Origin of the sequence: Bradyrhizobium huanghuaihaiense (assembly GCF_007830635.1) — a bacterium.
Classification (GTDB): Bacteria; Pseudomonadota; Alphaproteobacteria; order Rhizobiales; family Xanthobacteraceae; genus Bradyrhizobium; species Bradyrhizobium huanghuaihaiense.
Genome location: NZ_VLLA01000008.1, coordinates 220785 through 276706 on the forward strand (window position 1 = coordinate 220785; position 55922 = coordinate 276706).

Annotated in this window: 54 protein-coding genes (2 of these 54 cut by a window edge); 27 read left to right on the top strand and 27 right to left on the bottom strand. The window is 65.3% G+C overall.

Features of this window, described 5'->3' with window-relative positions:
• Positions 1–223 carry the 5' end (the start) of a sensor domain-containing diguanylate cyclase gene (locus tag IQ16_RS18805; RefSeq protein ID WP_026312076.1) on the bottom strand. It extends 1358 nt beyond the left edge of the window, so 223 of the gene's 1581 nt are visible here — the first part of the coding sequence; the start codon lies at positions 221–223; its stop codon lies off the left edge, out of view.
• A 184-nt stretch (positions 224–407) separates the two neighbouring features.
• Entirely contained in the window at positions 408–1280 is an 873-nt protein-coding gene (locus IQ16_RS18810) for a hypothetical protein (protein ID WP_018643541.1), read from the bottom strand.
• Positions 1281–1494: 214 nt separating this feature from the next.
• On the opposite strand from IQ16_RS18810, the gene IQ16_RS18815 reads away from it, so the two are divergent.
• Positions 1495–1743 (top strand): hypothetical protein, encoded by a 249-nt coding sequence (locus IQ16_RS18815; RefSeq protein ID WP_018643540.1) that lies wholly within the window; start codon positions 1495–1497, stop codon positions 1741–1743.
• Positions 1744–1752: 9 nt separating this feature from the next.
• On the opposite strand, the gene IQ16_RS18820 is transcribed toward IQ16_RS18815, so the two are convergent.
• Positions 1753–2688 (bottom strand): alpha/beta hydrolase, encoded by a 936-nt coding sequence (locus IQ16_RS18820; protein ID WP_018643539.1) that lies wholly within the window; start codon positions 2686–2688, stop codon positions 1753–1755.
• Between the two features lie 138 nt (positions 2689–2826).
• Between IQ16_RS18820 and IQ16_RS18825 the strand changes: the two genes are divergently transcribed.
• Complete coding sequence (locus IQ16_RS18825) at positions 2827–3714, top strand: branched-chain amino acid aminotransferase (protein ID WP_145831660.1); 888 nt, start codon at positions 2827–2829, stop codon at positions 3712–3714.
• Positions 3715–3864: 150 nt separating this feature from the next.
• Here IQ16_RS18825 and IQ16_RS18830 read toward each other — a convergent pair whose 3' ends face one another.
• Together IQ16_RS18830 and phaR are read right to left on the bottom strand one after the other, a co-directional pair.
• Positions 3865–4485, bottom strand: a complete 621-nt coding sequence (locus IQ16_RS18830; RefSeq protein WP_018643537.1) for a class I SAM-dependent methyltransferase — start codon at positions 4483–4485, stop codon at positions 3865–3867.
• Positions 4486–4595: 110 nt separating this feature from the next.
• A complete protein-coding gene (gene phaR, locus IQ16_RS18835) occupies positions 4596–5186 on the bottom strand; it encodes a polyhydroxyalkanoate synthesis repressor PhaR (RefSeq protein WP_018643536.1) in 591 nt (196 codons plus the stop codon).
• Between the two features lie 315 nt (positions 5187–5501).
• Here phaR and IQ16_RS18840 point away from each other — a divergent pair, with 315 nt between their 5' ends.
• From IQ16_RS18840 to yddG, 3 genes are all read left to right on the top strand, one after another.
• A complete protein-coding gene (locus IQ16_RS18840; RefSeq protein WP_018643534.1) occupies positions 5502–6680 on the top strand; it encodes an acetyl-CoA C-acetyltransferase in 1179 nt (392 codons plus the stop codon).
• 250 nt (positions 6681–6930) lie between these two features.
• Positions 6931–7656 (top strand): acetoacetyl-CoA reductase, encoded by a 726-nt coding sequence (phbB, locus tag IQ16_RS18845; protein WP_018643533.1) that lies wholly within the window; start codon positions 6931–6933, stop codon positions 7654–7656.
• Positions 7657–7823: 167 nt separating this feature from the next.
• Entirely contained in the window at positions 7824–8693 is an 870-nt protein-coding gene (gene yddG, locus IQ16_RS18850; protein WP_018643532.1) for an aromatic amino acid exporter YddG, read from the top strand.
• 50 nt (positions 8694–8743) lie between these two features.
• Here yddG and IQ16_RS18855 read toward each other — a convergent pair whose 3' ends face one another.
• The gene (locus IQ16_RS18855) at positions 8744–9166 is read right to left on the bottom strand and encodes a cupin domain-containing protein (protein WP_018643531.1); all 423 of its coding nucleotides are present in this window, start codon (positions 9164–9166) and stop codon (positions 8744–8746) included.
• Between the two features lie 23 nt (positions 9167–9189).
• Positions 9190–9957 (bottom strand): hydroxyacylglutathione hydrolase, encoded by a 768-nt coding sequence (gene gloB / locus IQ16_RS18860; protein WP_018643530.1) that lies wholly within the window; start codon positions 9955–9957, stop codon positions 9190–9192.
• 108 nt (positions 9958–10065) lie between these two features.
• On the opposite strand from gloB, the gene IQ16_RS18865 reads away from it, so the two are divergent.
• Positions 10066–10812 carry a methyltransferase domain-containing protein gene (locus IQ16_RS18865; protein ID WP_018643529.1) on the top strand — a complete coding sequence of 249 codons (747 nt, stop codon included), beginning with the start codon at positions 10066–10068 and terminating at the stop codon, positions 10810–10812.
• Positions 10813–11021: 209 nt separating this feature from the next.
• Here IQ16_RS18865 and IQ16_RS18870 read toward each other — a convergent pair whose 3' ends face one another.
• The 5 genes from IQ16_RS18870 to IQ16_RS18890 form a co-directional block, all read right to left on the bottom strand.
• The gene (locus tag IQ16_RS18870; RefSeq protein ID WP_145831661.1) at positions 11022–11804 is read right to left on the bottom strand and encodes a DUF4167 domain-containing protein; all 783 of its coding nucleotides are present in this window, start codon (positions 11802–11804) and stop codon (positions 11022–11024) included.
• A 457-nt stretch (positions 11805–12261) separates the two neighbouring features.
• Positions 12262–13152 carry a peptide chain release factor N(5)-glutamine methyltransferase gene (prmC, locus tag IQ16_RS18875; RefSeq protein WP_018643527.1) on the bottom strand — a complete coding sequence of 297 codons (891 nt, stop codon included), beginning with the start codon at positions 13150–13152 and terminating at the stop codon, positions 12262–12264.
• Positions 13149–14234, bottom strand: coding sequence for a peptide chain release factor 1 (gene prfA / locus IQ16_RS18880; RefSeq protein WP_018643526.1), 1086 nt, complete (start codon positions 14232–14234; stop codon positions 13149–13151). The genes prmC and prfA overlap by 4 nt, the downstream gene beginning before the upstream one ends.
• Before the next feature lie 59 nt (positions 14235–14293).
• Positions 14294–16561, bottom strand: coding sequence for a phosphoenolpyruvate--protein phosphotransferase (gene ptsP, locus IQ16_RS18885; protein WP_018643525.1), 2268 nt, complete (start codon positions 16559–16561; stop codon positions 14294–14296).
• 352 nt (positions 16562–16913) lie between these two features.
• Complete coding sequence (locus IQ16_RS18890; protein ID WP_018643524.1) at positions 16914–18170, bottom strand: aspartate kinase; 1257 nt, start codon at positions 18168–18170, stop codon at positions 16914–16916.
• A gap of 150 nt (positions 18171–18320) precedes the next feature.
• On the opposite strand from IQ16_RS18890, the gene IQ16_RS18895 reads away from it, so the two are divergent.
• The 4 genes from IQ16_RS18895 to IQ16_RS18910 all read left to right on the top strand — a co-directional run bounded on the left by IQ16_RS18895 (position 18321) and on the right by IQ16_RS18910 (position 21117).
• Positions 18321–18788: a PH domain-containing protein gene (locus IQ16_RS18895; protein ID WP_018643523.1), complete on the top strand. Its 468-nt coding sequence runs from the start codon at positions 18321–18323 to the stop codon at positions 18786–18788.
• A gap of 14 nt (positions 18789–18802) precedes the next feature.
• The gene (gene ubiG / locus IQ16_RS18900) at positions 18803–19570 is read left to right on the top strand and encodes a bifunctional 2-polyprenyl-6-hydroxyphenol methylase/3-demethylubiquinol 3-O-methyltransferase UbiG (RefSeq protein WP_018643522.1); all 768 of its coding nucleotides are present in this window, start codon (positions 18803–18805) and stop codon (positions 19568–19570) included.
• A gap of 110 nt (positions 19571–19680) precedes the next feature.
• Positions 19681–19950: a GIY-YIG nuclease family protein gene (locus IQ16_RS18905; protein ID WP_018643521.1), complete on the top strand. Its 270-nt coding sequence runs from the start codon at positions 19681–19683 to the stop codon at positions 19948–19950.
• Between the two features lie 267 nt (positions 19951–20217).
• On the top strand, positions 20218–21117 hold the full coding sequence (locus tag IQ16_RS18910; RefSeq protein ID WP_026312075.1) for an EamA family transporter: 900 nt from the start codon (positions 20218–20220) through the stop codon (positions 21115–21117).
• Here the strand turns inward: IQ16_RS18910 and IQ16_RS18915 are convergent.
• The 4 genes from IQ16_RS18915 to IQ16_RS18930 are packed head-to-tail and all read right to left on the bottom strand — an operon-like array spanning position 21114 to position 23588.
• Entirely contained in the window at positions 21114–21596 is a 483-nt protein-coding gene (locus IQ16_RS18915; protein WP_018643519.1) for a DUF1178 family protein, read from the bottom strand. The two genes, IQ16_RS18910 and IQ16_RS18915, sit on opposite strands and share 4 nt — an antisense overlap.
• Entirely contained in the window at positions 21593–22471 is an 879-nt protein-coding gene (locus tag IQ16_RS18920) for a carbon-nitrogen hydrolase family protein (protein ID WP_018643518.1), read from the bottom strand. Before IQ16_RS18920 ends, IQ16_RS18915 begins: the two co-directional genes overlap by 4 nt.
• Positions 22468–22743: a glutaredoxin 3 gene (gene grxC / locus IQ16_RS18925; protein WP_026312074.1), complete on the bottom strand. Its 276-nt coding sequence runs from the start codon at positions 22741–22743 to the stop codon at positions 22468–22470. Before grxC ends, IQ16_RS18920 begins: the two co-directional genes overlap by 4 nt.
• Positions 22744–22790: 47 nt before the next feature.
• Positions 22791–23588, bottom strand: coding sequence for a ComF family protein (locus tag IQ16_RS18930; protein WP_018643516.1), 798 nt, complete (start codon positions 23586–23588; stop codon positions 22791–22793).
• 230 nt (positions 23589–23818) lie between these two features.
• On the opposite strand from IQ16_RS18930, the gene IQ16_RS18935 reads away from it, so the two are divergent.
• The gene (locus IQ16_RS18935; RefSeq protein WP_026312073.1) at positions 23819–24688 is read left to right on the top strand and encodes a methyltransferase domain-containing protein; all 870 of its coding nucleotides are present in this window, start codon (positions 23819–23821) and stop codon (positions 24686–24688) included.
• A 130-nt stretch (positions 24689–24818) separates the two neighbouring features.
• On the opposite strand, the gene IQ16_RS18940 is transcribed toward IQ16_RS18935, so the two are convergent.
• Positions 24819–25229 carry a (deoxy)nucleoside triphosphate pyrophosphohydrolase gene (locus tag IQ16_RS18940; protein ID WP_018643514.1) on the bottom strand — a complete coding sequence of 137 codons (411 nt, stop codon included), beginning with the start codon at positions 25227–25229 and terminating at the stop codon, positions 24819–24821.
• 138 nt (positions 25230–25367) lie between these two features.
• Between IQ16_RS18940 and IQ16_RS18945 the strand changes: the two genes are divergently transcribed.
• Positions 25368–26699 carry a TadE/TadG family type IV pilus assembly protein gene (locus IQ16_RS18945; RefSeq protein WP_145831663.1) on the top strand — a complete coding sequence of 444 codons (1332 nt, stop codon included), beginning with the start codon at positions 25368–25370 and terminating at the stop codon, positions 26697–26699.
• Positions 26700–26795: 96 nt separating this feature from the next.
• Here IQ16_RS18945 and argJ read toward each other — a convergent pair whose 3' ends face one another.
• Both argJ and IQ16_RS18955 read right to left on the bottom strand, forming a co-directional pair.
• Entirely contained in the window at positions 26796–28037 is a 1242-nt protein-coding gene (gene argJ / locus IQ16_RS18950; protein WP_018643512.1) for a bifunctional glutamate N-acetyltransferase/amino-acid acetyltransferase ArgJ, read from the bottom strand.
• Between the two features lie 286 nt (positions 28038–28323).
• Positions 28324–29232: a peptidylprolyl isomerase gene (locus IQ16_RS18955; RefSeq protein ID WP_026312072.1), complete on the bottom strand. Its 909-nt coding sequence runs from the start codon at positions 29230–29232 to the stop codon at positions 28324–28326.
• 352 nt (positions 29233–29584) lie between these two features.
• Between IQ16_RS18955 and secA the strand changes: the two genes are divergently transcribed.
• Positions 29585–32425, top strand: a complete 2841-nt coding sequence (gene secA, locus IQ16_RS18960; RefSeq protein ID WP_018643509.1) for a preprotein translocase subunit SecA — start codon at positions 29585–29587, stop codon at positions 32423–32425.
• 377 nt (positions 32426–32802) lie between these two features.
• On the opposite strand, the gene IQ16_RS18965 is transcribed toward secA, so the two are convergent.
• A complete protein-coding gene (locus IQ16_RS18965; RefSeq protein ID WP_018643508.1) occupies positions 32803–33246 on the bottom strand; it encodes a MarR family winged helix-turn-helix transcriptional regulator in 444 nt (147 codons plus the stop codon).
• Positions 33247–33425: 179 nt separating this feature from the next.
• On the opposite strand from IQ16_RS18965, the gene IQ16_RS18970 reads away from it, so the two are divergent.
• The 7 genes from IQ16_RS18970 to IQ16_RS19000 all read left to right on the top strand — a co-directional run bounded on the left by IQ16_RS18970 (position 33426) and on the right by IQ16_RS19000 (position 40907).
• A complete protein-coding gene (locus tag IQ16_RS18970) occupies positions 33426–34610 on the top strand; it encodes a substrate-binding domain-containing protein (RefSeq protein WP_167526335.1) in 1185 nt (394 codons plus the stop codon).
• 165 nt (positions 34611–34775) lie between these two features.
• A complete protein-coding gene (locus tag IQ16_RS18975) occupies positions 34776–36290 on the top strand; it encodes an amidase (protein WP_018643506.1) in 1515 nt (504 codons plus the stop codon).
• 30 nt (positions 36291–36320) lie between these two features.
• Positions 36321–37178: a branched-chain amino acid ABC transporter permease gene (locus IQ16_RS18980; RefSeq protein ID WP_018643505.1), complete on the top strand. Its 858-nt coding sequence runs from the start codon at positions 36321–36323 to the stop codon at positions 37176–37178.
• Between the two features lie 4 nt (positions 37179–37182).
• The gene (locus IQ16_RS18985) at positions 37183–38400 is read left to right on the top strand and encodes a substrate-binding protein (protein ID WP_145831665.1); all 1218 of its coding nucleotides are present in this window, start codon (positions 37183–37185) and stop codon (positions 38398–38400) included.
• 6 nt (positions 38401–38406) lie between these two features.
• The gene (locus IQ16_RS18990; protein ID WP_018643503.1) at positions 38407–39498 is read left to right on the top strand and encodes a branched-chain amino acid ABC transporter permease; all 1092 of its coding nucleotides are present in this window, start codon (positions 38407–38409) and stop codon (positions 39496–39498) included.
• Positions 39488–40219 (top strand): ABC transporter ATP-binding protein, encoded by a 732-nt coding sequence (locus IQ16_RS18995; protein ID WP_026312070.1) that lies wholly within the window; start codon positions 39488–39490, stop codon positions 40217–40219. Before IQ16_RS18990 ends, IQ16_RS18995 begins: the two co-directional genes overlap by 11 nt.
• A complete protein-coding gene (locus tag IQ16_RS19000; RefSeq protein ID WP_018643501.1) occupies positions 40212–40907 on the top strand; it encodes a branched-chain amino acid ABC transporter ATP-binding protein in 696 nt (231 codons plus the stop codon). The genes IQ16_RS18995 and IQ16_RS19000 overlap by 8 nt, the downstream gene beginning before the upstream one ends.
• Before the next feature lie 308 nt (positions 40908–41215).
• Here IQ16_RS19000 and IQ16_RS19005 read toward each other — a convergent pair whose 3' ends face one another.
• The 4 genes from IQ16_RS19005 to IQ16_RS19020 form a co-directional block, all read right to left on the bottom strand.
• The gene (locus tag IQ16_RS19005) at positions 41216–42721 is read right to left on the bottom strand and encodes a L,D-transpeptidase family protein (RefSeq protein ID WP_051122995.1); all 1506 of its coding nucleotides are present in this window, start codon (positions 42719–42721) and stop codon (positions 41216–41218) included.
• A gap of 498 nt (positions 42722–43219) precedes the next feature.
• Positions 43220–44182 (bottom strand): acetyl-CoA carboxylase carboxyltransferase subunit alpha, encoded by a 963-nt coding sequence (locus IQ16_RS19010; RefSeq protein ID WP_018643499.1) that lies wholly within the window; start codon positions 44180–44182, stop codon positions 43220–43222.
• Between the two features lie 321 nt (positions 44183–44503).
• Positions 44504–45463, bottom strand: a complete 960-nt coding sequence (xerD, locus tag IQ16_RS19015; protein ID WP_018643498.1) for a site-specific tyrosine recombinase XerD — start codon at positions 45461–45463, stop codon at positions 44504–44506.
• Positions 45464–45480: 17 nt separating this feature from the next.
• Positions 45481–45627 (bottom strand): hypothetical protein, encoded by a 147-nt coding sequence (locus tag IQ16_RS19020; protein WP_018643497.1) that lies wholly within the window; start codon positions 45625–45627, stop codon positions 45481–45483.
• Positions 45628–45822: 195 nt separating this feature from the next.
• On the opposite strand from IQ16_RS19020, the gene IQ16_RS19025 reads away from it, so the two are divergent.
• The 3 genes from IQ16_RS19025 to IQ16_RS19035 all read left to right on the top strand — a co-directional run bounded on the left by IQ16_RS19025 (position 45823) and on the right by IQ16_RS19035 (position 48986).
• Positions 45823–46446: a shikimate kinase gene (locus IQ16_RS19025; protein ID WP_020607901.1), complete on the top strand. Its 624-nt coding sequence runs from the start codon at positions 45823–45825 to the stop codon at positions 46444–46446.
• Positions 46443–47591, top strand: coding sequence for a 3-dehydroquinate synthase (gene aroB / locus IQ16_RS19030; RefSeq protein ID WP_018643495.1), 1149 nt, complete (start codon positions 46443–46445; stop codon positions 47589–47591). The genes IQ16_RS19025 and aroB overlap by 4 nt, the downstream gene beginning before the upstream one ends.
• 90 nt (positions 47592–47681) lie before the next feature.
• The gene (locus IQ16_RS19035; RefSeq protein ID WP_018643494.1) at positions 47682–48986 is read left to right on the top strand and encodes an HlyC/CorC family transporter; all 1305 of its coding nucleotides are present in this window, start codon (positions 47682–47684) and stop codon (positions 48984–48986) included.
• A gap of 171 nt (positions 48987–49157) precedes the next feature.
• Here IQ16_RS19035 and IQ16_RS19040 read toward each other — a convergent pair whose 3' ends face one another.
• Positions 49158–49427, bottom strand: a complete 270-nt coding sequence (locus IQ16_RS19040) for a BolA family protein (protein WP_026312069.1) — start codon at positions 49425–49427, stop codon at positions 49158–49160.
• A gap of 105 nt (positions 49428–49532) precedes the next feature.
• Here IQ16_RS19040 and IQ16_RS19045 point away from each other — a divergent pair, with 105 nt between their 5' ends.
• Positions 49533–50165, top strand: a complete 633-nt coding sequence (locus IQ16_RS19045; protein WP_018643492.1) for a J domain-containing protein — start codon at positions 49533–49535, stop codon at positions 50163–50165.
• A gap of 342 nt (positions 50166–50507) precedes the next feature.
• On the opposite strand, the gene IQ16_RS19055 is transcribed toward IQ16_RS19045, so the two are convergent.
• Complete coding sequence (locus IQ16_RS19055; RefSeq protein ID WP_018643491.1) at positions 50508–51602, bottom strand: citrate synthase/methylcitrate synthase; 1095 nt, start codon at positions 51600–51602, stop codon at positions 50508–50510.
• 83 nt (positions 51603–51685) lie between these two features.
• On the opposite strand from IQ16_RS19055, the gene IQ16_RS19060 reads away from it, so the two are divergent.
• Complete coding sequence (locus IQ16_RS19060; RefSeq protein ID WP_018643490.1) at positions 51686–52903, top strand: citrate synthase family protein; 1218 nt, start codon at positions 51686–51688, stop codon at positions 52901–52903.
• A 151-nt stretch (positions 52904–53054) separates the two neighbouring features.
• Here the strand turns inward: IQ16_RS19060 and IQ16_RS19070 are convergent, their stop codons facing one another.
• The gene (locus tag IQ16_RS19070) at positions 53055–53711 is read right to left on the bottom strand and encodes a DedA family protein (RefSeq protein ID WP_018643489.1); all 657 of its coding nucleotides are present in this window, start codon (positions 53709–53711) and stop codon (positions 53055–53057) included.
• A gap of 295 nt (positions 53712–54006) precedes the next feature.
• Between IQ16_RS19070 and cobS the strand changes: the two genes are divergently transcribed.
• Together cobS and cobT are read left to right on the top strand one after the other, a co-directional pair.
• Complete coding sequence (gene cobS / locus IQ16_RS19075; RefSeq protein WP_018643488.1) at positions 54007–55005, top strand: cobaltochelatase subunit CobS; 999 nt, start codon at positions 54007–54009, stop codon at positions 55003–55005.
• Between the two features lie 163 nt (positions 55006–55168).
• Positions 55169–55922 carry the 5' end (the start) of a cobaltochelatase subunit CobT gene (gene cobT, locus IQ16_RS19080; protein WP_026312068.1) on the top strand. 1154 nt of this gene lie beyond the right edge of the window, so the window shows 754 of its 1908 coding nt (coding positions 1–754); it begins with the start codon at positions 55169–55171; its stop codon lies off the right edge, out of view.

The window sequence follows — 55922 nt, forward strand, 5'->3', positions numbered from 1 at the left end:
CGGCCCCGACCTGGCGGTCCGATCGCCAGACCACGCGGCAGGCGAGAATCTCGCGCCCCGCGAGCCTGAGCTGGAACCGCTCGGGCACGCCGAGGCCGCTCTCCATCTCGAGCGTCGCGGCCTCCTCGGTCAGCCGGCGTACGATGCAATCGATCGACGACTGGCCGAAATTGAAGAAGATCTTCCCAGCAAGGAACGTCCGTTCCGAAACCAAGCGGGACATTCGCAGTCTCCGACACCTAACGACGTGAAAGCTGGCGTAGTGTCGCGCAAGGTTCCTTGCGCCGGTGTAACGCAATTGATGTTTTGGGATGAGGATTAACGATTCGTTGACGCGCAATACGGGAATGCTGTTCCGGCCGGTCGATCGCGATCGTCGCGCTTTATCGAATCCGATACGACCCCCGTCAATTGCGCACCGCGTAGAGCGGCGTGCGTAACGTCAGCTGGTAGGCTGGCTTCGGCGTCCACGCGATCTGCGCGGTGATGCCGAACAGGCGGTTGTCGTTGTCGTCCATGCGGTCGAGGTCGAGCCGCAGGGTCGGCTGCGTGAAGGGCTCCGCCAGCGTTCGGCCGGCGAACTGCGCGCCGCCGAACGACTGGATGCCGAGCCGCCCGGTGAACTTCCAGATGCTCGGCCATTGGTAGTAGCCGCCGGCATAGAGGATGGTGTTCGGCCGGATACTGGCGAACGGGCTGGCGATGGTGGTGTAGGTATATTGCAGGCCGGCCAGCCAGCCCCGTGTCTCGTCCTCGTCGAGCGCGTAGTCGAATTCCAGGATGTTGTTGAAGGAGTTCGTCATGCCCTGCTCGTTCGGCACCGACTGCGTCAGTGTCGATTGCAGCGTGATGGTCGGGATCTTGCCGCCATTCTGCTGGTAGAGGTCGGCTTGCACGCCGATGTTCCAGCTGGTGATGTCCAGGGATGACCAGCCGCTGCCGATATCCACGGTCGAGCCCGACACGCCGCCATAAAGCGAGACGCGGTCGGTGACATCGACGGTCAGCGGCAGGTCGATGGCGACGGCTTTCGCCGCCGGCAAGCCGTTCGGCAGCGTGGTGCCCCGTCGTATCGCCAGCGATTCGAATGCGGCCGACAGCGAGGTGGTGCCGAAGCCGAGCCCGAGCGTGCCCGCCGGGATCGCCGCGTAGCTGGTGCGCAGGTCGAGATAGATGTTCGGCACGGCCGGCTTTGCGGGCTTGTCCTCCTCGTCGTCGGCCGCGACCGCGGCGCCCGCCGGGATCGCCAGACAAAGCAGTCCCGTCGCGGCAGCGCGCAAAGCCGGATGACGGGAGTGGCTGTGATGGAGCACGTGACGATCCGACGCGTGGCGATTTGATGGCAAAACCGTTGTTAGATGGAACGTGATCGCTTTCGTGGTCAAGCGGTATCCGCAGACGATGGACGACGCGGATGTGCGCGGGTACCCTGCCGTGATCGCACTGACACACTCGCCGGCCAGAGTGCAGGCCGGACATAGGAGAATGACAGAAATGAACACGTCACGCCGTATCCTGCTCACCGGTCTGGCGGGGCTCGCTGTTGCTCCGACCGCCGTTGCCGCCGCTGTACCGTCGGCCGAACCCGCCGACGTGACGGTCGCCGAAGAGCGTTTCGCGCGTACGATCGCAGCCGCGCATGCGCCCGATATCAGCTGCGCGCGCCGGGCTGAACGCTACGCGGATGCGCACTGGCCGGAGTATGTCGTGGCAGCCAGGGCTGTGATTGGCGCGCGTGTGTGATTCGCGCGTTTACTTCTCCACCGCCCGCCGTACCTGCTCGCCGATTTGCGACAGCACGAGCTGCGCCTGTGGCAGGATCGCACCCATGGCGTGGAAATTATGGACCATGCCGTCATGGCAGACGTGCTCGACGGCCACGCCCGCGGTGAGAAGCTTGCGCGCATAGGCATTGCCCTCGTCGCGCATCGGGTCGAACTCGGCGGTGTGGATGATCGCGGTCGGCAGGCCGGCGAGGCGTGTCGCGCGCAGCGGCGAGATGCGCGGATCGGCGGCATCGACGTCGCTGGGTAGATAGTCGGCAAGGTCAGCTTCTATCGTGATGCGGTCGATCAGGTGTCCCTCGGCAAATTCCTTGCGCGACGGCGAGGTTTCCTCGAAATCCAGCACCGGGCAGATCAGGCATTGCGCCACGATGGAGAGGCCGGCGTTTTGCAAGGCCTCCTGGCACACGATCGCCGCCAACGTGGCGCCGGCGGAATCGCCGCCGACCACCAGCCGCTCGGCATCGATGCCGAGCGAGGACGCCTCGCGCGCGACCCACTCGGTCGCGGCGATCGCATCGTTAACGGCCGCGGGAAATTTGTGCTCGGGCGCAAGCCGGTAGTCGACCGAGACCAGGCGGCAGCCGGTCGCGTGCGTCAGCGCCGCGGCGATGCGGTCATGCGTGGCGATGCTGCCGGCAACGAGACCGCCACCATGGAAGAACACGAAGCCCGGCGCGCGCTCGCCGGCAGAGGCGGGCGAATAGAGCCGGTAGGGAAGCTCTCCGCCGGGGCCGGGCAGCATGCCGTCGGACGCGGTCACGTCAGGCGCATCAGCGCGTACGAACTGCATCAGCTTTGCCAGCGATTGCCGCCGTGCCTCCACACTCGGCCGGCTCCGCGCCTGCGGCCCGGCCGCAGCCATCATGGTCAACAAACGCTTTGCGAGCGGATCGAGCGGCATGCTGCTTCCTTCTCCCTTACGGGAAAGCGTGGCCTACCTCATGGGAAAGGGTAACCTACCTCTTCTGCGCAGGGAATCATTTAGAAGTTCCACCAATAGTGGCGCTATAGTGCGGCATCGTGCCAAGGGAGGCCGGTTATGGCCGAGATCAAGAAGCCCATCGAATATTCACCGAGCTGGACCTTCTTTGAAGGCAAATGGCATGACGGCAATGTGCCGATCATGGGGCCGCGCACGCATGCGGCCTGGCTCGGCTCGGTCGTGTTCGACGGCGCCCGTGCGTTCGAAGGCGTCGCGCCCGATCTCGACCTTCACATGGCCCGCACCAATCAATCCGCGATCAGCTTCGGCCTGAAGCCGGTGGTCGATGCCGGCACCTGGCTCGCGCTCGCAAACGAAGGCATCGCGCGTTTCGCCGCGAATGCCGAGCTCTATATCCGTCCGATGTACTGGGCGCAGAGCGGGCTCGGCGGCGGCGTGCTGTTCGATCCTGACTCCACCAACTGGTGTCTGAGCATCTACGAGGCGCCGATACCAAAACCCGTCGGCAACGCAATCACGCTGTCGCCGTTCCGCAGGCCGACGACCGAATGCGCGCCGGTCGAAGCGAAGGCGGCCTGCCTCTATCCGAACAATTCGCGCGCACTCGCCGAAGCGGCCTCGCGCGGCTTCCAGAACGCGCTGATGCTCGACATGCTCGGCAATGTCGCCGAGTTCGGCAATTCCAACGTGTTCATGGCCAAGGACGGCGTGGTGTTCACGCCGGTGCCGAACGGCACCTTCCTCAACGGCATCACGCGCCAGCGTGTCATCAGCCTGCTTCGCGGCGATGGCGTCACCGTGGTCGAGAAGACGCTGCGCTATGCCGACTTCCTCGCCGCCGACGAGATTTTTTCATCCGGAAATTTCGCCAAGGTCGCGCCGGTGATCCGCATTGACGAGCGCGAGCTGAAGCCGGGACCGTTCTACACCAAGGCGCGAAAGCTCTATTGGGACTTTGCGCATGCGGTGAAGCTGGCGGCGTAGGTCTCGTTGCTTCCCGCGTACTCCGTCATTGCGAGCGCAGCGAAGCAATCCAGAATCGTTCCGCGGTGGCAGTCTGGATTGCTTCGCTGCGCTCGCAATGACGAGCTTGTGGGAGCATCGGCAATCCACAACGTCAAGCCGCGCCGCGCCTTATGAGCCCCGCCTTCGAAACCGGCTGAACTGAAACGCCTGCGTCGAATCCCACGGCGTGTGGTGCGTCTCGCTCCGCGTCTCGACCAGCTCGAACGCCGGTCCGAGCTCGGCCGCAAGGCTGGCGCTGTCATGGCGCTGCACCGGCAGGCCGCTGCATTTCTCCGGTCCGTCGGGTGCAAACGTGGCGATGATGACCTGGCCGCCGGGGCTGACCGCCGATCGCAGGCGCTCGACGTATGCAGCTCTGTCATCGGGATCGGTCAGGAAGTGAAACGCCGCGCGATCGTGCCAGACATCGTAGGTCCTCGTCGGCTGCCATGTCGTGGCGTCGGCGACGATCCAGTCGACCGTTGTAGCGGCCTTGCCGATTCGCTTCTTCGCCACGTCGAGCGCGTTGGCGGACAGGTCCAGCACGGCAAGACGGCGGTATCCATCCTGCAGCAGCGCATCGACCAGCCGCGATGCGCCGCCGCCGATATCGATGATGGCCGCGTCATGATCGGAGTTGGCTGCGCGAATCATCGCGAGCGAGGTCGCCGGGCTGTCCTGATACCAGCTGACCTCGGCCTCGCCCTTGGTGGCGTAGACGTTGTCCCAGTGCGTGGTGCGGTCGGACATGGCGTGCTTCGGCCTTGGCCGGGGGACGGCAGCGCGTAAGCGGCGCTGCCGGGATCAACTGGCAATTCGCGCGTCCGCCGCATGCGGACGCGCCGGCACGAACGAAGGACCTACTCGTCCTTCTTCGACATCCGCTCGAGACGCTCCTGCATTTCCTTCATCTGCTGGCGCAGGTCGTCGATGTTGCCGTCCTTCGGTGCCTCGGCGCTTGCATCGGGCTCCGGCTCGGGGCTTGCCGCCGGGCGGGGCGCGGCGAACGGCTTGAACATCGAGAAGGTCTGCTGGAACAGCTCCATGTTGCGGCGGACCTGCTCCTCCAGCGGCGCAAACGGCGTGCCGGACAGCGTGTTGGCGATCTGCTTGCGGAACTTCTCCTGCTCCTGGGTCAGCGTCGCGATCGACTGCTCCAGATATTTCGGCACCACCATCTGCATGCTGTCGCCGTAGAAGCGGATCAGCTGGCGCAGGAAGGTGGTTGGCAAGAGGTTCTGGCCGGCCTTGTTCTCCTGCTCGAAGATGATCTGGGCCAGCACGGAGCGGGTGATGTCGTCGCCGGTCTTGGCGTCGTAGACCAGGAAATCTTCGCCGTCCTTGACCATGGCGGCGAGGTCTTCCAGCGTCACGTAAGTACTCGTTCCGGTGTTATAGAGCCGGCGGTTCGCGTATTTCTTGATCGTGGTGGGTTGGTCTGATTTCGCCATGGGCTCTCACTTGCAAAAACGCTGAGAACGGGAACCCGGCGGCCATGCCGCAGGGCGGGAAGAGTACGCAACGCAACAAAATAAGCATTTTCAAAGGGGTCACGCTACCGTTTTGTGCGCCACGGTTAATCGGGCAGCAAAAACGTGCTTGCGAAAGCGCCAAGAACGCTATTTTGAATGCGCTGCGGCATGAATTCGGCCCCCCGCCGATTGACATGCCTCAACGACGTTAACAGGATGGCTGACGAGACTGGCGAGCGCTTTTCCAGCCCCGCCTGCCCCCTTACAAGAACCTCAAGCCCCAGGAGATGCCCCATGTCAGACGATGTCGTCATCGTCAGCGCCGCCCGCACCCCGGTCGGAAGCTTCAACGGAGCCTTCGCGACCCTTCCTGCCCATGACCTCGGCGCCGTCGCCATCAAGGCCGCGCTGGAGCGCGGTGGCATCGAGCCCGGCCGCGTTTCGGAAGTCATCATGGGTCAGATCCTGACCGCCGCCCAGGGTCAGAACCCGGCCCGCCAGGCCTCGATCGCCGCCGGCATTCCGGTGGAAAGCCCGGCCTGGGGCGTGAACCAGCTCTGCGGCTCGGGCCTGCGCACGGTCGCGCTCGGCTACCAGGCGCTGCTCAACGGCGATTCCGAGATCGTGGTCGCCGGCGGCCAGGAATCCATGAGCATGGCCCCGCACGCTCAATACCTGCGTGGCGGCGTCAAGATGGGCGCGCTCGAATTCGTCGATACCATGATCAAGGACGGCCTGTGGGATGCCTTCAACGGCTACCACATGGGCAACACCGCCGAGAACGTCGCGCGGCAGTGGCAGATCACCCGCTCCCAGCAGGACGAGTTCGCGGTCGCCTCGCAGCAGAAGGCCGAGGCCGCGCAGAAGGCCGGCAAGTTCAACGACGAGATCGTCCCCGTCACCATCAAGACCCGCAAGGGCGACGTGGTCGTCAGCGCCGACGAATATCCGCGCCATGGCGCCACGCTCGACGCGATGGCCAAGCTCCGTCCCGCCTTCGAGAAGGACGGCACGGTAACCGCGGGCTCGGCCTCGGGCATCAACGACGGCGCTGCCGCCGTGGTGCTGATGACGGCGAAGCAGGCCGCCAAGGAAGGCAAGAAGCCGCTCGCGCGCATCGTGTCCTGGGCGCAGGCCGGCGTCGATCCGAAGATCATGGGCTCGGGCCCGATCCCGGCCTCGCGTGCCGCGCTGAAGAAGGCCGGCTGGAACGTCGGCGATCTCGATCTGATCGAGGCCAACGAGGCCTTCGCGGCGCAGGCCTGCGCCGTCAACAAGGACCTCGGCTGGGACACCTCGAAGGTCAACGTCAACGGCGGCGCGATCGCGATCGGCCATCCGGTCGGTGCCTCCGGCGCGCGCGTGCTGGTGACGCTGCTGCACGAGATGCAGAAGCGCGATTCGAAGAAGGGCCTTGCCACGCTGTGCATCGGCGGCGGCATGGGTATCGCGATGTGTCTGGCGCGCGACTGAAGGTCGCTGACGTGAAACTGACGCGTGCGCCGCACACCTGATTGAGTGCGTTGCACGCGACTAAAAAGGCGGCGGTTGCAAATCAAATATTCTTCGCAACCGCGCAGGCCTCGACTAAAGAGAAACGCCCGGCTCCGCCGGGCGTTTTGTTCTTGATGTCCGTCAAACGTCCCGCATAATCCGTAGCTAAAAACGATCACTCAAAAGCGTCCGAAGAGTCCAAGGAAGAGTCCAAGGGAAGGAATACGATATGGCACGTGTTGCACTGGTGACGGGTGGTACGCGGGGCATCGGAGCTGCGATCAGCAAGGCGCTGAAGGCGGCCGGCTACAAGGTCGCGGCAAGCTATGCCGGCAACGATGCGGCGGCGGAGAAGTTCAAGGCCGAGACCGGCATCGCCGTCTACAAATGGGACGTCAGCAATTTCGACGCCTGCGCCGAAGGCGTGAAGAAGGTCGAGGCCGAGGTCGGCCCGGTCGACGTGCTCGTCAACAATGCCGGCATCACGAAGGACGGCGCCTTCCACAAGATGAGCCTCGAGCAATGGAACGCCGTGATTGGCACCAATCTCGGTTCGCTGTTCAACATGTCGCGCCAGGTGATCGAAGGCATGCGCGGGCGCAAGTTCGGCCGCATCATCAACATCTCCTCGATCAACGGCCAGAAGGGCCAGTTCGGCCAGGTGAACTATTCCGCGGCCAAGGCCGGTGAGATCGGCTTCACAAAGGCTCTGGCAATCGAGAACGCCAAGGGCGGCGTTACCGTGAACGCGATCTGTCCGGGCTACATCAACACCGAGATGGTGCAGGCGGTGCCGAAGGACGTGCTGGAAAAGTCCATCCTGCCGCTGATCCCGATCGGCCGGCTCGGCGAGCCCGAGGAGATCGCGCGCGCGGTCGTGTTCCTCGCCGCCGATGAGGCCGGCGCCATCACCGGCTCGACGCTCTCCGTCAATGGCGGCCAGTACATGGTGTGATGCTTAGGCGTCACGTTCGATTATAAAGCCAACGTCTCGTGATGCCCGGGCTTGCCCCGGTCATCACGTCCTGTCATTCCGGGGCGCCGCGACAGCGGCGAACCCGGAATCTCGAGGTTCCGGGTCTTGCGCTGCTGCGCCATCCCGGAACGACGAGGCTTTCTGCAATGACTCCCCGCACCGCGACGCTGATCGGATTGACGGCGATCCTGATGTGGTCGCTGCTCTCCGTGATGACGGTGGCGACCGGAAGGATTCCGGCGTTCCAACTCGCCGCGATGACGTTTGCGATCGGCGGTCTCGTCGGCCTGCTGACCTGGATCGGCCGTGGCGAGGCCGCCAAAAGCCTGCGCCAGCCGCTGGTGGTGTGGGCCGTCGGCGTCGGCGGATTGTTCGGCTATCACGCGCTGTATTTCCTCGCGCTGCGCTTCGCGCCGCCGGCCGAGGCCGGTCTCCTGAATTATCTCTGGCCGCTCCTGATCGTGCTGTTTTCGTCGTTCCTGCCGGGCGAGCGGCTCGCCGTGCATCATGTCATCGGCGCCGTGCTTGGGCTGATCGGCACGGTGCTGCTGTTCGCCGGCAACACCAGCGGGTTTGCGCCGGGCGCAGTGCCGGGGCTGGTCGCGGCCTTCATCGCCGCCTTTGTCTGGGCGACCTATTCAGTGCTGTCGCGCCGGTTGAAAGCGGTGCCGACCGACGCGGTCGCGGGCTTCTGTCTTGCCACCGCTACGCTCGCGGCAGTGATGCATGGTGTGCTGGAGACCACGGTGTGGCCGGAGACCACGCTGCAATGGCTTTCCGTGATCGCGCTCGGCATCGGTCCGGTGGGCGCCGCCTTCTACGCCTGGGACATCGGCATGAAGCGCGGCGACATCCGCGTGCTCGGCGCCGCCTCCTACGCGACGCCGTTGCTTTCGACCGGCTTCCTCATCGCCGCCGGCTTTGCCAAAGCCAGCGCCAACATCGCCATCGCCGCGGTCCTGATCGCCGGCGGCGGCCTGATCGCGGCGAAGGACATGGTGCTGCGGAAGCGATGATTGTCATTCCGGGGCGCACGAAGTGCGAACCCGGAATGACGGTGGGGGAGCTACGGCTCCCAGCCCTTCGGCGCCAGCTCGAACTTCGCGAACTCGAACGCCGGCGCCACGGTGCAGCCGACCAGTGTCCACTCGCCCGTGGTTTCCGCCATCTGCCAGGCATTGGCCGGCACGATTCCCTGCGGCCGCTCGCCGCCGACGAGATCGGTGCCGAGCCGCACCTCGTGCTGCGAGCAACCGTCATGGGCGATGCGCAGCGTCAAGGGGCTGCCGGCGTAGTAGTGCCAGGTCTCGACCGCGTCGATGCGATGCCAGTGCGAGCGCTCGCCGCGTGCGAGCAGGAAGTAAATCAGGGTCGAGCGCGAACGGCCATTGGCGTCCGTGGTCTGGTCGCGGAACGTCTCGCGATAGTGCCCGCCTTCGGGATGCGGGCGGAGTTCGAGGCGTGCGATGATCTCGGCTGCGGTCGGCATCGATCCCCGTCAGGACTTGTTCTTCAGGACTTGTTCTTGCGCTCGCGGAGTTCGCCGAACACCGCGGCGGCATCTGCGCCCTTCATGTGGAGCCTGGCTGCAACCGACGGCTCATCGGCGCGGAGGAACACGTTGGCGCGTTTCTCGTCACCGAGCAGCGAGGGAATGGTCGGCTTGTTCTCGGCGCGGAGCTTGGCCACCTCCGCCGCGCGCGCCTGCAGCGCCGCATTGTCGGGGTCGATGGTGAGGGCGAACTTGACGTTGGACGCGGTGTATTCGTGGCCGCAATAGAGCTTGAAGTCGTCGGGCAGCGCGCGCAGCTTCAAAAGCGAATCCCACATCATCGGATAGGTGCCCTCGAACACGCGGCCGCAGCCGATCGAGAACAGCGTGTCGGCGGCGAACACCGTCTTCTCATTGTCGAACACGTAGGAGATGTGGTCGAGCGTGTGGCCGGGCGTCTCCACGACGCGCGCCAGCAGATTGCCGATCTTGACGACGTCGGCATTGGCGACGCGCAGGTCGACGTTGGCGATCTTGGTCGTCTTGTCATGCGGCGCGACGACGCGGCAATTGTATTTCTGCTTGAGTTCGGCGACCCCGCCGACGTGATCGCCATGATGATGGGTGATCAGGATGTCGGTGAGCTGCCAGCCCTCGCGCTCCAGCGCCTTCAGGATCGGGCCGGCCTCGGGCGCGTCGATCGACGCCGTCGCCTTGGTTTCCACATCGTGGATCAGATAACCGAAATTGTCGTTTAAACAGGTGAAAGTACGAATTTCGGCGGCCATGACCTCTCCATCGCGCTCAGCCCCGCCAGACAAATATGGCGTTAACGTTGCGCAGGCAATGCAATATTCCGCGCGCAGGCGTGCCCTCGCGCATGTTACATTGCCGTCATGACAATCGATGTCGTCGACCTCCGCGAGTTCTATTCCCGCCGCCTCGGCATCGTGGCGCGGCAAATGATCAATCGCGGCATCCGGGAGCGCTGGCCGGGCGCCGAGGGCCACCGCGTGCTCGGGATCGGCTATCCGACGCCCTATCTGGGGTTGTTCCGCGAAGACGCCGAGCGCTGCCTCGCCTTCATGCCGGCGGCCCAGGGTGTCCTGAAATGGCCGACGGGCCGGCCGGCTCTGGCCTCGCTGGTCGATGAGTTCTCGCTGCCGCTTCCCGATGCCGCGGTCGACCGCATTCTGTTGGTCCATGCGCTGGAGATGTCGGACGATCCGGCCGCGCTGCTGCGCGAGGTGTGGCGGGTGCTGTCTGGCTCGGGCCGCGTCATCGCGGTGATCCCGAACCGGCGCGGCGTATGGACCCGCACCGACAGCACGCCGTTCGGTCACGGCCGGCCCTATTCGCGCTCGCAGATCACTGATCTGTTGCGCCAGACCTGGTTCACGCCCACGGCCTGGGGTGAAGCGCTGTTCATGCCGCCCTATGCCGGCGGCTGGGTGCTGAAATCCGCGCAGATGTGGGAGCGTGCCGGCGCGGCGCTGTCGCTGCCGTTTGCGGGTGTGCACATCGTCGAGGCGACCAAGCAGGTCTATCGCGCGATCCCCGCCAAGCGCGAGCGGGCGCGGCTGATTCCCTCGCTGGGCAAGCCGGTGCTGGTGCCGTCCTCGACGACAGTGACGCGCAGCTAAGATACAGCGCTCCCTCTCCCGCTTGCGGGAGAGGGTTGGGGAGAGGGTGCCTCCGCAGAGAGATTCCCCAAGAGGAGAGAGCCCTTACCCGGCGCTCTGCGCCGACCTCTCCCGCAAGCGGGAGAGGTGCAACACCGCCACCGACTATCACCAAAAACAAATCGTCCCGGCGAGGCCGGGACGATTCAAGTCAGAAAATCAGAAGAGGCTTACTCGCCGGAGGCGACCTCGTCGCTCGACGCAGCGGGGGCCGCTTCACGATCGGGACGCGGCCCATGCGGCCGGCGCCGACGGCGCGGAAAGCGTTCGCCGCCGCCACCGCCGCCTTCAAAGCCGCCCTGGGCGCCATTCACCTGCGGCTGTGCGCCGGTGATGAAGGAGGGCAGGCGGTCCACGCTGCCGGCATCGGCGATGACGGGCTGCGGCTGGTTCGCGGGTTGCGGCTGCGGCTGATATTGCGGCTGCGGGCGATGATCGCGTTCGCGGTGCTCGCGCGGTTGCTGGTTGTCGCGCTGATAGGGCTGCTGATTGTCGCGCTGCTGGTGATCACGCTGGTGATGATCGCGCTGGCCGTCGCGGTCGCGCATGAAGGGCTGCTGCTGCGGCGGCTGCGGAACGAAGCCCGGCTCTTGGCCGAACGCCGAGAAATTCTCGCCGTCGTCCTCGCTGTCATCACCGCTGGTGTTGCTGATCGGCTCGTCGCCACGCGGCTGCTGGTTCTGGCGGAACTGCTCCTGGGCGGCCGCGATCAGGCGGAAATAGTGCTCGGCGTGCTGGTAGTAGTTCTCGGCCGCAACGGGGTCGCCGGAGGAGCGCGCATCGCGCGCGAGCTGCAGATACTTCTCGGCGATATGCGAAGCCGTGCCGCGGATCTTGATGTCGGGCCCGTTGGACTCGTAGACCCGGGTCATCGGGTTCTGGCCGCGCCGGTTGTTGTTGTTGTTATTGTTGTTGCGGTTGCGCATCCGCTGCTTGTTCTGACCGTTTCTCATGTCCTGCCTTTAATTCCAGCCCTAAAGGTTGCACGCATTACTGATTGCTGAGACTGACCTGGTGACAGCGGTTCACATCGCTCGTACGCACCGCGCACGAGAGCGGATTGAACCCTGCCAATGTTCGTCGACCGTCGCGTTCAACAAAGACGCGTTCCCCACCCGCCAGCATTCATTGCCAGCGAACCCATTCATATCGCCTGCCGAAACAAGCCCAGCTTTCTTGCGTAAGTCTTCAAGCGCAATATCAGGCTTTCGTTCACGTTGCGGTCGGAGAGCAGCGCAGCTCGCTGGCCATCGCGCTCAACCCTGCGGCTTGGAACCTTTAATCAGTAAAGCTCTCGCCCGAGAGCCCGGCTTTCACCCGTAGGTCTACGGGGCCGGCACCGATGTGTTGATCGGAACGTAGTCGTTCCCAAGGGATATTCCAAGAGCTTTTTACAGACCAATCCGGCTTTTATGGGGGCATTTTTCGGGCCGAAACGGCCCGTGGGATACCCGCCAAATCGGCCTTGGGTGACCTGTCCACCACTAACGCGGCAGCGGCCATCAAGGTTTCAATATTTCGGGCCTGGCCCTGTCCGGCCTCGACGATCAGGGCCCCGCCGGGGGCGAGGCGCTCGGCCGCCTGCGGCGTCAGGACCCGGTAGGCGTCATATCCGTCATTGCCGCCGTCGAGGGCCAGATGCGGATCGTGCTCACGCACTTCGATGCTCAATTTCGGAATTTCGGCCGAGGGAATATAGGGCGGGTTCGACACGATGAGATCGAATGGACCCGAGAGCGCCGCCAGATAGGAGCAGGCGACGAAGGCAGAACGGTTGCCGAGGCCGAGGGCGGCGGCATTGCCCCGCGCGGTGCCGAGAGCGGTGAGGCTGAGATCGGTGCCGACACCGAAGGCATCGGGAATCTCGTGCAGCAGCGCCAGCAGGATCGCGCCTGAGCCGGTGCCGATATCGGCGATGCGGGGCCGGTGGATTTTCTGCTCGCGAAAAAGCTCGAGCGCGCGCTCGACCACGGTCTCGGTGTCAGGACGCGGGACCAGGGTCGCCTCCGAGAGGCGGAACGGCAGGCCCCAGAATTCGCGCACGCCGAGAATGCGCGCCACCGGTTCGCCCGCGATCCGGCGCTCGGCATATTGCGCGAGCTGCAGCGCCTCGGCGCTCGTGAGGAGGCGGACGGCCTGCGCAATCAGGCCGGTGAGATCGAGTCCAAGCACGGCACCGATCAGCATGCGGGCGTCGAGCTCGGCTTCGTCGAGCTGTGCGGATCGCAGCTGCGCCGCCAGCGCGCGGCGTGCGCTCTCGATCGATTGTCCTGTGAAGGCGCTGCTCACGCGGCGCGTCACGCCGCCGCGCCTTGCGCGGCGAGCTGCGCGGCCTGGTGTTCGGTGGTCAGCGCGTCGATCAATTCGCCCAGCGCTTCGCCGGCGATCACTTGCGGCAGCTTGTAGAGCGTCAGGTTGATGCGGTGGTCGGTGACGCGCCCTTGCGGGAAGTTGTAGGTGCGGATGCGCTCGGAGCGATCGCCGGAGCCGACCTTCTCCTTGCGCTCGGCCGAGCGCGCGGCGTCGACGCGCTGGCGCTCGGCGTCGTAGATGCGCGAGCGCAGGATGTTCATGGCGGAGGCGCGGTTCTTGTGCTGCGAGCGGCTGTCCTGCATCATCACCACGATGCCGGTCGGGATGTGGGTGATGCGGATCGCCGATTCGGTCTTGTTGACGTGCTGGCCGCCGGCTCCTTGCGCACGCATGGTCTCGATGCGCAGGTCGTCGTTCTTGATGTCGACGTCGACATCCTCGACCTCCGGCAGCACCGCGACGGTAGCGGCCGACGTATGGATGCGCCCTTGCGTCTCGGTGTCGGGCACGCGCTGCACGCGATGCACGCCGGATTCGAATTTCAGCTTCGAGAACGCGCCGCGGCCCTGCACCTCCGCGATGATTTCCTTGTAGCCGCCGACGGTGCCTTCGCTGGCCGAGATCACCTCGACCTTCCAGCCCTGCAAGCCGGCGAAACGCTCGTACATCCGGAACAGGTCGCCGGCGAACAGCGAGGCCTCGTCGCCGCCGGTGCCGGCGCGGATTTCCAGCATCACGTTGCGGTCGTCCATGGCGTCCTTGGGCAACAGCGCGACGCGGATCTTCTGGACCAGCTCCTCGATCCTTGGCGTCAGCTCGTCGCGCTCGGCTTCCGCCATGCCGCGCATCTCCGCGTCCGTCGCGGGATCGGCGATCAGCGCCTCGGTATCGGCGAGCTCCTTGACGGCGGACCGATAGGTCTTGACCGCCTCGATCAGCGGGGTGATCTCGGCGAGCTCGCGCGTGATCTGCACATAGCGTTCGGAGGCGAGCTGTCCGAGCGATTCGGCCTCGAGCGAAGCGTGATGCGCGAGCAGGACGTCCAGTTTGGCTTCGGGGAGTGACGACATCGGTTCAGTCTCAAAGGGCGAAAGGAGGCGAGGGCGGCAGGGAGCGGGCGACAGGCCCGCTACAACGCAAGGCCCTCGGCCTCGGCAAATTCCGTCAGCTTCTGCCGGATCGAGACGCTGCCCGCGGGCGCATCCAGCAGAGGGTTGAGCATCGCTTCGGCCTTCTTCGCGTCGACATCGAGCACCATCGCCTTGACAGGGCCGAGCGCGGTCGCCGAGAGCGACAGCGAGCGATAGCCCAGCGCGATCAGCGCCAGTGCGCCGATCGGCTTGGAGGCCATCTCGCCGCAGAGCGAGAGCGATTTCTGCGCGCCTTGCGCCTTCCGCGCGATGTCGCGCAGCGCGCGCAAGATCGGCGCCGACATCGTGTCGAAGCGCTCGGAGACTTTTGCATTGCCGCGGTCGACCGCGAACAGGAACTGGAACAGATCGTTGGAGCCGACCGAGATGAAATCGACCTTCTTCAGGAGCTCATCGAGCTGGTAGAGCAGGGCGGGCACCTCGACCATGGTGCCGATGTCGATTCTTTCAGGCAGCGTGTGGCCGTGCTGGCGCAGATAAGTGAGCTCGCGCTCGACCAGCGCCTTCGCCGAGTCGAATTCGGCGACCTCAGAGATCATCGGGAACATGATGCGCAGCGCGCGGCCACCGCCGGCGCGCAAGAGCGCGCGGATCTGGCCGCGCAGAAGGCCGGGGCGATCGAGCCCGAGTCGGATCGCGCGCCAGCCGAGCGCGGGATTTTCCTCGATCACCGCTTCCATGTAGGGCAGCGCCTTGTCGCCGCCGATGTCGAGGGTGCGGAAGGTGACGGGCTTAGGTCCGGCGGCATCCAGCACGGTGCGATAGAGCGCGAGCTGGTCGCTGGTGCGCGGCAGGCTCTGGCCGACCATGAATTGCAGCTCGGTGCGGAACAGGCCGATGCCGGCGCTGCCGGTGTCCTCGATATGCGGCAGGTCGATCGCTAACCCTGCGTTGATCATCAGCTCGACCTTCTGGCCGTCCCTGGTGACGCAGGGCCGGTCGCGCAGCGCCAGATACTGCGCCTGGCGGCGGGCGCGGAAGCGCACGCGCTCGGCGAAGGCGGCCTCGATCTCCTGCGACGGACGCACATAGATCGAACCGGAGGTGCCGTCGACGATGATGGCATCGCCGGGATCGGCGATACCGGGCGCGTTTGGCACCTCGCCGACCGCAGGGATGCCGAGCGCGCGCGCCACGATCGAGACGTGGGAGTTGGCGGTGCCTTCCTCCAGCACGATGCCGCGCAGGCGCTTGCGGTCGTAGTCGAGCAGCGCCGCGGGGCCCATCGCGCGAGCGATGACGATGGCGTTGTCGGGCAATTGCTCGCGTGACGGCGCGTGATCCTGGCCGACCAGTTGCCGCATCAGGCGGTAGCCGAGATCCTCGAGATCGTGCAGGCGGTCGCGCAAATAAGGATCGGTCGAGCGCAGCATGCGCGCGCGGGTGTCGGACTGCACGCGCTCGACTGCGGCTTCCGCGGTGAGGCCGGTGGCGACCGCCTCGTGCAGCTTGTGCGACCAGCCCTGGTCGTTGGCGAACATGCGGTAGGCTTCCAGCACCTCGCGGTGCTCGCCGCCCTCGGCGACGTCGCCGCGCTCCAGCATGCGGTCGAGATCGGCGCGCAGCTTGGCGAGCGCGGTGTCGAGCCGCTTGATTTCCTTGGGCAGGTCTTCGGCGATGTAGTCCTTGATGACGACGCGCGGCTCGTGCAGCACGACATGGCCGAGCGCGATGCCTTCCGACAGGATCGCGCCGACCTTCTGCGCCGAATGGCGCGCGGCCGGCTCGAGGCCGGGCTGCGCCAGCGCCGACAGCTCGCCGGAGGCGATCAGCTCCGCCAGCACCATCGCGGTGGTCTGCAGTGCCTCGAGTTCCTCCTCGACATAGTTGCGCTTGGCGCGGTTCTGCACCACCAGCACGCCGAGCGTGTTGCCGGCGCGCAGAATCGGCACGCCGAGGAAGGAGTGGTAGATTTCTTCGCCGGTCTCGGGACGGAACGAGAAGGCCGGATGGCTCTGAGCATCGCTGAGGTTGAGCGGCGTCGCCTCGCTGGCGACGAGACCGACGAGGCCCTCATGGGCGCTGAGCACGGTATGGTGCACAGCCTCGCGGTTGAGGCCTTCGGTGGCGTAGAGCTCGAGCGTGTTGTCGACGCGCAGCACGTAGACCGAGCACACCTCGGCCACCATGTTGGCGGCGATCAGCACCACAATCTTGTCCAGCCGCTCCTGGGCCGAGACCTGCTCCGCCATGGTTTCGCGGAGCCGTCTCAACAAGACGCGGGGACCTCCCGACGCGCTCCGCATGTACCGTCAATCTCCTCCGTCTGCCGGGGCCGAAAGGGCCCGCGGCGGCTCGCCCGAAATCCAGAAAAACAACAAATTTGCTCGTCCGGCGCCGGCCCCGGCGGTTGCCGGAGCCGAATCAGCACCGCCTGAACTGGGGCACAGTTTCCGGCAGCCCACCCTGTCCGCGTATAGCGAATTGGGGCTTGTTTTGCCAAGCAAAACGCCTGCCAAACGCGAAGGTGTGTACACCTTCGCGTTTGCTGCGACCGCTAAGAGAAAATTAGCCCAGGCATGGTCCGGAAAAGTGCGAAGCGGTTTCCGGAAAGACCATGCTCAAATGACAATCTAAAGCGCGACCACGGGTCGCGCTTTAGGCCTGATCGAGGCCGTAGAGCGTATGCAGGGTGCGCACCGCCAGCTCGGTATAGGCGGTGTCGATCAAAACCGAGAATTTGATCTCGGAGGTTGTAATGGCCCGGATGTTGATATTCCGCCCCGCGAGGGCCGAGAACGCCTGGGCGGCGACGCCGGCGTGGCTGCGCATGCCGCTGCCGATCACCGAGATTTTTGCGACGTCGGTAGCGGTATCAAGCCGGGCATAGCCGATCTTGGCCTTGGCGGCGGTAATCGTGTCCTTGGCGCGGGTGTAGTCGGCGGCCGGGACCGTGAAGGTGAGATCGGTGGTCTTGCCGTCCTCGGAGACGTTCTGCACGATCATGTCGACGTTGATGTTGGCCTCGGCCAGCGGGCCGAAGATCGAGGCCGCAACGCCCGGCTTGTCCTGGATCTGGCGCACCGAGATCTGGGCCTCGTCCTTCGAAAAGGCGATACCGGTAACGACGTGGTTTTCCATGATCTCCTCCTCGCCGCAGATCAGCGTGCCGGGCGGCTGGTTGGCATGCGGGTCGATATCCTCGGGCTTGTCGAAGCTCGATCGGACGAAGATCGGCATGTTGTGGACCATGCCGAGTTCCACCGAGCGGACCTGGAGCACTTTTGCGCCCTGCGAGGCCAGTTCCAGCATGTCCTCGAATGCGATCTTGTCGAGCCTCTTGGCCTTCGGCACGATTCGCGGGTCAGTAGTATAGACGCCATCGACATCGGTGTAGATGTCGCAGCGGTCTGCCTTGACGGCTGCGGCGATCGCCACGGCCGAGGTGTCGGAGCCGCCGCGGCCGAGCGTGGTGATGCGGCCCGTTTCGGCGTTGATGCCCTGGAAGCCCGCGATGACGGCGACCTCCTTGCGCTCCTGGAAGCGCTTGATGATCTCGCTGCCGTCGATGTCCTCGATCCGGGCCGAGGCATGGGCGTCGCTGGTCTTGATCGGGATCTGCCAGCCCTGCCAGGAGCGGGCCTGGATGCCCATGCTCTGCAGCACGATGGCAAGCAGGCCGGACGTGACCTGCTCGCCTGAGGCGACGACGGCGTCGTATTCGCGCGCGTCGTGCATCGGCGAGGCCTCGGTGCACCAGGCCACCAGCTCGTTGGTCTTGCCCGACATCGCCGAGACGACCACGGCCACTTCATGGCCGGCGTCCACCTCACGCTTCACATGACGTGCGACGTTGCGGATGCGTTCGATGTTGGCGACGGATGTGCCGCCGAATTTCATCACGAGGCGGCTCATGACGACGCGTGCATTCCCTCATAAGGATCAGTATGGTGACCCGCACCGGACGGGTGCCTGCGGACACCGACCGCGCGTATACAGAGCGGCGGGGCCGGGGGCAAGCGGGTTCCTGCGGGGGCAGGTCGGGGGAGTGGGTTAACCAAGATCATGGCGCGCTATATCGACGAGATCCTGCAGCCGGGCGAGCGGGTGCTGTATTCGACCAACGCGCACTGGATCTTCTATTTTCCGGCGATTGTGGCCTGGATCGTGGCGCTGGTCCTGCTGATCCTGTCGCGGCAGGTCGCGGCCGACGGCCTCGTGATTCTGTGTCTCATCGCCGCGGGCGTGGCGGCTCTGCCGGCCCTGTTCTGGACCGTGAAGGGCTGGTTCCATCGCTTCAGCACCGAGACCGACGTCACCAATCTGCGGGTCGTTCACAAGACCGGGTTCATCAAGCGCCGCACCTTCGAGATGGCGCTGGACAAGGTCGAGAGCGTCGATGTCGATCAGAGCATTCTTGGACGTATTCTCAACTACGGCGACGTGACGATTCGCGGCGTCGGCGAGGGGATCGAGACGATCAGGACCATCGCCTCGCCGCTCGCCTTCCGTAGTTCGATCACCACGCGGTAGGACCGCGCGTAACCATGAGCATGCAGCAAAATACTTCCCTCTCCGCCCAGCCGGGCTCGACCGTCGACGCCGCCGAGATCGCGAAATTCTCAAAACTTTCGGCGGAGTGGTGGGACCCCAAGGGCAAGATGGCGCCGCTGCACCGGATCAACCCGCTGCGGCTCGGCTATATCCGCGACGCCGCCTGCCGCAAGTTCGAGCGCAACGTGCGCAGCCTGAACTGCCTCGGGTCCTTGCGCGTGCTCGACATCGGCTGCGGCGCCGGCCTGCTCTGCGAGCCGCTGTCGCGGCTGGGCGCGCAGGTCATCGGCGTCGATCCCTCGGTGAGCAACATCGCAGCGGCAAAGCTGCATGCCGACAAGAGCCATCTTGCGATCGACTATCGCTGCACCACGGTGGAAGAGATCGACCCGCGCGAGCGCTTCGACATCGTGCTGGCGATGGAGGTGGTCGAGCACGTCACCGACGTCGGCATGTTCCTGAAGCGCTGCGCCGCGATGCTGAAGCCGAACGGGCTGATGGTGGTCTCGACGCTGAACCGGAACTGGAAGAGCTTTGCGCTCGCCATCGTCGGTGCCGAATACGTCCTGCGCTGGCTGCCGCGCGGCACGCATGAATGGAACAAGTTCGTCACCCCCGACGAACTGACGAAATACCTTCTCGACAACCGCCTCGTCATCACCGAGCAGACCGGCGTCGTCTACTCACCCTTCGCCGACAAATGGAGCCTCTCGTCGGATATGGACGTGAACTACATGGTGGTCGCGGAAGGGATGGTGTGAACTACCGTGGGTGAGGTACGAGCCGTTACTCCGAGACTGGCGTCGTCCCTGCGAACGCAGGGACCCATAACCACAGGCCCCTGTAGTTAGCAAAGATAGGCGCCCCGAGCTTGTACTACGTCTACATCCTCGCCAGCCGCCATCACGGAACGCTCTATATCGGCGTCACCAACTCACTCCAGAAACGCCTGGAGCAGCACCGCGCCGGCAAGGGCTCCGAGTTCGTCAAGCGCTATGGCGTAAACCGGCTCGTCTACACCGAGGCCTACGAGCGGGCGGAAGAGGCGATCGCCCGCGAAAAACAGCTAAAGCGCTGGAAGATCGAGCTGATCGAGCGGGACAATCCGGAGTGGCGTGACCTGAGCGATCTCTTGGTTTGACGGTGTGAGCGCTGCCAAGCAAATGCTGTCGTCCCTGCGAACGCAGGGACCCATACCGCGGAATCCATCGGTGGCGGACGATGTTGGACTCACGGGTTGGCAGCCTCCGCAAAACTGCTCCCTGGGGTTATGGGTCCCTGCGTTCGCAGGGACGACAGCGGAGTTTGTAGCGAGAGCATCGCACCCATGACATCCGCGTGATTGACCTGCTTCGCCGCTGGCGGCAGGTTGTTGACCGAGCTCTTCAGTCCCCCCTATGCCACCCCCATGCTCACCGTCACCAGCCTCTGGATTCCCTTCACCGTCATTGCTGCGCTCGGCCAGGTCGCGCGCAATGCGATGCAGCGGTCGTTGACGAAGCCGCTGGGGACCTGGGGCGCGACCAATATCCGCTTCCTGTTCGGCTTCCCGTTCTCGCTGCTGTTTCTCGGCGTGGTGCTGGTCGCGACCGGCGATCATATCGGTATGCCGCCGGCCGTATTCTGGCCGTGGCTGCTGCTCGGCGCGCTCAGCCAGATCGTTGCCACCGGCCTGATGCTGCTCGCGATGAACGACCGCTCCTTCGTGGTGACGACGGCCTACCTCAAGACCGAGGCGATCCAGACCGCGATCTTCGGCTTCGTCTTCCTCGGCGATCATCTGACCTGGCTCAAGGTGTTGGCGATCGTGATCGCGACCGTCGGCGTCGTCATCACCGCGCTGCGCCCCGGCGGGGAGAAGAGTTTTGCGGAATTGAAGCCGACCATCACCGGCCTCGTCGCCGCGGCGGCGTTCGCGCTCTCAGCGGTTGGTTTTCGCGGCGCGATCATCACCGTGCCGAACGTGTCGTTCGTGACGGCCTCGTCGTTCACGCTGGTGCTCGGCCTGTTCGTGCAGACGCTGGTGCTGACGATCTACCTGCTCTGGCGCGCGCCGGACGTGCTGCGCGGCATCCTCGGCATGTGGCGGCCGTCGATGCTGGCTGGCTTCACGGGCGCCTTCGCCTCGCAGTTCTGGTTCCTGGCCTTCGCGCTGACGGCGGCCGCCAATGTCCGCACGCTCGCATTGATCGAGGTGCTGTTCGCGCAAGGCGTCGCCTACTACTCGTTCAAGCAGCCGATCGCGCCGCGCGAGCTTATCGGCATCGCGCTGATCGTGATTGGCGTTGCGGTGCTGGTGGGGGCCTAATTCCGGTCTTCCGGCAGCGTCGGCAGCGGCGAGACCTCGATGCCTTCGTCGATCAGCGACTTTGCCTCTTCGGGCGAGGCCTCGCCGTAGATCGGGCGGTGCTCCTTGTCGCCGTAATGCATGGCGCGGGCTTCGTTCGCAAAACGCTCGCCGACATTGTCGGCGTTCTTGACGATGTGATCGCGCAGCTCCTTGAGCTTGGCGCGCAGCTCGCGCTCCTGCGACATCAGCAGCGAGGTCGGCCCTGACGGCGCAGCCTCGGGCGTGGTCGCAGCCACGGGTTCCGGCGGCGGTGTCGCGCGCCCGCGGCCCTTCTTGCCGACGATGCGCGGAGCCATGATCGCCTTGTCGACCTTGGCCGAGCCGCAGATCGGGCAGGTCACGAGCTTGCGCTTTACCTGCGACTCATAGGCCGACGAGCTCTGGAACCAGCTCTCGAAGGCGTGGTTACGGTCGCAATGGAGCGCATAGCGGATCATGCCGATCCCCGTACGAGGTGCAGATGGTCCGGCCCGGCCTTGGGGTCGGCGACGCCGAAGCGGCGGCCATGCTGGAGCGAGGGAATTGCGCGGCGCGCGGTCTCGACCTTGGCCGGGTCGATCTTCGCCATGATGATGCCGGGCTCGACATCGCCCTCGGCGAGGATCTCGCCCCAGGGATCGATGATCAGCGAGTGACCATAGGTCTCGCGCTTGTTCTCATGCAGGCCTGCCTGCGCCGCGGCAAAGATGAAGCAGCCGGTCTCGATTGCGCGGGAACGCAGCAGCACGTGCCAATGCGCTTCACCGGTCTTGCGGGTGAAGGCGGACGGCACCGTGATGAAGTAGGCGCCGCTCTCGGCCAGCGCGCGGTACAGCGCGGGGAAGCGCACGTCGTAGCAGATCGTCAGTCCGACCCGGCCCCAGGGCAGGTCGGAGATCACGGCGGTCTCGCCCGGCTGGTAGTTGGCGGATTCGCGATAGCTCTCGCCGTCCGGCAGCTCGATGTCAAACATGTGGATCTTGTCGTAGCTCGCGAGCACATTGCCCTCGGGCCCGATCAGGAAGGAACGGTTGACCGCTTTCTCCTCCGAGAAGCGCAGCGCTAGCGAGCCGACATGGATGTGGATCTTCAGCTCCGCCGCCAGCGCGCGGTAGGCCTTCAGCGAAGTGTCGTCCTCTTCGCTCTGGAGATGCTCGAACAGCGCCTTGCGGTTCAGCTGCATCATGTTGCTGACTTCGGGCGTCTGCACGTAGTCGGCGCCGCCCGCAGCAGCCTGCCGGATCAGCCTGGTGGCCTGCGCAAGGCTGGGCTCCGGCAACAGACCGGTGCGCATCTGCACCATCGCGGCGGTGAAGGTCCTATTGTCGCTCATGATACCGCCTTCACGCTTTCGAGCAGGCCGTCGAGCTTGCCCTCGCGGTCCAGCGCGTAGAGGTCATCGCAGCCGCCGACATGGGTGCCGCCGATCCAGATCTGCGGGAAGGTCGAGCCGTCGCCGGCGCGGTCGTACATCTCCTGGCGCCAGGTTGGGTTCTTGGCGACGTCGAACTCGGCGAAGGTCGCCTTCTTGCGGGTCAGCAGGGACCTCGCGGCGGAACAATAGCCGCAGCCCGGCCGGGTGTAGATCTCGACAGCAGCAGTCATCTCGTCTGGCGCTTTCATGTCATGAATTCATTGAATTATATGGGACTTCACCTGACCTCCACAACCCGGGCGAACACCAGCACGTCAACCTGGGCTGCCTTGGCACGGAGCAGGGCGCGCGCGCAGGCATCCAATGTCGCACCCGAGGTCAGGACATCGTCGATCAGGACGACGCGGCGGCCCTGGACCTCGGCCTGACGGTCCGGAGATACCTGGAATGCGCCCTGCACATTGGTGGCGCGCTGGGCCCGCGACAGGCCGATCTGCTGCTCGGTGGCGCGCACCCGCCGCAGCACGTCGCCACGCACCTTGACGCCGCTCTGCCGCTCGATCACGCGCGCCAGCGCTCCGGACTGGTTGTAGCGGCGGCGCCAGGCCCGCCGCCAATGCAGGGGCACCGGCACCAGCATGTCGGCGCCGGTCAGCAGCCCGCCACCCGCGCGTGCCATCCAGCGGCCCATGGCCGGTGCCAGGTCGGTGCGGTCCTGGTATTTCAGCGCATGCACCAGCGTGCGCGCGACGTCATCATAGCGCACCGCCGCGCGGGCACGCTGGTAGGCCGGCGGGCTCGCGATCGCCTCCATCGACAGCATGTCGGGGCCGGGATCATAGACGAAGGGAATGCCGAGCCGCGGACAATAGGGCCGCTCGATGAACGACAGGCGCGCCCAGCACGCCGCACACACGCCCTCGCCGTCCACCGGCTCGCGGCAGGACACGCACAGCGTCGGCAGCGCAATGTCGAGGGCGAGCCGCGCCGCGCGTGACAGCACGTGGCGGCCAGCCGTCCATGCGGCACGCAGCGGTGCGGCGATAGAACGGGCTGGGGCGGCGTCGGTTTCCATGCGGGAAGGCTAGCGTTCTGCTTGCCGCGCCTCAAGCCGCTCTCTCGTGCCCCCGGACGCAGCGCAGCGCCCCCGGCGATGCGAAGCATCGTCCGGTGCGGTGCGCTGCAGAGCCGGGGCCCATCTCACCGCAGCATATGGCGTTGCCTTCTGGGTCCCGGCTCTGCGCAGCAGCGCCAAGAGCGCTGCAGCGCGTCCGGGACACGAGAGAGGAGATTGCAATGACCAGCATGATCGGCGTAACCAGCGGCATGGTCCAGAACCCCCAAACCCCGCCCGCCCTGTTTGATCGTGCCTTGCTGCATGCGCGGCAGCAGCGCGCGCAGGCACAAGGTGCCGTGAGCTTCCTGCTCGATCGGGTCGGCGAGGACATGTCCGACCGGTTGGCCGCAGTGATGCGGGAGTTTCATGCGCCGGTCGATCTCTGGAGCCCCGGCGAGGGTCTGGCCTCGCTGCGCGCGCACCTTCCGTCAATCGAACGGCTCGCGCTCGATGCGGCCGGCGCCGAAAAACTGCCTTTCGCGCCGGAAAGCCTCGATCTCGTCGTCTCGGCGCTGGCGCTGCAATTCGTCAACGACCTGCCGGGCGTTTTCGCGCAAATCCGTCGCGCGCTGAAGCCGGATGGGCTGCTGCTTGCCGCGATGATCGGCGGCGACAGCCTGTCCGAGCTGCGGCAGGCCTTTGCCGCGGCGGAAGCTGAATGTGAGGGCGGTGTGTCGCCGCGTGTCGCGCCCTTCGCTGACCTTCGCGACGTCGGCGCGCTGTTGCAGCGGGCGGGCTTCGCGTTGCCGGTGACCGACGTCGACCGCGTCGTGGTGCGCTATGGCAATGCGTTCGCGCTGATGCAGGATCTCCGCCGCATGGGCGCGGCCAACGTGCTGATCGAACGCCGCCGCACACCGAGCCGCCGCGCGACGTTGCTGCGGATGGCCGAGATCTATGCCGAGCGCTTTGCCGATGCCGACGGACGCATCCGCGCGACATTCGACATCATCTGGCTCTCCGGCTGGGCGCCGCATGCGAGCCAGCAGCAGCCACTCAAGCCGGGGTCGGCGAAAGCGAGCCTGGCGGAGGCGGTGAGGAAGGCGGGGAAGGAGTGACGCGTGTCCCGGACGCGCTGCAGCGTTCTTACGCTGCTGCGCAGAGCCGGGACCCAGCCTGCCGCTAGCATGGGCCCCGGCTCAGCAGCGCACCGCAAGAGCGCTGCGCTGCGTCCGGGGCACAGCGGGCTCACATCAGCAAATCAATCAGATGCGGGATCAGCGGAATGTCCGCGGGCGGCATCGGGTAGTCGCGCAGCTTGTTGGCGCGGACCCAGGCGAGGTTCTGGCCCTCGCGTGCAGTCACCATCCCTTCCCAGCGCCGGCAGATGTAGAGCGGCATCAACAGATGAAACGTCTCGTAGCCGTAGCTGGCGAAAGTCAGCGGCGCCAGGCACGGCTCGGCGACGGTGATGCCGAGCTCCTCGTGCAGTTCTCGGATCAGGCTCTGCTCCGGCCGTTCGCCCGGCTCGAGCTTGCCGCCGGGGAATTCCCACAGGCCGGCCAGTGTCTTGCCTTCGGGGCGCTGCGCGATCAGGACGCGCTTGTCGGCGTCCACCAGCGCGCAGGCCACCACCAGTGTCAGTTTGAGATCGGCCATGCCTGAAGTCGCTCGCTGAGGATGGGGCCGTAACGGTTCGTTAACTCCGTCGCGGTCCGCGTTTCTACCGCTCCCATAAGTCATATTTAATCGACGGTTCCTAGAGTGGAAACGATTGAACCATTCCGGGGCCGACCCATGCGCGCTGCGATTTGCTCGATGATGCGCCGTCTTGTCCGCGACCGGCGCGGCAATGTCGCGGTGATCTTCGCATTGTGCTGTGTCCCGCTGATCACGGTGGTCGGCTGTGCGGTCGATTACTCCCGTGCGACGCAGGTCCGCTCCAAGCTCCAGGCCGCGGCCGATGCGGCCAGCGTCGGCTCGGTCGCCAAGACCTCGCCGGCCTTTGCGGCCGCGGGCTCGATGACCTCGGACGGCGCGATCCCGGCCGGCGTCACCGACGCCACGAACATCTTCAATGCCAACGTCGCCAACCTGACCGGCTATACGCTGAACAGCGTCACGCCGACGGTGGTCAAGTCCGGCTCGACTGTCACCTCGACAGTCTCGTTCACCGGCACCATCAACACCATGTTCCTCGGCGTCATCGGCAGGAGCGCGATGACCATGAGCGGGACGTCGACCGCGACGGCGACCATGCCGCTCTATGTCGACTTCTACCTCCTGCTGGACAATTCGCCATCGATGGGTGTGGCGGCGACGCCGGCGGACGTCAGCAAGATGGTCAACAACACGTCCGACAAATGCGCCTTCGCCTGTCACGACTACAACGACGCGAACAACTACTACAACCTCGCCAAGACGCTCGGGGTGACGACGCGGATCGACGTGCTGCGCAGCGCGACCCAGTCGCTGATGGACACGGCGGGTGCCACCGAGACCTATTCGAACCAGTTCCGCATGGCGATCTACGATTTCGGCGCCTCGTCGAAGACCATCGGCCTGCGCGCGCTGTTCTCGCTGTCGGCGAGCCTCTCGAGCGCGAAGACGGCGGCAGGCACCATCGACCTGATGGGCGTCTACGGCAACAACGATTCCTACACCGCCGACAAGGATACGCAGTTCAGCACGGTGTTCCCGGCGCTCAACAGCGCGATCAGCGCGCCGGGCGCCGGCACGTCGGCGGCGCCGATGAAATATCTGTTCTTCGTCTCCGACGGCGTCGCCGACGAGTACAACACCGGCTGCTCCAAGCCGACCGTGAGCGGCGGACGCTGCCAGTCGCCGATCGACGTTTCGCTCTGCACCACCATCAAGAACCGCGCGATCAAGATCGCGGTGCTCTACACCACCTATCTGCAGCTGCCGACCAACTCCTGGTACATGACCTACGTCGACCCCTTCAACAAGGGACCGTTCGGGCCGTCGCCGAACAGCGAGATCGCGCAGAACATGCAGAGCTGTGCCTCGCCGGGGCTGTATTTCGAGGTGAGCCCGACGCAAGGCATCTCGGACGCCATGAACGCGCTGTTCAAGAAGGCGGTCGCCGACGCAAGGATTTCGGGGTGATGCCAGAGCCGTCATTCCGGGGCGATGCGTCAGCATCGAACCCGGAATCTCGAGATTCCGGGTTCTCGCTTCGCGAGCCCCGGAATGACGGCTGCACTAAGACCTGTAATCCCCGTTGATCGCCACATATTCCTTGGTGAGGTCACAGGTCATGACGCGGTCGCGGCCCTTGCCGAGGCCGAGCGAGACCTTGATTGCGATCTCCGGCGCCTTCATCGCTTCCGACACCTGCGCCTCGTCGTAGTCGGGATCGCGCGCGCCGCTCTTGGCGACGCGGATGCCGTTGAACGAGATCGAGAGCTTGTCGCGATCGGCCGGCTCGCCGGCCTTGCCGACGGCCATCACCACGCGGCCCCAATTGGCGTCCTCGCCGGCGATCGCGGTCTTGACCAGCGGCGAGTTCGCGATCGACATCGCGATCTTGCGCGCCGAGGCCTTGGTCTTGGCGCCCTCGACGGTGATCTCGACCAGCTTGCGCGCGCCTTCGCCGTCGCGGGCGACCTGCTCGGCGAGGTTGGCGAGCACCTGGGTGAAGGCCTTGACGAAGGCCTTCAGGCGCGGGTCGCTGGCGCGGCTGATCTTTGGTGCGCCATGCTCGGCAGCGGCGCCGGTCGCGAATGCCAGCAGCGTGTCCGAAGTGGAAGTGTCGCCATCGATCGTCACGGCATTGAACGTGTCCTCGACGCCGCTCTTGAGCAGGGCCTGCAGCGCGGCGGGCGCGATCGGCGCGTCGGTGAAGATGAAGGACAGCATCGTCGCCATATCGGGGGCGATCATGCCGGCGCCCTTGGCCATGCCGTTGATGGTGACCTTGGCCTTGCCGAGCTTGACGGTCGCGGTCGCGACCTTCGGGAAGGTGTCGGTGGTCATGATCGCCTTGGCCGCGGCGAGATAGTCGCCGGGTTCGGCGGTCTCGGCGAGGCGGCCGAGCACGCCGTCGAACTTGGTCGCATCCAGCGGCTCGCCGATCACGCCGGTCGAGGCCAGGAAGATCTCGCTCTCGCTGCATCCTACCGCCTTGGCCGCGATCTTCGCGGTCAGTGCGGTGGAGGCGCGGCCAGTCTTGCCGGTGAAAGCGTTGGCATTGCCGGAATTGACCACCAGCGCGCGCGCCTTGCCGCCCTTTAGTTTTGCGCGGCACCATTCGACCGGCGCGGAGGGGCATTTCGACTTGGTGAAGACGCCGGCGACCGCCGTGCCCTTGTCCATCACCGCCAGCAGCACGTCGGTGCGGTTCTTGTAGCGGATGCCGGCCTCGGCCGTCGCAAGGCGGATGCCCGCGATCACGGGCATGTCGGGAACGTGTTTCGGGGCAAGCGGGGAGACGGAGGTGGACATCGTGAGCTTCCGGTAACGGGGAGGGAGGCGCTTCCTATCATCTCACTCGGCGGATTGGGAGAGGCGCGCTTCATCGTCGTCCTGGCGAAAGCCAGGACCCATTACCACCGTCATCAATTGTTCACGAAGGCCACGACCGCTGGCGCAAACCAACACTTGTTGCGGCGTATGGGTCCTGGCTTTCGCCAGGACGACAGTTGTAGTTGCCGCGCCCGTCCACACTACGCCCCAAAAGCAAATGGCCGGGACATGCCCGGCCATCGCGACGTCGAAATGTCTTCGCGGCTTACTTCTTCGCCGGCGGCGCCATCTTGCTGTCGGAGGGCTTGGCCGCGTCGGCCGGCTTGGCGTCCGCCGCCGGCTGGTCCAGCCGCTCGACCTTGGCCTCGGCGCGCAGCTTGGCGACGTAGTCGGCCTGGGCCTTGCGGGTGACGTAGTTCTCGATCTGGGCCTTGACCTGCTCGAAGTCCGGCGCCTTGCGGGCGCGCTTTTCCTCGACCTTGATGATGTGCCAGCCGAACTGGGACTTCACGGGGTCGGAGATCTTGCCCGGCTCGAGCGCGAAGGCGACGGCCGAGAATTCCGGCACCATCTGCTCCTTGGTGAAGAAGCCGAGGTCGCCGCCGTCGGCGGAGCCGGGATCCTTGGACTTCTTCTTGGCGAGCTCGGCGAAATCGGCGCCCTTGTCGAGCTCGGCCTTCACCGCCTTGGCCTCGTCCTCGGTCTCGACCAGGATGTGGCGGGCGCGCACCTCCTGCTCGCCGGTGATCTGCTTGGAGGCTTCCTCGTAGACCTTCTTCATGGCGTCCGGCGTGGTGGCGGCCTTGCCCTCATTGGCGAGCAGGCTGTCCATCAGCAGGCGGTTGCGGGCGAACGCCAGGCGCTTCTTGAACTCCTCGCTATCGGCGACCTTCTTATCTTCGGCAGCCTTGCTGACGATCTTCATGTCGATCAGGAAGGACAGGACGTTCTCGTCCTTGGTCGCCGGGTCCATCTGGGCGAGGCTCGGCCCGAGTTCCTCCTCGGCCATGGCGACGTCGCTCTTCTTGATTTCAGCGCCATTGACCTTCGCCAGGACCGGATCGTCGGCAGCCCGGCCGGGACCCGCGATCAGCGCCAGCGCAAGGCAGCCCACGAGGGCGGTGGCGAGGCCGAAGCGCAGGCCGGTTTTGGTTACCGGGAACGAGGTGGTCATGGAAAATCCTTTTGTTGAAGCAGGGGGCTGCTCGAGCGGGGCGGACACTCGCCCAATCAAGGGGGCTTGGCAACGCGAAAAGTCTGTCAAAATGATGAATTAGCCGCAATGCGCCCGCCGTTGACAAGGCCATGACCGGGCCATATCTCTGCCCGGTCGCGTCCATGGCGATGGCGTTTATTTTGCTGCGTTTTTGGCCGTTGAACCCAGACTTGCCCAATTCCCACCCATATGGCGGATGACCCCCGCAGTCCGGGCTCTGACGCCATCAGGCGTCACGGTGAGTTGATAGGCAGGCGGGTGACAACTTCTTGGCTGCAACGCGGTTGAATCGCGAACACAGGAACTAGGCATGATCGGCGCGCTCGCCCGCAAGTTTTTCGGCTCCGCCAACGACCGGCGGGTGAAGGGATACCAGTCCCGCGTCAACGCGATCAACGCGCTGGAGCCCGAGGTCTCGAAACTCTCCGACGAGGCGCTCAAGGCCCGCACCGCCGAGTTCAGGAAGCAGCTCGCCGAGGGCAAGACGCTCGACGATCTCCTGGTGCCCGCCTTCGCCACGGTGCGCGAGGCGGCCAAGCGCACGCTCGGCCAGCGGCATTTCGACGTCCAGCTGATCGGCGGCATCGTGCTGCACGAGGGCGACATCGCCGAGATGAAGACCGGCGAAGGCAAGACGCTGGTGGCAACGCTCGCGGTCTACCTCAACGCGCTCGCCGGCAAGGGCGTCCACGTCGTCACCGTCAACGACTACCTCGCCCGCCGCGACTCCGGCTGGATGGGCCAGATCTACGGCTTCCTCGGCATGACCACCGGCGTGATCGTGCACGGCCTGGACGATGCCGAGCGCAAGGCGGCCTATGCCTGCGACATCACCTACGGCACCAACAACGAATACGGCTTCGACTACTTGCGCGACAACATGAAGTACCGGCTCGAGGACATGGTCCAGCGGCCGCACTTCTTCGCCATCGTCGACGAAGTCGACTCCATCCTGATCGACGAAGCGCGCACGCCGCTGATCATCTCCGGCCCGCTCGACGACCGCTCGGATTTCTACAACACCATCGACGGCTTCCTGCCCAAGCTCGACAAGACCGATTTCGAGGTCGACGAGAAGCAGCGCACGGTGACGCTCACCGAGGCCGGCATGGAGAAGATCGAGACCCTGCTGCGCGATGCCGGCCAGCTCAAGGGCGAGTCGCTCTACGACGTCGAGAACGTCTCCGTCGTGCACCACATCAACCAGGCGCTGCGCGCCCACACGCTGTTCACCCGTGACAAGGATTACATCGTCCGCGACGACGAGGTCGTCATCATCGACGAGTTCACCGGACGCATGATGCCGGGCCGGCGCTATTCGGAAGGCCTGCACCAGGCGCTGGAAGCCAAGGAGCACGTCCAGGTCCAGCCCGAGAACCAGACGCTGGCCTCGATCACGTTCCAGAACTACTTCCGCATGTATGAAAAGCTCGCGGGCATGACCGGTACGGCCGCGACCGAAGCGGACGAACTGTTCGACATCTACAAGCTCGAAGTCGTGGAGATCCCGACCAACCTGTCGATCGCGCGCCTCGACGAGGACGACGAGGTCTATCGCACCCAGAAGGAAAAATACGCCGCCATCCTCGCCGAGATCGAGCGCGCCAATGCGCGGCTGCAGCCGGTGCTGGTCGGCACCGCCTCGATCGAAAAGTCGGAAGTGCTCGCCGAATTCTTGAAGCAGAACGGCTACAAGCAGATCGATTTCGGCAAGGAGAATGCGCTCGACAAGCTCTATGCCGCCGCCCGTGCCGGCAAGCCGTCAAAGCTGTTCGCGGTGCTGAACGCGCGCTTCCACGAGCAGGAAGCCTATATCGTCGCCGAAGCCGGCGTGCCCGGTGCGATCACGATCGCGACCAACATGGCCGGCCGCGGTACCGACATCAAGCTCGGCGGCTCGCTGGAGATGCGCATCCAGCAGGAGACCTCTGCCATCACCGACGAGGCCGAGAAGGCGAAGAAGATCGAGCAGATCAAGGCCGACATCGCGCATTTCCGCGACATCGTGCTGAAGGCGGAAGAAACCGTCGAGATCGAGCCGGCGAAGGGCAGCAAAGCCGCCAAGACCGTGAAGAAGCCCGGCGGTCTCTACATCATCGGCTCCGAGCGCCACGAATCCCGCCGCATCGACAACCAGCTGCGCGGCCGTTCCGGCCGTCAGGGCGACCCCGGCCGCTCGAAGTTCTTCCTGTCGCTGGAAGACGATCTGATGCGCATCTTCGGCTCGGATCGCCTCGACAGCATGCTCCAGCGTCTCGGCCTGCAAGAGGGCGAGGCGATCATCCATCCCTGGATCAACAAGGCGCTCGAAAAGGCGCAGCAGAAGGTCGAAGCGCGCAACTTCGACATCCGCAAGAACCTGCTCAAGTTCGACAACGTCCAGAACGACCAGCGCAAGGTGATCTTCGACCAGCGCGTCGACCTGATGAAGGACGACAGCGTCGCCGAGACCGTCACCGACATGCGCCACGCCTTCATCGACGACCTCGTCGCCAAGCACGTGCCCGAGCATGCCTATGCCGAGCAGTGGGACGTCGCCGGTCTGAAGGAGGAATTGAAGCGCGTGCTCGATCTCGACCTGCCGGTCGACGACTGGGCCAAGGAAGAGGGCATCGCCGACGAGGAGCTGCTCACGCGCATCGAGACAAAGGCCGACGAGCACATGGCGGCCAAGGTCGCGCAGTGGGGTCCCGACGTGATGCGTTACGTCGAGAAGACCATCCTGCTGCAGACGCTCGACCATCTCTGGCGCGAGCACCTGATCATGCTCGACCATCTGCGCCAGGTCATCGGCCTGCGCGGCTACGGCCAGCGCGATCCGTTGCAGGAGTACAAGACCGAGGCCTTCAACCTCTTCCAGGAGATGAGCGCGCATCTGCGTGAGGCCGTCACGGCGCAGCTGATGCGGGTCGAGATCGTCCCGCCGGAGCAGGAAGCCCCGGTGCTGCCGGCGATGGAAGCGCACAAGTTCGATCCGAACACCGGCGAGGACGAGATGGCGCTCGCCAGCGTCACGCTCGGCGCGCAGGCCACCGACGCCGCGCTGCGCGATCCCAAGAACCCCGCGAGCTGGGGCAAGGTCGGCCGCAACGAGGACTGCCCGTGCGGCTCAGGCAAGAAGTACAAGCACTGCCACGGGCGGTATGCCTAAGGCGCAGCACGCCTGAGGCGCGAAGCTCGCGCTTCAACTTCCGCCGTCGTCCCGGCCTAGTGCGCAATTGCGCACGGGGGCCGGGACCCATACCGCGGAATCTATCGATAGTGTGCGGTCGTCGTACCGCGCGACCCAGCGCAACTAGCAGTCTTCACCAAACTTGATCCCGTGGCTATGGGTCCCGGCCTTCGCCGGGACGACAGCCTTGTTGGGGAGGCGGCGTCGCGCTCATTCCATCGTCGTCCTGGCGAAAGCCAGGACCCATTACCCCAGCGGGGAAGTTGCGGCGCGACGCTGGCAACCGCGAGTCTTCGCTACGCGTTGTCGCGGGCTTCGCTTGTCCAGGACGACGATGGAATTGATATTCGCGCAGCTCAATTCGAGCTGTCGATCAAGCTCTCCAGCAGCCGCTTGAGCTCGCTCGTCGACTTGTCGCCGTAGCTCTCCAGGATGTGCTCCTCCTGATCCACCGCGAGCGAGTTGAGCTTCTTGCACAGCACCTTGCCGCGGTCGGAGATGAACATCAGCACCTTGCGGCGATCGTTGGGGTCCTGCACGCGATAGACCAGCGTGTCGGAGACCATGCGGTCGATCATCTTGGTCAGCGTCGGATGGTTGAGCAGCACCGCGTCCGCAAGCTCGCCCATCGAATGGCCGTTGCCATCGGAGAGAACCTTCAGGATGCGCCATTGCTCGACGGGAACGCCTTCCTTGCTCAAGCGCAGTTCCAGCTGCCGGTTGATCTCCCGGTTGGCTTGCGCGAGCAGGTAAGCGAGATGTTCGGTGATCGGGGTGTTTTCTTTCGACGGTTTTGCCACGGCTAAGACTTCGTCTTGACCCAAATGAGTGAATGTCTTGCAATCAATGCTGCATCTATATGCACTTCAATTCTTGAATATTCAATATTTTCAAAATAGGATCATTGCCCAACAAAAGGGCGGAAGCCGCGGCCGCCTGCTCAATGTGCTTTCAGGTCTGGTGCCAGACAGGAGTTGGCGTGCGCGCGACGGTAAACTTCCCGGCTCACGGCGGTCCGGCGTTGCCGCCGTCCCTGCTGTTCAGGAATCTGTCGTCGTCGGCGGCTGACTTCGACCTGTCTCCGGTCGACGCGCATTTCATGAAGCGCCGCGGCGCGCGCAACAAGCTGCGCATCGGCAATTTCCTCACCTTCACCGGCTCGCCCGGAATCTGGGGCCCGACCTCCACCAACAGCGCGATGCTGGCGGTTGCCGAGATCAACAAGCGCGGCGGCATTCTGGGCCGCGAGCTCGAGCTGTCGATCTACGATTCCGGCGGTCCGATCGACGAGGTGGTGCGCCGCGCCGAGCAGGCGATCGCGTTCGACGAGGTCGACCTCATCATGGGCTCGCATATCAGCGCGGTCCGCGTCGCGCTGCGCAAGGTCACCGGCAACCGCATCCCCTACATCTACACCCCGGTCTATGAAGGCGGCGAGCGCACGCCGGGCGTGATGGCGATCGGTGAGACGCCGCGCTGGCAGAGCCGGCCGGCGATCCATTGGCTGGCGGACGTCAAGAAGGGCGCGCGCTGGTACCTGATCGGCAGCGATTACGTCTGGCCGTGGCAGTCGCATCGATCGGTGAAGCGCTACATCAAGGAAGCTGGCGGACAGGTGGTCGGCGAGGAGTTCGTGCCCGTCGGCGAGGACAATCACGAGCCGCATCTGGCGCGCATCCGCGCCGCCAAGCCCGACGTGGTGCTGATCTCGCTCATCGGCACCGACAGCATCACCTTCAACCGCGCCTTCGCCGAAGCCGGACTTGCCACCTCGACGCTGCGGCTTGCCGGTGCCATGGACGAGACCGTGCTGCTCGGCATCGGCGCCGACAACACCGAGAATTTGTTCTGCGCTTCCGGCTATTTCAACGGCATGGCCTCGCGCGCCAATGACAAGTTCCTCAGTGCCTATCATTCCATGTTCGGTGCCAACGCGCCGCCGGTCGGCTCCGTCGGTCAGTCGAACTATGAGGGACTGCGCTTTCTGGAATCCGTCGCCAACCGCGCGGGCTCGCTGGCCTTTCGCCCGCTGCTCAAGGCCGCGCGCAACACCGTCTATACGGCTGGCCGCGGCCCCGTGACGCTTCGCGACGGCCGCGCCGAGATGCCGATGTACCTCGCTGAAGCCGACGGTCTCGACTTCAGGATCATCAAGACGCTTTAAGAGGCGGTCGCTGATACGCCGCCGCGGACTTGCGAAATAATACTTGAAAAGGAAAATATTTCCGTCTGTAATATCGCCGCGGAGCCGGTTGGCCCGCGCCGTGCAGGCGCGAGCGAGCGGCTTCCGTCCAACGCCAGGGATCAAGAAGCCTCAGAGGAGAGCGCCGTGACAGTTGTCCTTCCCACGCCCGCCCAACTTCGCAGTGTCGCCGAGCAGTGCGGCCTTTCGCTCACCGATGACGACGTCGCCTCGTTCCGCGGCCTGATGCAGGGCTCGATCGAAGCCTACAATCTCGTTGCCGCGATGCCGGACGAATTGCCGGAGGTGAAATATCCGCGCACGCCGGGGTATCGGCCCTCGGCCGAAGAGAACCCGCGCAATGCCTGGTATCGCAAGTCGACGGTCAAGGGCGCTGCCAGCGGCAAGCTCAAGGGCAAGACCATTGCGCTGAAGGACAACATCATGCTTGCCGGCGTGCCCATGACCAACGGCTCGTCGACGCTGGAAGGCTATGTGCCCGATTTCGACGCCACCATCGTCACGCGCATGCTGGATGCCGGTGCCGAGATCAAGGGCAAGGTGCATTGCGAGCATTTCTGCCTGTCCGGCGGCAGCCACACCGGCTCCTACGGCCCCGTGCATAATCCGCACAAGATGGGTTACTCGGCCGGCGGCTCGTCGTCAGGCTCGGGCGTCGTGGTCGCGCTCGGCGAGGTCGACATGGCGATCGGCGGCGATCAGGGCGGCTCGATCCGCATGCCGTCCTCGTTCTGCGGCATCTACGGCATGAAGCCGACCTGGGGCCTCGTGCCCTACACCGGCATCATGCCGATCGAGATCTATGTCGACCATACCGGTCCGATGACGGCGACGGTCGCCGACAACGCGCTGCTGCTCGAAGTGCTTGCCGGCGACGACGGCTACGATCCACGCATCAAGGCGCCGAAGGTCGAGGAATACACCAAGGCGCTCGGCCAGGGCGTCAAGGGCATGAAGATCGGCATCCTCAAGGAGGGCTTTGAGCAGCCGGTCGCAGAGGCTGCGGTGAATGAAAGCGTGCGCGAGGCGGCAAAACGCTTCAAGGATCTCGGCGCCACCGTTGAGACCGTCTCGATCCCGATGCATCTCCTGGGCGGCGCGATCTGGACCCCGATCGGCACCGAAGGCCTGACCCAGACCATGATGTTCGGCGACGGCTACGGCCTCAGCCGCGGCGATCTCTACTCGACCTCGCTGATGGATTTTCATCGCGGCTGGCGCCGGCAGGCCGACTCGCTGTCGGAGACCACGAAGCTGTTCATGATGCTCGGCACCTACATCAACAACAATTTCGGCCCACGCTTCTACGGCAAGGCGCTCAACATCTCCCGCCGGCTGACCGCCGCCTACGACAAGGCGTTCGGGGATTACGATCTGCTCTTGCTGCCGACGACGCCGATGAAGGCGACCAAGCTGCCGGAGCCCAATGCCAGCCGCGAGGAATACGTTGCACGCGCGCTCGAGATGATCTCGAACACCGCCCCGTTCGACATCACCCATCATCCCGCGATGTCGCTGCCCTGCGGCATGGTCGACGGCCTGCCGGTCGGCCTGATGCTGGTCGGCCGCATGTTCGAGGAATCCACCATCTACCGCGCCGCCCATGCCTTCGAGCAGATCGGCGACTGGAAGAAGATGTGAGAAGCGAATTCATGCAGACGGTTCTACCGCATGGCTAATGCGTTCGTCGCGGCGTTCGAGATCCTGAGCTTCGGCGCGATCATCGTCCTGATCGTGCTGGGGCTCGGGATCATCGCCAGCATGATGGGCATCTTCAACTTCGCGCAAGGAGAGTTCGTCCTGCTCGGGGCCTACATCACCTATCTCGCCCATGCCAAGGGCCTGCCGATCTGGGCCGGCATGGTTGCGGCGCCCTTTCTGGTCGGCGCGCTCGGCTTCGTGCTGGAGGCGCTGATCATCCGCCGCTTCTATGCCGCGCCCATCGTCGCCATGCTCGGCACCTATGCGCTCGGCCTCATCATCCGCGAATCCGTCCGCGGCCTGATCGGCGGCTTCTATCTCACCGTGCCCGAGCCGATCGGCGGCTCGATCGACATCGGCGCTATGCACATCTCGGCCTGGCGCTTCACCATCATCGTCATCACGCTGCTGGTGATGGGCGGCTGCTACCTCCTGCTCTCGCGCACGAGCTTTGGTCTGCGCGTCCGCGCCACGCTGGAGAACCCGTCGCTGGCGCGTGCGTCCGGCATCTCCACGCCGCTGATCTACGGCGCCACCTTCGCGTTCGGTGCCGCGCTCGCCGGTCTTGCCGGCGCGCTGATCGTGCCGGTGTTCAGCCTGTTTGCCGATCTCGGCCTGCGCTTCCTGATCCAGGGTTTTGTCGCGGTCATGGTCGGCGGCGTCGGCTCCTTCATCGGGCCGGTCGCGGGCGCCGGCGTCATCGGCACGCTGAGTGCCGCACTGCCATGGGTGATGGCGCCTGTCGTCGCCGACGTCCTCGTCTTCGTGCTCGCCATTGTCTTCATCAAATTCCGCCCGCAGGGCCTCATCGCTGGAAAAGGGGTTTAGTCACATGTTCAATCGCACTCAGCTCACACGCCGCCGTTTCCTCTCCAATTTCGCCTTTACCACCGGCGCGGTCGCGACCGGCGTCGGCAGCTGGGTGATCCCGGCCGACTGGGCCAACGCGGCGGAAGGCCCGATCAAAGTCGGCATCGCCACCGATCTCACCGGCCCGATCGCCTATGCCGGCAATGCCGACGCCAATGTCGCCAAGATGGTGATCAAGGAGATCAACAATTCCGGCGGCCTGCTCGGCCGTCCGCTCGAGCTCTATATCGAGGACACCGCCTCCAACGAATCCGTCGCCGTCGGCAACGTCCGCAAGCTGATCCAGCGCGACAAGGTCGACATGGTGCTGGGCGGCATCACCTCGTCGATGCGCAACGCGATCAAGGACCCGATCGTCGCGCGCGGCAAGACGCTCTACATCTATCCGCAGCTCTATGAGGGCAAGGAGTGCACGCCCTATCTGTTCTGCACCGGGCCGACGCCGGCGCAGCAGTGCGACGAGTTCATTCCCTGGCTGATCAAGAACGGCGGCAAGAAGTTCGCGCTGCCAAGCGCCAACTACGTCTGGCCGCACACGCTCAACGTCTATGCTCGCAAGGTGATCGAATCCAATGGCGGTGAGGTCGTGTTCGAGGAATACTACCCGCTCGACCAGGTCGACTTCTCCGCGACGGTCAACCGCATCGTCTCCAACAAGGTCGACGTCGTCTTCAACACGGTCATTCCCCCCGGTGTCGGCCCGTTCTTCAAGCAGCTCTATGAAGCGGGCTTTCTCAAGAACGGCGGGCGTCTGGCCTGCGTCTACTATGACGAGAACACGCTCAACATCAACCAGGCCAGCGAGATCGAGGGCCTCGCAAGCTGCCTCGACTATTTCAAGGTGTTGACCAAGGAGAACCCGTTCGACGCCAAGATCCAGGCGGCCTACGAGAAGGATTTTCCGGGCAACTTCCTGTTCGCCGCCGGCAGCGCCGCCACCGGCACCTATCGCGGCCTGAAGCTGTGGGAAGCCGCCGTCAAGGAAGCCGGCAAGATCGACCGCGACTCGGTCGCCGCCGCGTTGGACCATGCCAAGATCGCCGAAGGTCCGGGTGGCCCAGCCGAGATGGTGCCGGGCAAGCGGCACTGCAAGATGAAGATGTACACCGCAGTCGCCAAGGGCGGGAACTACGAGATCGTCGCGCGCAGCAGCGGCCTCGTCGATCCCAAGGAATGCTGACGTAGAATGCCGAAAGCGATGGGCGCAGTGAAGCAGACGATCCCCGCCGAGATCGGCGGGGATATGGACGCCGCGGTGGGCAGCAGCGGAACGGCGGCCAAAGCTGCCGCGGGACGAAAAGTCCTGCCGATCGTCGAGGGCGTCGTGCTGGTCGCGGCGCTGCTCGCGCCGCTGGTGCTGCAGGACTATCTCACCGTGTTCGCAACGCGCGTGATCATCCTTGCGCTGTTCGCGCTGTCGTTTGATCTGGTCTGGGGCTATGCCGGTATCATGAGCTTCGGCCAGGCCCTGTTCTTCGGCTCGGCCGGCTATGGGGTCGCTCTGCTCGCGCGCGATCTGGACATCACCAATATCTTCCTGGTGCTGCCCGCGGGCACGCTGATCGGCCTCACCTTCGCGCTCCTGCTCGGCGGCTTCCTGCTGCTGGGACGGCATCCCTCCAGCGTGATCTTCGTCTCGCTGGGCACGCTCACCGGCTCCTACGCTGCCGATCGCCTCGCGCGCGGCTGGTACTATCTCGGCGGCCAGAACGGCATCCCCTCGATCGCGCCGATGTCGCTCGGTGGTTACGAATTCTCGGAAGGGCCGGCCTTCTATTATCTCGTGCTGGGTATCCTCGTCGTCGTCTATCTGCTCTGCCGCTTCCTGGTGCGCTCGCAATTTGGTCTCGCGCTCGCAGGGCTCCGCGAAAACGAGCAGCGCATCGCCTTCTTTGGCTACAAGGCGCAGCACCTTAAGGCGATCATCTTCGCCATCGGCGGTGCCATCGCCGGTCTTGCCGGCAGCCTCTACGCCTTTCACGAAGGTTTCGTCTGGCCCAACATGGTCGGCGTCGTGGTCTCGACGCAGGTCGTGCTCTATGTGCTGTTCGGCGGCTCCGGCACGCTGATTGGTGCCGTCATCGGTGCTGTCATCGTCGAGGGCGTCAGCTTCTGGCTGTCGGACAATTACCGCGACATCTGGCCGATCATTTTGGGATTGTTGCTGCTGCTCGTGATCCTGTTCCGGCCTCTTGGCCTGATTAGTTTTGTGCTGGGCGAGCGTGAACGGGTCGGCAGCTTCGGCGTCAAGATCAAGGAGACGCGCAATGCTCCTTGAGGCCGCCGGCATCAAGAAGGTCTTCGGCAAGCTCACTGCGCTGGACGGCGCCGCGCTCACCGTCGGCGAGAACGAGTTTCACGGCCTGATCGGCCCGAACGGCTCCGGCAAGAGCACATTGATGAAGTGCATCGCCGGCGCCGAGGTGCCGACGCAGGGCAAGGTGAGCTTCGTCAACACCGACATCACCGCGTTTACGCCGACCGAGCGGGCCCGCGCCGGCATGAGCCTGAAATTCCAGATCACCAGCGTGCTGCCGACGCTGACGCTCTACGACAACATCCTGCTGGCGCTGCAGGCGCAGTCCTCGCTGTTCGATCTCGTGTTCTCGCGCACCCGTGGCGCGCTGCACGATCAGGTCATGACCATGCTGACGCAGTTCCGCCTCGCTGACCGCGCCTTCGATGCGGCGGCGGCGCTGTCGCACGGCCAGCAGCAATGGCTGGAGATCGCCATGGCGCTCGCCGGCAAGCCAAAGCTCCTGCTGCTCGACGAGCCCACGGGCGGCATGAGCCTCGAGGAGCGCCGCGTCACCGGCGAACTGCTGCAGCCCATAAAAAAGCACTGCTCGCTCGTCATCGTCGAGCACGATCTCGATTTCATCCGCGACATCTGCGATCGCCTCACCGTGCTCGACCAGGGCAAGGTGCTGGCATCGGGCACGGTGTCGGAGATCCAGGCCAACAAATCCGTCCAGGAGATCTATCTGCGCCGTGCCTGAATTTTTGGACATCAAGCATCTCGACGCCGGCTATGGCCGCAGCCAGGTCCTGTTCGACGTCACGCTCGGCATTCCCTGGCGCGGCGGCGTCGCCGTGCTCGGGCGCAACGGCGCCGGCAAGACCACGCTGATGAAGACCATCGTCGGCGAGCTGCCGGCCTGGAAGGGCGAGGTCGCCTTCGACGGCCGCGACATCAGCCGCCGCGCCACCCAGGAGCGCGTCCGCGCCGGCATCGGTTACGTGCCGCAGGAGCATTCGGTGTTCGCGCGCCTGTCGGTGCGCGACAATCTCGCGGTCGGCTCGCTTGCGAACAAGGATGCCTCCGCCGTCGACCGCGTGCTGACCATCTTCCCAAAGCTCGGCCAGCGCCTCGACCAGCCCGCCGGCACCCTCTCCGGCGGCGAGCGCAAGATGCTCGCCATCGGCCGTGCCATGCTGGGGGATCCAAAACTCCTGCTGCTGGACGAGCCGACCGAAGGCGTCTGGATCGGCGTCATCGAGGAGATCACCGAGCGCCTGATCGAGCTCGCGAAGAGCATCGCGGTGATCATCGTCGAGCAGCATCTCGATCTGGCGCTGCGCGTCGCGGACTATGCGTATGTGCTGGATCGCGGCAGGGTCGCGCTGCAGGGGCAGGCGGGCGAGGTGAGGGGCAATCCGGAGCTGATGCGGTATCTGGCGCCGTAGGGCCTCGCTGAAGCGCGGCGCTCTCACCCAAATTTCCACTGCCGTAGCCCGCATGAGCGAAGCGACATGCGGGGCCGTCTGCGACATTCCCGGATGTCGCTTCGCTCATCCGGGCTACGCGCAGCCAGTCCCGTCATCCTGAGGTGCGAGCCGCGCGACGCAACGCGGCGCGCGGGGAGCCTCGAAGGATGAACGGCCGGGATGCAGCCGGGCCGTCGCCCTTCGAGGGCCGCTAAGAAGCGGCCACCTCAGGGTGACGGGAAGACATCTTCGATTGTGAAAGACCCGAGCGCTGCGCGCGGTCCGTCCTACTTCATCGCCCCAAAGCGGCTGTCGAACGAATTCGACGACACCACCGGCGCGGCGCCGGCCATCTGGCCGCTGTCAGCCGCGCCATCCGATACCGACGGCTTCAGCGCCGGGCGCGTCTGGGCGAGGCGGGTGTCGGGCTTCGGCGGCTCTGCCGGCTTGGTGGCGGTCACCGCCGGCTTCGGCGCGTCCTTCGCTGCATCCTTGGACTTGTCGTGGCCCGGCACGAACCGGGTCACAGCGGCCTTCAGCCGGGACGCCGCGGTCGGCGGCGTCGTGGCCGGCGCAACCGATGCGGTCGCTTGCGGCGGAGGCGTGGTCGCCGTCGTATCGGCGGTGCCCATGCCCATCTTGCGGCCGAGGTTGGAGAAGAAGCCGCCGCTTTGCGATTTCTCGGCTGGTGCGGCTGTCGCGACGCGGGTGCCCGCGGCGGGCGCGCTGACGGCGACGACTGGCTCTTCCTGCGGCGCAGGCGCGGCCGCGGCCGCCTCGAGATTCGGCTTGGGCGGATTGACGTGTCCGGGGATCGTGCCCGGCGCCTTCGCCATCGCCAGCATCTGCAGCGTGGTGCCTTCGGCGCCTTCCGACAGGCCGGTCGAGCCTTCCGGAATCTTCGCGGCGAAGATCTTGTTCATGCCGCCGTCGATGCCGGTGTTCATGCGCGCCACCGGCGTGCCCTTGGCGACGAGCTTGGCGTATTCGGCCTCGTCCTTCGCCTGCTTCTCGCGCACGGCGCTGGCGACGTCTTCGGGGATCACATAGGCCGGGCATTTTGCGGAGGCGTCGAACACCGGATCGCGCTTGGCGTCGGCCGGCTTCGCGGCGTCGAAGACGTACTTCTTCTCGCAGAAATCGACCCTCGGCTCCTGCCGCGTCACCTCGAAATGATCATAGCCTTCCTTGATCATCTTCCAGAAGGCCATGTTCGGATTGTTCCGGTGCTTGGCCATGTTCACCGGCGTCATCTTGAACGGGTAGGCCTGCAGCTGGAACGCTTTCTGGCCGCCGAAGAAGGACTCGCGGCCGAGCGAATAGATCTCGGCGATCTGCTCGTCGGTCATCGCGTAGCAGCCGCGCGAAGAACAGTCGCCGTGCACCATCAGCTGCGAGCCGGTGCGGCCCAGCGCCTTGTCGAACGCGTTCGGATAGCCGGTGTTGAAGGAGAGGTAATAGGCCGACTGCGGATTCATCTGGCCCGGATTGATCGAGTAGAATCCTTCCGGCGCCTGGCGGTCGCCTTCGCGCACCTTGGGGCCGAGGTCACCGGACCAGCGGCAGATCGGATAAGTCTTGAGCAGCGCGAACTGGCCGTTGCGGGCCTGCTTCCAGACCTCGAGCTCGGCCTCCTGCTTGAACAGGCGCACCAGGATCGGCGATTGCAGGTCCATGTCCTTCTCGACCATCGCGGCGAGAAGCTTTGGCGGCACCGGCTGATTGGCCTTGGCGTTGGTCGCGAGCGAGACCTGGTCGGTGTCGCAGCCGGCGAGCAGGCCGCCGGCCGTCATCAGCGCAACCGAAACCAAGAGCGCGCGAGCAAGCGAACGAGAAATCAAGATGGACCCCACACCGTGCCGGGCAAGGAGCGCGAACCCCAATTCTTTGGCGCGTGATCCGACCGGAAAACCACCCGCCGCGGCGGGCTCGTTCAGACCACGCTCCAGCGCTTATGCCCTGAAGCCATTGATTAAAATTCTAACCTCTGGGTCATGTGGTCGCAACCCGAGCGGGGATCACGAGGGCGTTGGCCCAAAGGTGTGGTCAACAGAGACTTAAATCAGGCGTAACCTGGAACTGGGCCGGAACTTGGGCCTTGCGGCCAAACCGCCACTGAGATCGCCGATTTGGGCAAAAAAAGGGTTAACGCGGGGTTACCGGGGGCTCGAAAGGTCTCGTAGGGTGGGCGAAGGCGCGAAGCGCCGTGCCCACCATCTAGCCACCTGCACCGCTCGGAATGGTGGGCACGCTTCGCTTTGCCCACCCTACGAGACCGGAATCGAGGCGAATCAGCCCAGTTTGCGGCCGATATCGAGGAATTTCTGCCGCCGCTGCTTGCGGATGGCGTCGCCGTCGAGGCCCCGGAGCTCGTCGAAGGCCTTGGCGATGGCGTCCCCGGTGGTGGCGATCATGGCGGCGGGGTCGCGGTGGGCGCCGCCGACCGGCTCCTTCAGGATCTGGTCGATCACCCCGAACCGGAGCATGTCCTGGGCGGTGATCTTCATGTTGTTGGCGGCTTCCTGCGCCTTGGTGCCGTCGCGCCAGAGGATGGAGGAGGCGGCCTCCGGCGAGATCACGCTGTAGATGGCGTGCTCCAGCATCAGCACCTTGTTGGCGGTGGTGATGGCGATGGCGCCGCCCGACATGCCCTCGCCGGTGATGATGGCGACGTTCGGCACGGTCAGCGCCATGCAGGCATCGGTCGAGCGCGCGATCGCTTCGGCCTGGCCGCGCTCCTCGGCGCCGATGCCGGGATAGGCGCCGGCGGAATCGGCGAGCGACAGCACCGGCAGGCCGAACCGCTCGGCCATCTCCATCAGCCGCACGCATTTGCGATAGCCCTCGGGCCGCGCCATGCCGAAATTGTGCCGGATCCGGCTCTCGGTGGAATCGCCCTTCTCCTGGCCCATCACGCAGATCGGCTCGCCGCGGAAGCGGCCGAAGCCGGCGACCAGTGCCTCGTCCTCACCGAACTTGCGGTCGCCGGCGAGCGGGGTGAATTCGGTGATCAGGCCCTTGATGAAGTCGTTGAAGTGCGGCCGCTGCGGATGCCGCGCCACCAGCGTCTTCTGCCACGGCGTCAGGTTCGTATAGAGGTCCGCCAGCGCCTGCGCCGCCTTGTCCTCGATCCGGCCGACCTCGTCGCTGATGTCGGTGCCGGTGGCGGCGAGCGCGCGCAATTCGTCGACCTTGGAGTCGAGCTCGGCGACGGGCTTTTCGAAGTCGAGATAGCTGCGCATCTGGTCTTGCATCAACTCAGTATAGGGGGACGGGGCGAAAGAAGCGAAGCGAGGTTGGAGCGCGGAAAGAAGTGTAGCTTCTTCAACGAGTTGGCTTGTGTGCTGGTGGCAGTCGGCCAAATCAGTCGTGAGGCCCCGGCTCTTTCTGCGGAGATGTGGCCGAAGTCAAGGCGGTTTCGTTCCCCCCGCTGTCGTCCCCGCGCACGCGGGGACCCATAACCACAGGGAGAAGTTTGGCGAAGACTGACGGTGAATAGGCCCTTCCACGGTACTCACAGCGGCCGTCACAGATAGATCACGCGGTATGGGTCCCTGCGTTCGCAGGGACGACAGTCACTTCTCCGCCAGCGGATGCAGGTCGCGCACCAGGCTCTTCAGCCGCTCCTCGACCACATGGGTGTAGATCTGGGTCGTGGAGATGTCGGTATGCCCGAGCAGGGTCTGCACGATGCGCAAATCGGCGCCGTTGTGCAGCAGGTGGCTGGCGAAGGCATGGCGCAGCACGTGCGGGGAGACCAGCCGGGCCTGCAGGCCCGAGGCGACCGCGAGCTCCTTCAAATCGCGGGCAAAGTGCTGCCGCGTCAGATGCCCGCTCTCGCCGAAGGAAGGGAACAGCCATTTCGAAGCGGCGAGGCTGTCTTTCTTCTTCTCGGTTTTCGCGGCCTCCGTCGCGCTGAGATAATCCGCCATCGCCTGCCGCGAGGCGTCGTTGAGCGGCACCAGGCGCTCCTTGTTGCCCTTGCCGCGCACCACGATCATGCGCGCGTCGCGCTTGGCCGCCGTGCGCGGCAGCGCCACCAGCTCTGAGACGCGCAGGCCCGTGGCGTAGAGCACCTCGAGCAGGCAGTAGAGCCTCAAAGAGCGCAGCCGCTTCGATGGCGATACCTCTTCCGTCTCGCTCAATTCCTTGGCACGGCGGAGCATGCGGTCGACATCCGCGATCGACAGCACCTTTGGCAGGCCGCGGCCGCGCTTCGGACCGGACAGGATCGCGGCGGGATCGTCGCCGCGAATCCGCTCGTTCAGCAGGAAGCGGTAGAGATGCCGCATCGCCGACAGCCGCCGCGCGACACTGGTGGATTTGAAGCCGCGCGCGTCGAGGTCAGCAAGGTAATCGCGCAGGACTTGCGTCTCCGCGTCCGCGAAACTACGGCCGACGCGGCCCAGAAATTCCGAGAAATCGGTGAGGTCGCGGCGGTAGGCATCGAGCGTGTTGGGACCGGCGCCCTGTTCCGCCGCGAGCATGTCGAGGAACAGGCCGGTGAGCTTGTTGTCGGAGGGCTTTACGCGCATGCCCCGGACCCTAGCGGCTATTTCTTGAGAAACTTATCCGGCGGGATCGTCACCGTCATTTCCCGCGGCTTCGGGTTGACGAAGTTCGCCAGCGCGAAGATCACGCCATAGACGATGCCGGCGATCACGGCGACGACCGTCAGGAAGCGGAACAGGCTGGGCATCGGTCTGGGGTCTCTGTCGGGGACTCGATAGTGGGCTTGGCAGCCAAATTAACCAATGAAATCATCCAACATGTTCGCCGTTTCGTGGCAAGAGTCCTCTGGCGAGGCCCCCTGCGGGGTCGTATAGGTGGCCAAACCATGCCGCCTTTGGCGGCAGATCGAGCGAGATCCAGAGCGAGATCCAGAGCAATATCCATGTCCGACGCCGCGTTGCCGATTCCCGCTTCGCCTGAGGCCGACATCCTGTCGGCCCTGGGTGCGCGCTCGATCGTGCTCGTCGGCATGATGGGGGTGGGCAAATCCACCATCGGCCGCCGCATGGCTGTCAGGCTCAAGCTGCCCTTCGTCGACGCCGACACCGAGATCGAGGCGGCGGCCGGCATGACCATACCGGAGATTTTCGAGCGCCACGGCGAGCAGCACTTTCGCGATGGCGAGGCCCGCGTGATTGCGCGCCTGCTCGAGGGCGGTCCGGTGGTGCTGGCGACCGGGGGCGGCGCCTTCATGCGCGAGGAGACGCGGATGCGCATCGCGGCCAAGGCGATCTCGATCTGGCTTCGGGCGGACCACGACGTCATCATGCGCCGCGTCCGCCGGCGCGCCGATCGCCCGCTGCTTCAGACCGCCGACCCCGAGGGAACCGTCACGCGCCTGCTCACCGAGCGCGAGCCGATCTACGGCAAGGCCGACCTCACCATCGCCTCGCGCGACGTGCCTCACGACAAGATCGTCGAGGAATGCATCGAGACGCTGCACGCCCATCTCTGCGGCGAACAGTCCGCCCCACCACCTGCCGATGTTGCGAGTGCCGCACGATGACTGCGCCGTTGAAACTTTCCGATCCGGTCAACGTCGACGTCGCGCTCGGCGATCGCGCCTATAACATCGTCATCGGCCGCGGCGTGCTCTCATCGCTCGGCGAACGGATCGCGGCCTTGCGGCCGGGCGTGCGCACGGCGATCGTCACCGACCGCACCGTCGCGAAATACTGGCTTGAGCCGACTGAGGCCTCGCTCGCAGCCAGCGGCATTCCGACCTCGTGCATCGTGGTCGAGGAAGGTGAGATCTCGAAAACCTATGCCGGCCTCGAAAAGGTCAGCGAGGCCCTGATCGCCGCGAAGATCGAGCGCAACGATCTCGTCATCGCACTCGGCGGCGGCGTGGTCGGCGATCTCGCCGGCTTTGCCGCGGCGATCCTGCGCCGCGGCGTCGATTTCGTGCAGGTGCCGACCTCGCTGCTGGCACAGGTCGATTCCAGCGTCGGTGGCAAGACCGGTATCAACTCGCCGCAGGGCAAGAATTTGCTCGGCGCCTTCCACCAGCCGGTGCTTGTGATCGCTGACACCGCCGTCCTGGACACGCTGTCGCCGCGCCAGTTCCGCGCCGGCTATGCCGAGGTCGCCAAATACGGCGTGCTCGGCGACGAGGCCTTCTTCACCTGGCTGGAAAAGAACCATTCCGACATCTTCAAGGGCGGCTCCGCGCGCGAGCATGCGATCGCGACCTCCTGCCGCGCCAAAGCGGGTGTCGTCTCCCGCGATGAGCGCGAGACCGGCGAGCGCGCGCTGCTCAATCTCGGCCACACTTTCGGTCACGCGCTGGAAGCCGCGACCGGCTTCTCCGATCGCCTGTTCCATGGCGAAGGCGTTGCGATCGGCATGACGCTGGCGGCGCAGTTTTCGGCGAAGCTCGGCATGATCGGCGAGGCTGATGCCGCGCGCGTCGAGCGGCACCTGATCGAGGCCGGCCTGCCGACCCGTTTGCAGGACATCGCCGGCTTTGCCCAGGAAGGGCTTGCCGACGCCGACGCGTTGATGGCGCTGATGGCGCAGGACAAGAAGGTCAAGCGCGGCAAGCTCACCTTCATCCTGCTCGAGGCCGTCGGCCGCGCGGTGATCGCGAAGGACGTCGAGCCGGCGCCGGTGCGCGACTTCCTGAAAGAGAAGCTGGCGCAAACGGCCTGATGCGCGGGCTGAGCTGAATTTCGCTAAAGCGTTTTCCAGCGAAGTGGATACCGGTTCGCGCCAGGAAAACGCGTCAGAATAGAGTGGTGCATGGACTGGCTCGGATTCACCATCGTCGTCCTCTGCCTGCTGGTCTCGGCGTTCTTCGCCGCGAGCGAGACCGCGCTGACCGGCGCCTCGCGCGCCAGCATGCTGCGGCTGTCGAAACAAGGTCATCACGAGGCCGATGTCGTCTCCCAGCTGCTCGACATGCGCGAGCGGCTGATCGGCGCACTGCTGCTCGGCAACAACATCGCCAATATCGGGGCGTCTGCGCTTGCCACCGGCATCTTCACGTCCTGGTTCGGCGATGTCGGCGTGCTCTATGCGACCGGCGTGATGACCGCGCTGGTCGTGATCTTCGCGGAAGTCCTGCCAAAAACCATCGCCATCAACGCGCCCGACCGCGTCGCGCTCGCCGTGGCGCGGCCGATGCGGCTGACGATGTATGTGCTCGGGCCGTTGTTGACGGTGGTCGAAGTCATCGTGCGCCTGCTGATGCGGCTGTTCGGCCTCGCCGGCGAGCACCAGGCGATCCTGTCGCCGACCGAGCGCCTGCGCGGCGCGGTCGACCTCCTGCACCACGAGGGCAAGGTCGAGAAGCAGGACCGCGACATGCTCGGCGGCCTGCTGGACTTGCGCGAGCTCCAGGTCTCCGACGTCATGATCCACCGCACCGAGATGATGATGATCAACGCCGACATGCCGCCGGACGATCTGGTGCGCGAGGTGCTGGCGACCGAATACACCCGCATTCCGCTCTGGCGCGAGAAGCCGGAAAACATCATCGGCGTGCTGCACGCCAAGGATCTGTTGCGCGCGATCCGCGCCTCCGACGGCGACACCTCGCGCATCGACGTATCCACCATCGCGCTGCCGCCCTGGTTCGTGCCGGAGATGCGGCCGCTCGCCGAGCAGCTCAAGGCGTTCCGCCGCCGCAAGACCCATTTCGCGCTCGTGGTCGACGAGTACGGCGAAGTTGAAGGTCTCGTGACGCTGGAAGACATTTTGGAAGAAATCGTCGGCGACATCTCCGACGAGCACGACGTCGTGGTCGCCGGCGTGCGCGCCCAGCCGGACGGCTCGGTCGTGGTCGACGGCTCGGTGCCGATCCGCGATCTCAACCGCGCCATGGACTGGCATCTGCCCGATGAGGAGGCAACCACGGTCGCCGGCCTCGTCATCCACGAGGCGCGCTCGATCCCCGACCGCGGCCAGAGCTTCACCTTCCACGGCTTCCGCTTCCGCGTCCTCCGCCGCGAACGCAACCGCATCACCGCGCTCCGTATTTCACCGGTGCCGCGCGAGGCCGAGATGGAAGAACCCAGGCCGAGAAGGGCCGGAACGTCGTTTTGATTTCCCACCCTCCCCTGGAGGGGGAGGGTCGATCGCGCGTAGCGCGAGCGGGGTGGGGTGATCTCTCCACACGGGCACTGTTCATTGCGGAGAGACCGTCACCCCACCCCGCTACGCATTGCGCTACGCTTCATGCGTAGCGACCCTCCCCCTCCAGGGGAGGGTAAGCGATCAGCCTTCCCCCGGCGCCTGTGCGTGGATCGCCAGTGCGTGCACGCTGCCGGAAAGTTCCGCGGCCAGCGCCGAATTTATCATGCGATGGCGCTCGACCCGGGTCTTCCCTTTGAAGGCATCAGACACGATATAAACCCGAAAATGCGTCTCGCCGCTCGGCCGATGGCCGGCGTGACCCTCATGCAAATGTGACTCGTCGACGACTTGCAGGCTTTCCGGGGTGAAAGCTTCCTGCAACTTGTTGCTGATAGTATCTTTCATAACCATGAGTGCCATTAAAGCGTGCGCAAGCGCCCCGTCAATTGCCGGGGTGGTCAGCTAAATGCAATGTCAAGACTTGAAGGTTTTTGCATTGCGTAGTCAAAGTCAGCCATGCCGATCGATTCATCAAAGTTCTTCGACTCCATCCGCGTGAAGCCGCGAGGCAAGCAGCCGGAAGTGAAGCCGCGCGACACCGTGGTCAACTGCGAGTGGGCGGGCTGCGCGAACAAGGGCGCGCACCGTGCGCCGAAGGGGCGCGAGAACCAGCGCGAGTACTGGCACTTCTGCCTCGACCATGTGCGCGAGTACAACCAGAACTACAATTTCTTCTCCGGCATGAATGCCGACGCCGTCGCGCGCTACCAGAAGGACGCGCTGACCGGCCACCGCCCGACCTGGAAGATGGGCGCCAATGGCGGCAAGAAGGGTGCGGAAGCCGAGATCGACATGGCGTCCGATCCGTTCAGCATGTTCAGCGAGATCAACGGCCGCGCCAACTGGCGCAAGGGCCCGGACGCCCAGCCCAAGGCCGAGACGCGCAAGGTCATGAACGCCGAGCGCAAGGCGCTCCAGGTCATGGGCCTCGGTCCCGACGCCACGCTCGCCGACGTCAAGAGCAAGTACAAGGCGCTGGTCAAGCAGCACCACCCCGACGCCAATGGCGGCGACCGCTCTACCGAGGATCGCCTGATCGAGATCATCAAGGCGTATAATTATCTGAAGACGGTGGTGCGGGAGGCCTGAGGCCTCGCCTAGCGTTCTCTCGGAGGAGCGGAAGTCGCAGCCACACTCTCGGTGTCGTCCCGGCCTAGTGCGCAATTGCGCACGGGGGGCCGGGACCCATAACCCCAGGGAGTAGTTTGGCGAAGACCCGTAGTGAAGATCTTCCTGCGGTACTGGCACCTACCTTCACCGATAAATCACGCGGTATGGGTCCCGGCCTTCGCCGGGACGACCGTATCGTAGGGTGGGCAAAGCGACGCGTGCCCACGACTTCCCTGGCAATTTCAGATAGGTGGTGGGCACGGCGCAAGTGCGCCTTTGCCCACCCTACGAGTGCGGACTCGCGGAGACGTCCGCGAAATCTCACGTCTCCGGCATCGCCCCCACATAGGACGAACTCGGCCGGATCAACCGTCCCGTGCGCTGCTGCTCGCGCGCATGCGCGGTCCATCCCGCTGAACGGGCCACCGCGAAGATCGGCGTGAACGCCTGCCGTGGGATCGCCAGCGCATCGAGCAGGATCGCGGTGAAGAACTCGACGTTGGTCTCCAGCGGGCGCTCCGGATTTTTCTTCCGCAAGGCCGCGCGGATATAGGCCTCGACCTCGCCGGCAAACGGCAGATCGGTACCGTTGGACGCCAGCGCCTCGACCGCGGTCTTCAGCACGTCCGCGCGCGGATCGCGCACGCGGTAGATGCGGTGACCAAAGCCCATCATGCGCTCGCCGCGCGCCAGCGCCGCATCCACCCAGGGCTGGATGCGCTCGCGCGAGCCGATCGCGTCCAGCATTTCCAGCACCGGCTCCGGCGCGCCGCCATGCAGCGGACCCGTGAGCGCGCAATAGCCCGCCGTCACCGCGGCAAACAGATCGGCCTGCGTCGAGGCCACCACGCGCGCGGTGAAGGTCGAGGCGTTCATGCCGTGGTCGCTGGCGGTGACGAGATAGGCATCGAGCGCGGTGACCTCGCGCGCCGCGGGCGAGCGCCCGTGCAGCATGCGCAGCGTGTCGGCGGCATGGCTCACGTTTGGATCGGGCGCGATCGGCTCGAGCCCCTTGGCGCGCCGGACCAGCGCGCCCGCGATCACTGGAAATGCGCCGACGATGGTTGCCTCATGTTCGAGCCCGTGCTCGGCGCGAAGTCCGGCGACCGCCGCGCGAAACCCGTCGACGATGCCCATGCCGCGGGTCGCCGGCAGCAACTCGTCCAGCCGCGCGAAGGCGCGCTCGCGCGCCGCGCCCAGGCTCGCCCGCACATTGGCTTCGCTTAAGGTCGTCTTGCTGGCGCCGTTCCAGAGCCGGGCGGTGACGCCCTCGAAGCTCGATTTGGCGGCGAGGCGGCCGACATGCTCGCCGGCGATGATCAGCTCGCCGCGCTCGCCGTCGACATGGCTCAGCACGGTCTCGGCCGCGGGAACGCCGTCCAGTCCGATCTGGCTTTTGGTGAGGTGGATGTTCATGGCCCAATCTCCCTTTTGCATTGCACGCAGGGGAAAGGTCGGTCCTCTCGACAGATTGATCAATCTTGATTACATAAATCAATATGAAAAATTCTGGCGAGCTCTACCTCTCCGCCCGGGAAGCCGCCGCCGAGCTCGCGATCTCGCCGGCCACGCTCTACGCCTATGTCAGCCGCGGCCTGATGCGCTCCGAGCCGACGCCGGACTCGCGCAAGAACCGCTACCGCGCCGAGGACGTCCGAGCGCTCAAGGAGCGCCGGGTGCCCTCGCCGGAACCGCGCGGCCTGCGCAGTTTCGATGCCGACCTGCCGGTGATGGACACGGAGATCTCGACCATCACCGAGGAGGGTGCGATCTATCGCGGCGTCAATTGCGTCGATCTCGCCGAAAACGACACGCTGGAGCACACCGCGACGCTGCTGTGGGACGTCGCCGACGTCGATCCCTTCGCGCCCGACAATCAGCCCGTGATGTCCGATGAGATGTGCGCGATCGCGGAAGCCGCGCGCAGGGCGGCGCCGATCGACCGCGCCATCGCCGTGCTGGCGCTCGCCACCAGCGCCGATCCCCGCGCCTTCACCCGCGCGCCCGATGGCCGCGCCATGGTCGGCGCGCGCATCGTCCGCCTGCTGGTCGCGACCATGCTCAACGTCGAACCGTCGGCCGAGCCGCTGCATCAGCAGGTCGCGCGTGCCTGGGCGCCCGATAACAAGCACGCGCCCGATCTGATCCGCCGCGCGCTCGTTCTCCTCGCCGATCACGAGCTGAACGCCTCGACCTTCACCGCGCGCTGCGCGGCCTCGACCGGCCTCAACCTCTACGACTCCGTCATCGCCGGACTAGCCGCGCTGAAAGGACCGAAGCATGGCGGCGCCGGCGTGCTCGCCTCGCAACTGGTGAAAACGCTGATCGATCGCGACGTCGCCCCGATGGTGCGCGAGCGCGTCGCGCTCGGCGAGCGCTTTGCCGGATTCGGCCACGGCGTCTACAAGCGCGGCGATCCCCGCGCGCAATCGCTGCTGAACGCCTTGTCGCGCGCCGGCGCGCCAAGGAAATTCACGAAAGAAGTACCGGAGCGGATCGTCGAGGCGACCGGCGAGCTCGTCAACATCGACTATGCGCTCGCCGTGCTCGTCCACGCGCTGCGCCTGCCTGCCGGCAGCGAGCTCGCGCTGTTCGCCATGGCCCGCAGCGTCGGCTGGATTGCGCACGCCAGCGAGCAATTGCAGTTCGGCAAGCTGATCCGGCCAAGGGCAAGGTATGTGGGGCCGGCACCGGGGCGAAGGGTGGGTGGGTCTTAACCTCTCCCGCTTGCGGGAGAGGTCGCGCCGAAGGCGCGGGTGAGGGCTCTCTCCTCTTGGGGGTTCTCGATTGGGGAAGCACCCTCTCCCCAACCCTCCCCCGCAAGCGGGGGAGGGAGCGCACCTCCGTCGCCGCAGCAGCCAAAGCTAATTAGCCCCGCGGCTTCGCTTCCGCGACACCGCCATTCCGCTGGCGATAGATCCACACCGCTACGCCCCCCACGATCGCAACCCCAACCACGGTCAGCATCCAGAGATGCTTGCCGACGTGCCCATGGTGGTGCAGCCCGGCATATTCGTGCAGCGCCGTCACCGCCAGCACGCCCGGCAGCACATGGGCGGGGGCCCAGACCAGGATCGCCGGGATGTTCACCGTATAGAATCTGGTGGGCGTCATCCCCAGTGCGCCGGCGGTCACCGGCACGAAGGCGCGGATCGGCGGCACGAAGCGGGCGAAGAAGACGGCCCAGGTGCCGAAGCGGTGGAAGAAGGTCTCGCTCTCGGCGACCACGCGGGGATAGTTGGTCAGCGGCCAGGCGTTGAGGATCTCGCGCTGCTGCCGGTGCCCGATCCAGTAGGCCGAGCCGTCGCCGAGCATGGCGCCGAGGACGGCCGCCAGCAGCACCCATGGCAGCTTCAGCTCGCCGCCCGGAATCAGGGCGCTCAGCGCCAGGATGATGGTCGAGCCGGGGATCACCGATCCCACCACCGGCACGGCCTCCAGAAGGGCCGCCAGGAACAGGGTCAGATAGGCCAGCCACGCATGGGCCGAGACGAAGGCGATGAGGGGATCGAGGAAGGACGTCACGTCGTCTCTGTGGCGGGCTGGGGCTTTTCGGTTCGGACCCTACATATGTAGGGAGAGGCGGCGAAAGTGCCATTTGCGTGGGCAGCCCCGTTACCCCGCCCGAAATTCGAGCGTGATTCGCAAGGCAGCCCTCCCAAAACTGCGTTCCTCACCTATCTAAATGAAAAGACAACGGAACTTTGATTGAGGGGCGGGCTTCTGCCAGCACGTTGTCTCTGATAGGTTCGAAAGCGCACCCAGCCGCAGCCAACGTGCAATAACTGGTCTCGGGATCGCCCGGGGCCTCGGAGGATTGATGACGACCGCCGCCATGTCAAAAGTTGAGGAAGTTTCCGGTCTGCCCGACATGAAGGTGTCGGTCCGCCAGGTGTTCGGGATCGACAGCGATCTCGAAGTGCCGGCCTATTCCGAAGTCGATCCTCATGTGCCCGAAGTCGATTCCGACTATCGCTTCGACCGCGCCACCACGCTCGCCATTCTCGCCGGCTTCGCCCGCAACCGCCGCGTGATGGTGACCGGCTATCACGGCACCGGCAAATCCACCCATATCGAGCAGGTCGCCGCGCGCCTGAACTGGCCCTGCGTGCGCGTCAACCTCGACAGCCACATCAGCCGTATCGACCTCGTCGGCAAGGACTCCATCGTGGTCCGCGACGGCAAGCAGGTCACCGAATTCCGTGACGGCATTTTGCCCTGGGCGCTGCAGAACAACGTCGCGCTGGTGTTCGACGAATACGACGCCGGCCGCCCGGACGTCATGTTCGTGATCCAGCGCGTGCTCGAAGTCTCGGGCCGCCTGACGCTGCTCGACCAGAACAAGGTGATCAAGCCGCATCCGGCCTTCCGGCTTTTTGCCACGGCGAATACGGTTGGCCTCGGCGACACCTCGGGCCTCTATCACGGCACCCAGCAGATCAACCAGGGCCAGATGGACCGCTGGTCGATCGTCACCACGCTGAACTATCTCAGCCATGACGAGGAAGTCGAGATCGTGCTGGCCAAGGCCAAGCACTATCGCACCCAGGAAGGCCGCGACATCGTCAACAAGATGGTCCGCCTTGCCGATCTCACCCGTAACGCCTTCGCCAATGGCGATCTGTCGACGGTGATGAGCCCGCGCACGGTGATCACCTGGGCGGAAAACTCCGACATCTTCGGCGACATCGGCTTCGCCTTCCGCGTCACCTTCCTCAACAAGTGCGACGAGCTCGAGCGTCCCCTGGTCGCCGAGTTCTACCAGCGCTGCTTCAACGCGGAGCTGCCGGAATCGGCAGTCAACGTGGCGCTCAGCTGAGGTTTGAGATGTCGTCCCGGACAAGCGCAGCGAAGCGGAGCGCAGATCCGGGACCCATAACCACAGGCCGTGGTTTTGCGAAGATCGGAGTCGGCTGTGTGCTCAACGACCGCTGCCTGTGGTTATGGGTCCCGGCCTTCGCCGGGACGACGGTGAGATCGAGATGAGCACATCATCATCAAACTCCAAATTCCGTAGCAGCAAGGAAGCGCCGACCGAGCCGTTCAAGCGCTCGGTCGCCTCCTGCCTCAAGGCGATCGCGAAATCGCCCGAGCTCGACGTCTCCTTCGCGGCCGAGCGTCCTGGGCTTGCACCGGGCAAGGCGCGGCTGCCCGAGCCGGCGCGCAAGATGACCAAGCGTGACGCCGCCATCGTGCGCGGCCACGCCGACTCCATCGCGCTCAAGATCGCCTGTCACGATCCCAAGGTTCATCGCAAGCTGATGCCCGGCAATCCGCAGGCGCGCGGCGTGTTCGAGGCGGTGGAGCAGGCGAGGGTCGAGGCGATCGGCGCGCGCCGCATGGCGGGCGTTGCGAAAAACCTCACCGCGATGCTCGACGACCATTTCCATCGCGGCAAGTTCGACGAGATCACCGACCGCGCCGATGCGCCGCTCGCGGACGCGCTGGCGATGCTGGTGCGCGAGCGCCTCACCGGCATGGCGCCGCCGACGGCGGCGAAGAAGATGGTCGATCTCTGGCGGCCCATCCTCGAAGACAAGATCGGCAGGCGGCTCGACCGGCTCGATGGCGTGGTCGAGGACCAGGCCAGGTTCGGCGACGCCGTGCATGATCTGTTGTCGGCGCTCGAGCTCGGCGACGAGCGCAACGCCGACAGCGAGGACGATGAGGACAACGACGAGAACCAGGACGGCGACAACGATCAGTCCGGCGCCGAAGGCTCGCCCGATTCCGACG

What these genes read in the sequence shown, in the direction of transcription:
- IQ16_RS18815 (WP_018643540.1), top strand. Translation starts at nt 1,495, where the DNA reads ATGAACACGTCACGCCGTATCCTGCTCACCGGTCTGGCGGGGCTCGCT.
- IQ16_RS18820 (WP_018643539.1), bottom strand. Translation starts at nt 2,688, where the DNA reads ATGCCGCTCGATCCGCTCGCAAAGCGTTTGTTGACCATGATGGCTGCG.
- IQ16_RS18825 (WP_145831660.1), top strand. Translation starts at nt 2,827, where the DNA reads ATGGCCGAGATCAAGAAGCCCATCGAATATTCACCGAGCTGGACCTTC.
- IQ16_RS18830 (WP_018643537.1), bottom strand. Translation starts at nt 4,485, where the DNA reads ATGTCCGACCGCACCACGCACTGGGACAACGTCTACGCCACCAAGGGC.
- phaR (WP_018643536.1), bottom strand. Translation starts at nt 5,186, where the DNA reads ATGGCGAAATCAGACCAACCCACCACGATCAAGAAATACGCGAACCGC.
- IQ16_RS18840 (WP_018643534.1), top strand. Translation starts at nt 5,502, where the DNA reads ATGTCAGACGATGTCGTCATCGTCAGCGCCGCCCGCACCCCGGTCGGA.
- phbB (WP_018643533.1), top strand. Translation starts at nt 6,931, where the DNA reads ATGGCACGTGTTGCACTGGTGACGGGTGGTACGCGGGGCATCGGAGCT.
- yddG (WP_018643532.1), top strand. Translation starts at nt 7,824, where the DNA reads ATGACTCCCCGCACCGCGACGCTGATCGGATTGACGGCGATCCTGATG.
- IQ16_RS18855 (WP_018643531.1), bottom strand. Translation starts at nt 9,166, where the DNA reads ATGCCGACCGCAGCCGAGATCATCGCACGCCTCGAACTCCGCCCGCAT.
- gloB (WP_018643530.1), bottom strand. Translation starts at nt 9,957, where the DNA reads ATGGCCGCCGAAATTCGTACTTTCACCTGTTTAAACGACAATTTCGGT.
- IQ16_RS18865 (WP_018643529.1), top strand. Translation starts at nt 10,066, where the DNA reads ATGACAATCGATGTCGTCGACCTCCGCGAGTTCTATTCCCGCCGCCTC.
- IQ16_RS18870 (WP_145831661.1), bottom strand. Translation starts at nt 11,804, where the DNA reads ATGAGAAACGGTCAGAACAAGCAGCGGATGCGCAACCGCAACAACAAT.
- prfA (WP_018643526.1), bottom strand. Translation starts at nt 14,234, where the DNA reads ATGTCGTCACTCCCCGAAGCCAAACTGGACGTCCTGCTCGCGCATCAC.
- ptsP (WP_018643525.1), bottom strand. Translation starts at nt 16,561, where the DNA reads ATGCGGAGCGCGTCGGGAGGTCCCCGCGTCTTGTTGAGACGGCTCCGC.
- IQ16_RS18890 (WP_018643524.1), bottom strand. Translation starts at nt 18,170, where the DNA reads ATGAGCCGCCTCGTGATGAAATTCGGCGGCACATCCGTCGCCAACATC.
- IQ16_RS18895 (WP_018643523.1), top strand. Translation starts at nt 18,321, where the DNA reads ATGGCGCGCTATATCGACGAGATCCTGCAGCCGGGCGAGCGGGTGCTG.
- ubiG (WP_018643522.1), top strand. Translation starts at nt 18,803, where the DNA reads ATGAGCATGCAGCAAAATACTTCCCTCTCCGCCCAGCCGGGCTCGACC.
- IQ16_RS18910 (WP_026312075.1), top strand. Translation starts at nt 20,218, where the DNA reads ATGCTCACCGTCACCAGCCTCTGGATTCCCTTCACCGTCATTGCTGCG.
- IQ16_RS18915 (WP_018643519.1), bottom strand. Translation starts at nt 21,596, where the DNA reads ATGATCCGCTATGCGCTCCATTGCGACCGTAACCACGCCTTCGAGAGC.
- IQ16_RS18920 (WP_018643518.1), bottom strand. Translation starts at nt 22,471, where the DNA reads ATGAGCGACAATAGGACCTTCACCGCCGCGATGGTGCAGATGCGCACC.
- grxC (WP_026312074.1), bottom strand. Translation starts at nt 22,743, where the DNA reads ATGACTGCTGCTGTCGAGATCTACACCCGGCCGGGCTGCGGCTATTGT.
- IQ16_RS18930 (WP_018643516.1), bottom strand. Translation starts at nt 23,588, where the DNA reads ATGGAAACCGACGCCGCCCCAGCCCGTTCTATCGCCGCACCGCTGCGT.
- IQ16_RS18935 (WP_026312073.1), top strand. Translation starts at nt 23,819, where the DNA reads ATGATCGGCGTAACCAGCGGCATGGTCCAGAACCCCCAAACCCCGCCC.
- IQ16_RS18940 (WP_018643514.1), bottom strand. Translation starts at nt 25,229, where the DNA reads ATGGCCGATCTCAAACTGACACTGGTGGTGGCCTGCGCGCTGGTGGAC.
- IQ16_RS18945 (WP_145831663.1), top strand. Translation starts at nt 25,368, where the DNA reads ATGCGCGCTGCGATTTGCTCGATGATGCGCCGTCTTGTCCGCGACCGG.
- argJ (WP_018643512.1), bottom strand. Translation starts at nt 28,037, where the DNA reads ATGTCCACCTCCGTCTCCCCGCTTGCCCCGAAACACGTTCCCGACATG.
- IQ16_RS18955 (WP_026312072.1), bottom strand. Translation starts at nt 29,232, where the DNA reads ATGACCACCTCGTTCCCGGTAACCAAAACCGGCCTGCGCTTCGGCCTC.
- secA (WP_018643509.1), top strand. Translation starts at nt 29,585, where the DNA reads ATGATCGGCGCGCTCGCCCGCAAGTTTTTCGGCTCCGCCAACGACCGG.
- IQ16_RS18980 (WP_018643505.1), top strand. Translation starts at nt 36,321, where the DNA reads ATGGCTAATGCGTTCGTCGCGGCGTTCGAGATCCTGAGCTTCGGCGCG.
- IQ16_RS18985 (WP_145831665.1), top strand. Translation starts at nt 37,183, where the DNA reads ATGTTCAATCGCACTCAGCTCACACGCCGCCGTTTCCTCTCCAATTTC.
- IQ16_RS18990 (WP_018643503.1), top strand. Translation starts at nt 38,407, where the DNA reads ATGCCGAAAGCGATGGGCGCAGTGAAGCAGACGATCCCCGCCGAGATC.
- IQ16_RS18995 (WP_026312070.1), top strand. Translation starts at nt 39,488, where the DNA reads ATGCTCCTTGAGGCCGCCGGCATCAAGAAGGTCTTCGGCAAGCTCACT.
- IQ16_RS19005 (WP_051122995.1), bottom strand. Translation starts at nt 42,721, where the DNA reads ATGACGGCCGGCGGCCTGCTCGCCGGCTGCGACACCGACCAGGTCTCG.
- IQ16_RS19010 (WP_018643499.1), bottom strand. Translation starts at nt 44,182, where the DNA reads ATGCAAGACCAGATGCGCAGCTATCTCGACTTCGAAAAGCCCGTCGCC.
- xerD (WP_018643498.1), bottom strand. Translation starts at nt 45,463, where the DNA reads ATGCGCGTAAAGCCCTCCGACAACAAGCTCACCGGCCTGTTCCTCGAC.
- IQ16_RS19020 (WP_018643497.1), bottom strand. Translation starts at nt 45,627, where the DNA reads ATGCCCAGCCTGTTCCGCTTCCTGACGGTCGTCGCCGTGATCGCCGGC.
- IQ16_RS19025 (WP_020607901.1), top strand. Translation starts at nt 45,823, where the DNA reads ATGTCCGACGCCGCGTTGCCGATTCCCGCTTCGCCTGAGGCCGACATC.
- aroB (WP_018643495.1), top strand. Translation starts at nt 46,443, where the DNA reads ATGACTGCGCCGTTGAAACTTTCCGATCCGGTCAACGTCGACGTCGCG.
- IQ16_RS19035 (WP_018643494.1), top strand. Translation starts at nt 47,682, where the DNA reads ATGGACTGGCTCGGATTCACCATCGTCGTCCTCTGCCTGCTGGTCTCG.
- IQ16_RS19040 (WP_026312069.1), bottom strand. Translation starts at nt 49,427, where the DNA reads ATGGTTATGAAAGATACTATCAGCAACAAGTTGCAGGAAGCTTTCACC.
- IQ16_RS19045 (WP_018643492.1), top strand. Translation starts at nt 49,533, where the DNA reads ATGCCGATCGATTCATCAAAGTTCTTCGACTCCATCCGCGTGAAGCCG.
- IQ16_RS19055 (WP_018643491.1), bottom strand. Translation starts at nt 51,602, where the DNA reads ATGAACATCCACCTCACCAAAAGCCAGATCGGACTGGACGGCGTTCCC.
- IQ16_RS19060 (WP_018643490.1), top strand. Translation starts at nt 51,686, where the DNA reads ATGAAAAATTCTGGCGAGCTCTACCTCTCCGCCCGGGAAGCCGCCGCC.
- cobS (WP_018643488.1), top strand. Translation starts at nt 54,007, where the DNA reads ATGACGACCGCCGCCATGTCAAAAGTTGAGGAAGTTTCCGGTCTGCCC.